Origin of the sequence: Plantibacter sp. CFBP 13570 (assembly GCF_014841395.1) — a bacterium.
Classification (GTDB): Bacteria; Actinomycetota; Actinomycetes; order Actinomycetales; family Microbacteriaceae; genus Plantibacter; species Plantibacter auratus.
This window is the reverse complement of the sequence record NZ_JACYTW010000001.1, coordinates 172,096-217,583: the sequence shown is the minus strand read 5'-3', so window position 1 is coordinate 217,583 and position 45,488 is coordinate 172,096. Positions and strand designations below refer to the sequence as shown.

Genomic DNA, 45,488 nt, shown 5'->3' with positions numbered 1-45,488 from the left:
GGCGGTCCCGGCCCAGCAGTCGGTGCAGGCACCGCCGGCCGCGCCCGCGCAGCAGCAGCCCCCGGTCCCACAGCAGCAGCAGCAGCAGCAGCAGCAGGTTCCGGGCCAGCCGACCGCCCCGGCTCGAAGAGATCTGCGCGATGCACCCTCGTTCCTCGCGCCGCCCACGATCGGCCCGGCGCAGCACGGGCTCGCCGGCCTGCTCAACAAGCTCGGCTTCTCGGTGCCACCGTCCGCGAGCGAGCGCGCCGAGCGTGACGACGTCCACGCCGTGTCACGCCACTTCCCGAGGCGTCGCACCATCTCCGTCGCGAACCAGAAGGGCGGCGCCAACAAGACGCCGACCGTCGTCAACCTGTCGTCCGTCTTCGCCCGGTACGGCGGTGGCGGTGTCGCGGCCTGGGACAACAACGAGACCATGGGCACGCTCGGCTGGCGGACCGAACAGGGCGGGCACGACTCGACCGTCCTCGACCTCCTCGCCGCGGCGGGCGACCTCCTCTCCCCCGGTGCCGAGCGAGCCGACCTGTCGCGGTTCGTCCACCACCAGCCGGGCGACAAGTACGAGGTCCTGCGATCCGCGGCCGACGGCGAGCACGTGGTGACCGCCGACGAGGTCGACCTCGTCCATCGCGTCCTCGCGAAGTACTACCGCCTGATCGTCATGGACTCCGGCAACTCGGCCGGTGCCCCCAACTGGCGCCGCATGGTGGAGCTGACCGACCAGCTCGTCATCCCGACCACGACCGTCGAGGACAAGAAGGAGGGCGCGCGACTCACCCTCACCGCTGTCAGCCGCGTGAGCGAGCGCGGTGCTGAACTCGCGCGCAACGCCGTCGTCATCGTCTCCGAGGCCGAGGCCAAGGACACGTCGATCGCCAACGCGTACGCCGAGGACTTCCGACCCTACGTGCGCGACGTGGTCGTCGTACCCTTCGATCCCGCGTTGAAGAACGGCGTCATCCGTCACGACGCCCTGCGGTCGAGCACGCAGCGGGCGTGGCTCGCAGCGGCCGCCGCGGTGTCCCGCGGACTCTGACCGGGCCATGACGCAGGGAGGATCGGAGACCGGGATCACGCGGGCGGCCGCGCTCGGCGACTACCTCAGGGCTCGTCGAGGACTCGTCCGACCGGAGGACGTGGGTTCGTCCCGGAGGACGGTCGGCGGGTCGCCGGACTCCGACGCACCGAGGTGATGGTGTTCCCCTCCTGATGAGCGTGCGGTCAGAGCTGCAGGGAACGGGCGATCTCACGGCCGTAGTCGCTGATCGCCCGCGCGACCGGGAGCCGCTCGGCCTCGTATTGCGCGAGTGCCGCCTCAACACCGAGCCGCAGGTCCAGGCCCGCGGCGAGCGCGAGTGCATCGCCGGCCGCTTTGGCGGCTCCCCTGGCGGTGTGCGGGCGGACCACGGCTGCAGCGTCTCCGAGGAGCGCGATGCGACCGCTCGTCATGCGCGGCGGCACGTAGTCGTAGATCGCCTGCATGAATGGGCGCGGCTCGGCTGCCACCGCTGCGGCGAACGGCGGCGGGAGGAGCTGCTCCGCCTCGGCGAGGAGTCGTTCGCGGAGCTCGTTCGGCAGGTCGCCGGGCGCGGTCGAGGAGCTCCCGGCCGGCCGGCGCGTCAGCCGCATGAGGTCGGCGAGTTCGTGCTCGGACATGCTGCGGTACCAGACCCAGCTGTAGCGGCGTGCACCGGGCTCGGTCTCCCCGTCCGCGCCGGGGACGAGGTACCCGAGCATGTGCACCTCGGGACCGGAGTAGAAGGCGAAACGTCCGAGCAAGGTGCGTGCGGCGGCGGCTGGGAGCTCGGCTTCGGGGATGAGGCCGCGCCAGGTGATGTACCCGGCGTACCGGTTGCGTTCGTCGTCGGGGGCGACGGCATGCCTGGTGACCGAACGGAGTCCGTCGGCGCCGACGACGAGGTCGAACTCGTGCAGCTCCCCCGTCGCCGTCTCGACGGTGGCACCCTCGTCGCGGTCGTGCACGGTGGCGACTGCTTGTCCGAGCCGGTACCCCTCGGGCGGGACGAGGCTGCGGAAGACCGAGTAGGTGTGGTCCCAGGAGACTTGGATCTGCGGTGTGGGGTCGCTCGTCAGGACCCGGCCGTCTCGAGCGAGGGTGATGCGATCGGTGGCGACCACGCCGACGCGGGCCTCGGCGTCACGGCCCACCGCGTGCAGCAGGTCGTAGAGCTCCTGCTGGGCGACGAGCCCCGCGCCGCGGCGTTCGAGCCCGGTCCTGGACCGCTCGAAGACCGTCACACGATGTCCGCGACGCGTGAGGAGGGAAGCCGCGAACAGGCCACCGAGGGAGCCGCCCACGATCCCGATCGACAGGCGCTCTCCAGCAGGTGTCGCTCGCATCGCGCCCCCTTCTGATGGTCTGCTTCCACCGTAGGTCGGGCGGGTCACGCCTCGTTGCGACGTCCGTCGGAAGTCCGGTGCCGAGCCATGCGCGCCGCTCGCCGCTGGAAGACCCCGCGTCACCGACGCGCCCGCTGCACGATGGCGTCGAGGGCGTCGAGGTAGGACTCGAAGGCGACTCGCCCCTCCATCGTGAGTGCGATGCGGCGGCCGCGGCGGTCCGTGTCGCTCTTCCCGACCTCGATCACCCCGGCGTCGGCGAGCGCCGAGAGGTGCTTCGAGAGCGCCGACTTGCTGACGCCGGTGATGCGCAGGAGCGAGGCGAAGTCGGTGTACTCGGCGGGCGCGAGTGCGGACAGCAGGGCGAGGCGGGCAGGCTCGTGGAAGAGCGGGTTCAGCGCCCGGCGGCTGACCGCGGCGTCCTCGGCGCCATCGTCGTCAGGCATCGCGCGACCCCGACCGTCCGCGGAGCGGCGTGGAGCCGTTCGCGAGGCGCACCAGTGCGGGCAGACAGGCGGCGAACACGACGACGGCTGCGACGACCGCGGACACCGTGTTCGGTACGGAGACGCCTGCGGAACGGGCGATCCACTGGGTCACGACGTAGACCACGGCGACCGCAACGCCACTCGCAGTGAGCAGCAGGACGCCGGTCCGGTCCGACCAGTCGAGGCGGAGCCTCACCGGACGCGCGAGGGACAGGGCGACGAACCCGATGGCGACGAGTCCGAGCAGCCAGACCATGTCGAGGTCGACGACGACCCCGAGCGCGATGATGAGTACCGCGGTGAGGATGGCGGTGGTGAGCGCTCCCTGGCGGGCGGAGCGGCGCGAGGCGTCTCGCGCCTGGTTCAAGCGGTCCTGTTCGTCTTCATGATCCATGATCGACCTCCAGTCGTTGCGTCTGAAGAAACTATCACAGTGTTTCCCCAAAGGAAACAACCAACGTCGAGCTCACTGCACTCGAGGTCGCGGTGGCGGTCGCGGTGGCGGTCGCGGTGGCGGTGGCGCAGGATGAGGGCGGCGGGAGCTCCGCGGCGACCCCATCAGGACGACTCGGCCTCCACCACTCCGGCGAGCGCACTGACGATCGGGCACGGCACCGACGGATCGACGCACTGGGCATCGAGTAAATCCGAGATGGCAGAACGCGTCCGTTGCAGGTCGGCGACCTTCTCGTCGATCTCCTGCAGCTTCTGCGCGGCCGCGGCGGCGACGTCACCGGCGGAAGCGCCGCCGCTCCGCGCCGCTTGAGACAGCCGGTCGAAGTCGTGGAGCTCCGCCAGCGTGAACCCGAGCTCTTGGCCGCGACGGAGGAACCGGAGGCGGACGACATCGGTCTCCCGATAGTCGCGATAACCGCCGGTGGTCCGTTCGGGCTCGGCGAGCAAACCGGACCGTTCGTAGAACCGGACGGTGGACACCTTCACCTTGGCCAGCCGGGCCAGCTCAGCGATACGCACAAGCCGACCCTAGGCCAAGGCCGCCCGACGAGCCGACAGCATGACGCCGCCCTGGACGACCGCCCACAGCAGCTCGAACACGAGCATCCCGAGGACCAGCGGTGACGCGCCATCCAGCAACGCGGCCCCCATGCCGAGCGAGAAGAGCAACCTCCCAGCCGTGTCGGCCACACCGGCCGCCCACGTCGGGCGCACCAGGCGGAAGGCCGACCAGACCACCACGAGCGAACCCATGAGGTTGGCGAACATCACCGCGAACACGTCTCCAGGGTCGGGAACGACCCCGGGAAGTGCCAGTGCGGAGTGGATGACGCCCAATCCGGCGAACAGCGTCGGTGCGGTGAACGGTAGGGCGAACCCGGCGGTGACGACGAGGTCGTAGAGGGCGGACAGGCGCACGGTGCGTCGCACGATCGAGGAAGTCATGTCCTCACTGTCGACCCTGCACCCCGGTGCAAGGTCAAGGCCCACCCCACACACTCCAGCGAGAGCTCGGTGATGGGCCAAGAGCTCCGGAGACAGCTGGCGGCACGCCGTCTCGGCGATCAGAGGTCGAGGGACAGCCGCCGACCGAGCGCTTCGATCGCGGCCTCGTCGCGCTGATAGTGCGACCACTGGCCGATCCGGGTGCACGTCACGAGGCCGGCACGCTGAAGTGTCGCCATGAACTGCGAGGCGGTCGACTGTGACACCTCGGCCCTCGCCTGGATGTGCTTGAGGCATACGCCGACCTCGGCCGCCGGCTGATCCTGCGGCGGGAACGACTCAGGATCCTTCAACCACCCGAGGATCGCGAGGCGAGTCGGATGGCCGAGCGCTTTGAAGATCGCCACCAGGTCCAAGTCGTCAGCGTTCGTCATACGTCGACCATATCGCAATATCGCGATTCCACGATGTTGTGCGACACTGTGGATCGGTAAATCGCGATCTAACGATGGAGATGTCATGACACAGCACACAGCACTGGTGGTCGGAGCCCGCGGAGTGATCGGCGGGAACCTGATAACACACCTCGAGGGGCTCGGCTGGGACGTGATCGGGTTGTCCCGCCGCGGCGGTACCGACCGGGGATCAGTCAGGCACCTCGCGGTGGACCTGCTCGACCGCGACGCGACCATCCACCAGTTGCGGGGCCTGTCGGAGGTGACGCACCTGTTCTACGCCGCCTACCAGGACCGCCCCAGCTGGGCCGAGCTCGTCGCACCGAACCTCGCGATGCTCACCAACGTCGTCGACGCCGTCGAAGCCGTCGCGCCGGGCCTCGAACACATCAGTCTGATGCAGGGCTACAAGGTCTACGGCGCACACCTGGGGCCCTTCGCGACACCCGCGAAGGAGTCCGACCCGCCGCACATGCCGCCGGAGTTCAACGTCGACCAGCAGCAGTTCCTCGAGCGCCGCCAGGTCGGGGCGGCCTGGTCATGGTCGGCGTTGCGGCCGTCGGTCGTCGCCGGGATCGGCCTGGGCAACCCGATGAACCTGGCGATGGTCATCGCCGTCTACGCGTCCATGAGCAAAGAGCTCGGCATCCCGTTGCGCTTCCCGGGGAAGCCCGGCGCGTACACGAGCCTGATCGAGATGACCGACGCCGACCTCCTCGCGAAGGCCACCGTGTGGGCGGCGACCACGGAGCATGCCCGCAACGAGGCGTTCAACATCACGAACGGCGACCTGTTCCGGTGGTCGTCGATGTGGCCGAAGATCGCCGCCTTCTTCGACCTCGACGTCGCGCCGCCACTCGAGATGAGCCTCGCCGAGGTGATGGCCGACAAGGAGGCCCTGTGGAACGCGATGGTCGAGCGGCACGGCCTCGCGCCCACCAGCTACGCCGAGGTGTCGTCGTGGGCGTTCGGTGACTTCGTCTTCGCGTGGGACTACGACGTCATCGCCGACACCTCGAAGTCCCGCCGAGCCGGCTTCCACGAGTACGTTGACACGGAGGCGATGTTCCTCCGGATCTTCCAGGACCTGCGAGAGCAGCGACTCATCCCGTAGGCGTCGGGTCAGTGATCCGCACAGGACGGATCACCGATCCACCGGATGGTCGATGTGCCGGCCGCCATCGCCTGACTAGCGTCGCAGTATGGTCGAGCGAACCGCATCACCGACACTGCTGCCCGGGCCCGATCCGACTCGCGCTTCAGGCCACGACCAGGTGGTGCGACGTCGACAGCTCCGAGCCGCAGGCATCCTGCTCCTGCTGCAGGGTGTCCTGATGGAGGGGCTGGTCGCCCTGGCGCTGCCGGTACTCCTGATCCTCGACGTTGCGCCAGACGATCTCCCGACGGGGATCCACGTCTTCGCGCTCCCCTACCTCGACGACAACCTCGGTCTCATGATGTTCATGGGCAGTGTCTTCGGTGCGCTCAGGACGATCGGAGCGATCGGGGTCCTCCGCAATCGGCAGTGGGGCTTCGCGCTCTCTCTCGTGAACTGCACCGTCACGCTGGTGCTGATGATCTTCATGCTGCCCGCCGGAGTGGCGGACGGGCTCCTCTCGGGCGGCGCGCTCCTGCTGCTCCTGCTGGGGCGGTTCGGACGGGCGGAGATCCTGCCGGAGCCGCGGTCGGCGGCGTAGAGCTGGGATCGCCACGGACACTCCGGTGAGCGACCGCTATCGATCGAAGTCAGCGAGTGCGACCCTCGCCACCGCCGCGATCAGCGCGTCGTCATAGTCCCGCTCGGGATCGAGTGTGTTCGTGAGGATGGTCAGGACGATCGGGTCGCCGCCCGGCCGGTCGATGATCGCGATGTCGTTCCGGATCCCACCCGCACCCCCGGACTTGTCGGCCACCTGCCATCCCGCCGGCGCACCGGCCCGGATGAGGGTGTCGCCCGTCGCGTTGCCGCTCATCCAGGCGAGAAGCGTCGCCCGGTCGGCGGGCTCCAGGTAGGAGCCGTCGACGAGGCGGGTCAGGTTGTCGGTGAACGCGGCAGGGGTGGTGGTGTCATCGGTGCTGCCCGGTTCGATCACGTTCAGCAGCGGCTCCGCGTTGACGACCTCGGTCACCTCATCGCCGAGCGCACCCAGCGCTGCATCCAGCGCTGCCGGCCCACCGATCCGGGCGAGGACGAGGTTGAGGGCCGTGTTGTCGCTCCGCCGGACGGCGGCCTCGGCGAGCTGCGACAGAGTCAGGCCGGTCTCGACCTGTTCACTCGTCACCGGCGAATAGCCGGCCGCCTCGACATCCTCAGCCGACCAGGTGACGACTTCGTCACGCGCCGAACCGCGCACCTCGTGGAGGAAGACCGCTGCGGCGAGCGCCTTGATCGTCGAGGCATACCCGAAGCGCTCGTCAGCCCGGTATGACAGGCGCGCACCGGTGCCGGTGTCGACGGCGCTGATGCCGACGCGCGCGCTGAACTCGGCCTCTAAGGCTTGAAACTCGACGGACCGGTCGGGCATCGACGTGGGCGGGGCCGACGTTGGCGCCGAGGTTGGGGAGCTCGGCGACGCCGAAGGGGACGGAGTAGCGGAGGCGCACCCCACGAGCCCGAGCACCAGCCCACCGGCCAGGGCGACGGCGACGACCCCACCGGTGCTCCGCGTCATCGACGAACGCCTGCCTGCTCAGCGACCTGGTGGTCGAGGCGCTCGAGGTCCGCCTCGACCATCGCGATGTCCCGCGCGAACGCGTCGTCGTCCAGCTCGATCTGCCGCACGGTGAACACCACCTCGGCACCCTCCGGATGCGCCAGCACGCGGACCGGGTTGGTCACGACGGTCCCCGACGGCAGGGTCACGTCGTGGTCGAGCACACCGAAGCGGTTGCGCTCGACGAACCGGACCTCCACCCGACCCATCGGCGACTCGACGAAGAGTGTGTCGCCCTCGCGGACCACCTCGGCCTGCGCGAGACCGGCCGCCCACCGCGGGAGGTTGTCGATGTCGGACGCGTATTCGTAAACGGCTTCCGGCGAAGCGCCGATGACCCGGCTCACATGGTGACTTCTCATGACCGCATCCTGCCACCTCGGTGTGGGATCCATCCGCCACGTCCCGCCTGCGGATGATGCTCCGCGAGCGGGATCGTCCTGCGGGCTGACGATTCGACCATCGACGATTTGTAGCCTGGAGGCATGCCCGGCATCACCCGCAGTCGACCGCCCTTGCCATCACCGGCCCCCATGGAACAGCGACGTCGTCGGCGTCGGCGTGGCCTCATCGCTGCCGTCGTCACGGCATCATTCCTCGCGCTGGTGGTCGGCGGCGCGGTCGTCGCCGCGCCGCTCCTGCGGTCGTACGGGATCTACCTCGTCCCGCCGTCGCCGCAGACGTACGCGGAGGTCGCGCTCGACGCCATGCGACAGGGTGTCGCGGCCACACCGGAACGCTACGCCGAGGTGCGGGCACGGGCCATGGCCTCCGTCGCGGACGCCTCCGACTACGCCGACACCTACGGACCGATCGCGGAGGCGGCGACCGAGTTGGGAGGTCCGCACACCACCTTCAACGATCCTGCGGCCGCGGCGGAGCTGTTCGGCCCGTCGTCGGGGTCCGAGGCCGAGAACGAACCGCCCACCGTCACGTCCACCGACGGTGTGACGACCATCCGGCTCCCGACACTCATCGGTGGCGGCTCCGGGAGCGACTCCTTCGGCCAGCGATACATCGACACGGCCGTCGACGCGATCACCGCCGCCGCGCCCCACACGTCGGCATGGGTGGTCGATCTGCGGGACAACCATGGCGGCAACGTGTGGCCGATGGTGGCCGCCGTGGCACCCCTGCTCGACGACGGCACCGTCGAGACCTTCGAGTCCGTCGACAGGTCGACGGTCGTCTCGGTGTCGGGCGGCGCCGTGTCGTCCGACGGTAACCGACAGAGCGCGGCGACGAAGCCGCAGCCGAAGGTGGACGGCCCGATCGCCGTGGTCATCGACGGGATGACCGGCAGCTCCGCCGAGGCGGTCGCGATCGCCTTCATCGGGCAGTCGGACGTGCACGTGTTCGGGCAACCGAGCTACGGCTTCAGCACGGCCAACCAGCCGGTCCGCCTCTACGACGGTTCGGTCGTCAATCTGACCGTGGCCGTCGACGCCGACCGTACTGGCAAGCGCTACGGCGTTCCGATCGAGCCCGACACCGCCGTCGAGGACTTCACGCAGCTACCCGCGGCGATCAGCACGTGGCTCGCCGACCGCGGCTGAACGATCCGTCCACCGAGAGTGCCCGTTCTGCTCGCCGAACTGCTCCGGAAGTGCAGAACGAGCACTCTCGGCCGCTCGGAACTGGACGTCTGCACCAACCGGATTGGACAGGTGTCGGGACTTTCGACAGACCGGTGAATCGGCCGCCGCGTCGCGTTACCGTGGTCGCGCTCCCACATTCCGTGGAAGCGGAATTCGCGAGAGTCGTTCCGAGCACGGCTTGGCTCGACATGAGCTTGGAGGTCAGTCATGCCATTCGTGACAACGGACGACGGCACGGAAATCTACTACAAGGATCTGGGCGACCCGGCGGCGCAGCCCATCATGTTCCACCACGGTTGGCCGCTGTCGTCGGACGACTGGGACGCGCAGGTGCTCTTCTTCCTGTCGAAGGGGTACCGCGTGGTGGCCAGCGATCGGCGGGGACACGGGCGGTCCTCGGAGATCGGCTCAGGCCACGACATGGATCACTACGCCAGCGACGTGTCGGCGGTCGTCGAGCACCTCGACCTGCGCAACGTCGTCCACATCGGGCACTCGACGGGTGGCGGCCAGGTCGCGCGGTACGTCGCCAAGTACGGCGAGCCGCAGGGTCGTGTGGCGAAGGCCGTCCTGGTCTCGTCCGTGCCTCCGCTGATGGTGCAGACCGACGCCAACCCCGAAGGGACACCCATCTCGGTCTTCGACGGCTTCCGGAGCGCGCTCGCCGCGAACCGGGCGGAGTTCTTCCAGGCCGTGGCTTCGGGCCCGTTCTACGGTTTCAACCGAGACGGTGTCACCGTGTCCCAGCCGGTCATCGACAACTGGTGGCGTCAGGGCATGACCGGTAGCGCCGTGGCGCACTACGAGGGCATCAAGGCGTTCTCCGAGACCGACCAGACCGAGGACCTCAAGGCGATCTCCGTGCCGGTCCTCTGCATGCAGGGCGATGACGACCAGGTCGTGCCGTACAAGGACGCGGTCATCAAGCAGGCCGAGCTCCTCAGCAACGCGACCCTCAAGGTCTACGAGGGCTTCCCGCACGGCATGCTGACCACCCACGCCGACGTCATCAACCCCGACCTCCTCGCCTTCATCGAGCAGTAAGGGAACCAACGCCGGAGTCGGACGGCGCACCCGGGTGATCTCGGGTGCGCCGTTCGTGTGATGGCCGAGTCCGGCCGTCGCAATGACCCGACGTCGATCCCTCGGCGGATGTCTCCGCTGGTGTTCGGGCGAACGGTCGACTCAACGACGCACACATGGACCCGACGCGCCCAGGACGAGGACCGGCCCCCACTCGGACGTGTCAGCGAATTCGTCGAGACGCACGTAGTAGCCGTCATCGGAGATGAAGGAGACGCCACTCGTGAGGTCTGAGGAGTCGTCGGCTGCGACCACCTTCTCGACCTTCCAGGCCGCCCTGTCGGCATACATCGCTGCAGCCTCGTCCAACCAGGCGTTGCGATCGAAGTCCTCCGCGACGCTCACGGTGATGCTGCCGTCGTACTGGACGGCACCGCCGCTGCAGGCGAGTTCCACGTCGTTCTGGCTCACCGTCGACGCTCCGTCCGGCAAGGTCGCTTCGAACTCCTGACGCAGGGAGAGCGCTTGTTCCTTGGCAGACTCGTAGCTCGGCCCACGGTCGAACACACCACACCCCGCCAGTGCGCCGACGAGACACAGGGCGAGGAGAGTGCTGACGGCGCGGCGCATGGGGACCTTCTTACCACGGCGGCACGTGTTAGACACGAGGCATGAGGCACTTCCCGATGACGCATGAGCTCGGCCGGATCGACGTCGTGACGCTCGACGACATCGCCGCCCTCAGTCAGGACGTCGCACTCGACATCGAGCAGGTGCAGGCGGCCTGGCCGGCGTTCGAGAACTCGTTCGACTCGTTGCGGGGCCGCAGGATGATGGGCCTGGTCTACGGAGGAAGTGACAGGTACCGTATGGCGTCCGCGCGGCTGGACCGGGATGCCGACAACCCGCTCGGCCTGGAAGAGACCGTGGTCCCCGGCGGCGACTACCTCAGGCTGCGTCTTCGCGGCGAGACGCCCGGCGTCTACGCGCAGATCGCCGGCGCGTTCGACGTGCTCTTCGACCTTGCTGATCACGACGAAGACCGCCCCCACATCGAGCACTATCGGCGCGACGGCGAGGTCGACTGCCTCGTTCCAGTCAGGTCGCCCAGCTGAGCTGTCGGCTCAGCCCACCAACGGGTACCAGTGTCGGTCGCGCAGCTGATGCTCGTCATCGTCGAGACGCACCCAGGTTCCGTCAACCATCGGAGTCGCGTCCGAAGCCCACACGCCGAAGTGGGCGGCAGGGACCGGCCAGTCGTATCCGTCGGCCAGCGCCTCCACGACGTTGCGCACGGCGCCGATGAACCGAAGGCCAATGGCCTCGCCGGTGATGCGTTGCGCCAGCTCACGAACGGCCGCCGTCCCGTCCACGTCATCGGATACAGCCTCGAGCATTGGCAGATCGAGCCGCCCTGTGCCCTGCCTCGGCACGCAGAACACCTGGTCGGAGTCGCGGAGGAGCAAACGTACGACCGACATCGGCCGGGGTGGCGTCGTCCGGCGGATCACATCGGCCCTGCCTCCGGGAGGCAGCCACGGCGCGTCGTGCCTCACGTGGACGAGCGTCTCGTCTTCGTTCACGCCGAGAGCGTACCCGAATCGAGGGAGCGCGACCGGTCCCGCCTGCTCGAGCTCTCGGTCAGATGTGCTCAGCGATATCGCTACTCGCTGGCCACTCCGAGCGGCGGGACGATGCCCTGGGCCGCCGCCGCGGCTCGGGCGACGATGAGCGGTGGGTCGACGATCGCTCCGGTGGCGATCAGCGCGTCGAGCTCGGACAGCGGGATGCGCACGAGCCGCACCTGCTCCGCGGGATCCGACAGGTCCACCAGGCCGGAACGGATGCCTCGAGTCGAGATGAACAGGTGTGTCGGCCAGGACGCCCGCCCCGGGTTCATGAAGAAGGTGTGCATCGGTCGGAGGTCGTCCGGAACGATACCGAGCTCCGCTTCGAGCTCACGCCGGGCGGCCTCGAGCGGGGCTTCGTCCGTTCGACCGGCACCGCCCGGCAGGTCGTGGATCCAGCGGTCGAGCGGGTATCGGTACTGCCGGGCGAGGAGCACGTCGTCGCCGTCGATGATCAGCGAGGCGACGGAGAAGGGAACGCTCTCGTCGACGAGATACCTCGATCGCGACCCGTCCGGCAATCGGACCTCGTGGTCGACCAAGGTCACTCGACCTCGGTGGACCGTCGTCTTCCCGAGCGTGGTCCAACGTGATTCATCCGGAACAGACATCCGCCCACCCTACGGTCGAGTGCCGTCCGGCGATCATGTCCTCAGCGGAAGTCGCCCAGCTGACGCTCGACGGGCACCGTGCCCTCGACGATCACGTCACCGGTGTGGGCGGTCGTGACGGTCTCGATCAAGACGATCTCGACCTCCTCGTCGGCGATGGGATTGTGCTGCACGCCCCGCGGCACCACGAAGAACTGGCCCGGCGTGAGCACGACCTCCTCATCGTCGGGGAGCTGGATACGGAGCGTGCCCGAGACGACGAGGAACATCTCGTCCTCGTTCGCGTGGTCGTGCCAGACCAACTGCCCGAGGAGCTTCGCCACCTTCACGTACTGATCGTTGACCCGCCCGACCACTCGAGGCGTCCAATGGGCCTCGACCTGTCGGAGTTCGGCGGCGATATCGATTCCGGAGAGAGCGGTCATGCTTCCATCCTCTCCCGGCTGACGCGCATAGTGGCGCGGCATAGCCCCTCGGTCTCGGTGCGCGCCGGCTCCGTCAGCCGTCCAGCCGGTCCGCCGTCGACGGCTCCTCCGCGCTACGGTTCGCGATCGCACGGACGATCGCCAGGACGTCCTCGACGGCAACCCCGGCCGCATCGCTCGCCTCGACGAGCGCACGAGCCCGTTCGATGACCGCTTGCGGCGCGCGCGAGGCTCCGGGGGCGACACGGGTGCCGGCCGCGGTCCGGGTCACGACGAGACCCTCCTGTTCGAGCGCCCGATAGGCCTTCGCCGCCGTGGCTTGGGCGACCGCGAAGTCCCGAGCGGTCTGCCGCACCGTCGGGAGGCGTTCGCCGTCTCCCAGCAGCCCTGACCGGATCGCGCCGCGGAAGAGTTCGGTGATCTCGTCGGCCGACAGGTGGTTCATCGACCCGACCCGGCGAACTCGACGTCCACGTCGGAGCGCGTTCGTGTGGCGAGCGCCGCTCTGACGGTGTCCACCGCGATTCGGAGCGCCAGAGCGACACCGGCTCCTTGGAGGGCGTAGCCGGCGAGGTTCATCGGCCGGGCGATCGCGCTGTATCCGCCGTCGATGAACAGGCGCGTGTTCGAGACGTTCTCCGACACCCAGTACTCGTCGATCCCGACGAGCGACGTCCCCGCCGACCCCACATGCATCCAGACTGCGCCGAGCGTGGCGGTGAGGCCGGCGAGCATCAGGAGCGTGAACACCCGGGCGGTCGACTCGCGGTCCGGGCGGACACTCGGCGCGGTGGACCGGGCGAGGATCGGCCGGTTGGCGTCGGTGCGGAGCACGAGGACGAGCGTCAGTGCCGCGAGCAGGATGACGATGACCGTGGCGAGGTGGTTCGGCCACCCCGAGCCGGACACGTAACCGAACCCGTTGTTGAAGTTCGTGTAGATCGGCAGGGGCGAATAGTCGGGGACGTGTCCGAAGAACTGGCCGTTCTCAGGCGCCGTCGTCGCACTGGCGATCTGCCAAGTGGCGGTCACCAGGGCGAGCGACGCCGCGATGCCCGCGATCCAGAGCGACACCCGTGGTGCGAAGGTGTTCCACGCCCGCAGCGGCGTGATCGCTCGCTCACCCGGCGCGGGCACGGGGACACGACGTAAGGCGAGCGCCGCGATCACGATCAGGAGGGTCGCCACGACGAGCGGTGCCGGTCGCCGCCACCAACCGTCGTATCCGGACGCGTCGTACACGCCGACGTTCAGAGCACTCGCGAGGGTCGCGGCGGCCACGATCGCGACGGCGCCCGCCGTCCCTGCCCAGCGGAGCACGGTGTGACGGAAGCCTCGCTCGGGCAACGAGACGATGCGACGCGGGCGCACCCAGGACAGCGCGAAGATCGCCAAGCCGAAGGTCAGTGCGTTCTCGAGGGGCAGGATCTGCTTGACCTCGAACAGCAGCGTGAGGAGTGTCGTGAGCATCGGTACCTTTCAGAACGTCGGACGGAGCGCAGCGTGCCTTGTGCTGACAAGGTAGCACAAACTTGTACTGCGAACGCAGCTCAAGCTGGGAGTGGCCTTCCGACCACACACGTGCAGCGCCGGACGCGCCGACTGCACGATCTCAGCGCCCTCCGCATCCGACTCGGCGCCGACATCAAGGCCAACCGGAGTCCGATGCGATGCCGGTGGCGAGTCAATACGGTCGAGGAATGCCGCTCTCTGTACCACGTCGCAGCGCCCTACTGCCGTTCGCCACTGCGACCCTCATCGCTCTCGTCCTACTCGTCGTCCCAGCACCGGCCAGCGTCAGCGTCGTCGGCACGCGCTGGCTCGCTTCCCTCGGCTCGGCCATCCCGAACGTCGAACTCGCCTCGGAGATCGGCCTCGCGCTCCTGGCGGCGACGACGATCTCGACGGCGGCGTTCGCCTGGATCCGCCACCCGGAACGGCGGGCGCGGCTGCTGGCCGGCGCCGCCGGGGTCGGCCTCGCCTACGCCGCGAGCGAGGGACTGAAACTCCTCTTCGCCCAACCCCGACCATGCACCCGGTGGTCGATCGCGACCGAATGCCCGCCGGCCGGTGACTGGTCACTGCCGTCAAACCACGCGACGCTCGCATTTGGAGCGACCGTCGTCATCGCGATCGCCGTCGGCCGATGGTGGGTCACGTGCTCGGCGCTCGCACTGGCGGCGCTCGTCGCCGCCGGCCGGGTCGCGCAAGGCGTGCACTACGTCCACGATGTCGCCATGGGAGCGGTCCTCGGCCTGGCGGTCACCGCCGCCCTCGTCGCCGCTACGGCGACATGGCAGCGCCGCTCGGCCGCGGCCCGCTCGTCGCTGGGGTGACGGTGACCACACCCGTGACCCGACGGCGCACCTCACCTACGATGACGTGATGGTCGACGACAACGAGCGCGGATTCCGTCGCGCCCTCATCGAAGCGAGCGACCACTTCGGGCTCGATCATGAACGCCTCGAGCCGCTCGGCGGGATGACCGGGCGGGTGTTCGGGATCGACGACGTCGTGCTGCGCCTCGGCTCCCCTGAGACGATCGCGCACGAACTCGCCGCTGCGAACGCAGCCTCCGTGTCGGTGCCGGTTCCGGCGGCCCTCGGCACCTTCGTCCCGACCGACGGTGGACCATGGGCGGCCGCGCTCATCGAGCGGGTCGACGGCACCGTCGCCGCCGATCTCAGCGGCGTGACGGCAGAGCGGGCCTTCACGAGGGGTCTCGCCTGCGGTCGTGCGCAGGCGGCGCTGTGGACGGTCACCGCCCCTCCGGCGTTCGCCTCCATCGACGGCAAGCGCTCGCTCCTGCATCTCGATCTCCACCCGTTGAACATCCTGCTGGGCCCGGACGACCGCGTGACCGCCGTCATCGACTGGACCAACGCCGGGGCGGGGTCGCCGGACTACGACCGGGCCAGGACCTCCGCCATCTTCCGGCTGGACCCGCACGCGATGCCGCTGCTCGAGCAGCCGGTGTGGCGGGCGTTCCTCGCGGGCTGGACCGACGGCGCGAACCTCGACGAGGCGTCGACGGCCGCACGCATCTGGGCCTGCCGGTTCATGCTGCACGATCTGCAGCATCGCCACCCCGGGGATGCGTTGGACCATGTGCGTCACGAGCTGGAGGTCCTCGAGCAGGCCGCCGAGAGTGCGCGATCCGTCCCCTGAGACTCCAGGCAAGAGCAGAACGGGCGCTCTTGGCGGCGGCGTCAGACCGGCGGATACCGCATGGCGATCATGCGCGTCTGGCCCCTGCCAGACTGGCGTCGATGATCATCCGCACCGAACGAACCACCCTCGAACCGATCTCACCTGCGCTCGCGCGACGCATCGTCGAACGCGACGAGCGTGACGGTGACGCTTGGCACCCGGAGTACCCCTTCGCCGATGAGCTCGGTCCGCTCCGCGGTCTCGCGGAATCGACCGTCAGCGACCCGATCTTCACGATGTACCTCATCCGTGATGCCGACGGTTCGGCCGTCGGTGGACTCGGCTTCTTCGGACCGCCCGACAGCGACGGTCGCGTCGAGTTCGGCTACGGTCTCGTTCCCGCCGCTCGCGGGGTCGGACTCGCTACGGAAGCAGTCGCCGGCGCACTGTCGTTCGTCGCAGCGCATGGCGCAGAACGGGCGGCCGCGGAGACCGACGTCACCAACCTCGCATCCCAGCGGGTCCTCCTGAAGGCGGGACTCGCCGAGACCGGACGCACGGCCACGACGGTGTCGTTCGCGCGCGAACTCTGACAGGAGACGCAAGCCACGGTCGAGGCCTGATGTCCCCTCGCCCGCGCACGACGTGAGGAGACCGTCTGCGTTCCGGTCATCGGCGTATGGATCCCGTGAGGGCGGTCGCTCGCGCAGACGGCGAGGCGTAGACCGGAGGTCATGACCCTCACGACGATCCTGCCTTCACTCCGCCGCAGCATCCCGGACCCGTTCCTCCCCGACCGCTGGCCGGCACACACCCACCTCAGCACCACGGACGTGATCGTCGACGACGTTCCGATGCTGCGCCTGGTCGAGCAGTGCGGAACCCCGTGCGTCCACTCGGCGGCAGCGGTGATCCCCGGCACAGGCGGATGCCCGTCTCCGGTCGAGTGGACCTCCGTGGTCGTCGCGCGCGTCGTCACTGCGACGTTCGGCGAGGACGGCCATCACCTCACCCTCGACGCCTGTCTCGCAGACGTCGAACCGTGCTGGTCGGAACTCCGGCTGATCGGGCGAGCGTCGACGACGCACACAGTGTCGTTCCACCTCGACAGCGCGGCAGGAACCGAGCAGCGCGTGCTGCTCCCCCGCGACCTCGCGCCCGGCGACCTGCTCGCCGCGCCGTGTCGCGGGGAGGTCACTCAGGCGGTCGGCTCGGCGTCGGGCTTCATCCAGAACGGCGAGTAGTGGTACCCGTCGGGGTCGTCGAACTGGCGCTGGTACATGAACGGGTAGTCGTCGGTGTCGCCGATCCGTCCACCCGCGGCACCGGCCCGCTCGACGAGCTCGTCGACCGCCTCGCGACTGCCGAGGTCGAAGGAGACCGTCACCTTCGAGGGCGTGTCCGGTCCGCCGATCAGCTCCTCGGTGCCGCCGACGCTCGCGTACATCTCTCGGCTCCCGAGCATGACGTATTGCCCGGGAGCGATCTCGAAACAGGAGACCTGGTCAGAGGACATCGCCGCGTTGCGGGTCCAGCCGAGGGCGTCGTAGAAGGCGGTCGCGCGTTCGACGCTCTCGACCGGACACGTGATGAAGAGGCTCATGCGGTCAAGCTACGCCCGGCGTGAGCGCGCCCACAAGGACGTCTTTCCGAGGTTCACTCCGACGGCGCCCACGGCACGGTCGGATCGATCGTCGTCGCGATCCTCGCGCTGATCTCGGCCAGTTGCCGCACCTGCGCCTCCGTGAGCGAGCCGAAGACGAGCTCCTCGACGAGGGCGTGGTGCGCCGGCGTGGACCGGGCGACGTGCGCGTGGCCGTCGTCGGTGAGCACCGCGAGCGTGAACCGCCCATCGGTGGGGTCGACCTCGCGTCGCACCCAGCCCTGCTTCTCGAGTCGCGAGACCGCGCGGGAGAGCCGCGAGAGCGTGCTGCTCGCGTACCCGGCGAGCGTGCTCATCCGGAGTGTGCGGTCCGGGGCGGTGTCGAGCGCGAAGAGCAGCCCGTGCTCGTAGTGGCTCAGCCCGCTGTCTCGCTGCAGCTGGGCGTCGAGTGCCGCGGGAAGCCGCTCCACCAAGGTGGCGACTGAGGCCCAGGCCGCGAGCCGCTCGCCGCTGAGGCCAGGATGTTCGGCGGAATCGGTCATGGGGCAAGCCTATTCGACTTGCTTGAGCAAGTAAACCGACCTAGAGTGACTTGCCTGAGCAAGTGAGGCGGCGTATCGCCGACAGAGGGAGACGACATGGACCTACAACTCCGCGGCAGGACGGCGTTCATCAGCGGATCGACCGGCGGCATCGGTGCCGCCGTCGCGCGGAGGCTCGCTGCCGAAGGCGCACGCGTCATCGTGAACGGACGCTCCGAGCAGGCGGTGCAGGACGCGGTCGCCGCGCTTCGGCGCACGCACCCCGATGCCGGCCACGACGGGATCGTCGCGGATTTCGCCGATCCCGCCTCAGTCGAGCGACTGCTCGGTGACCTCGGCGCCGTGGACATCCTCGTGAACAACGTGGGCCAGTTCGGTCTCGCGGAATTCGAGGCCATCTCGGACGACGACTGGTCCCACGTCCTCGAGGTCAACCTGATGAGCGGCGTCCGGCTGTCCCGGCACGCCCTGCCAGGCATGTTGGATCGTGGCTGGGGGCGCATCCTCTTCATCAGCAGCGAGTCCGGCGTGAACATCCCCGCCGACATGATCCACTACGGCGTCACGAAGGCGGCGATGATCGCCCTCGGCAACGGACTCGCGAAGCTGACCCGCGGCACCGCCGTGACGGTCAACACGATCCTCGGCGGCCCGACCTACTCCGACGGCGTCGCCGCGACGATCGAATCCATCGCCGCATCGCAGGCCGCACCGGTCAACGCCGTGAAGGCCTCGATCATCGGCCAGAACCACACCACGCTGCTCGAACGCTTCATCGAGCCCGAGGAGATCGCCTCGCTGGCGGCCTACCTCGCGAGCCCACTGGCGGCGGCGACGAACGGCGCGGCCCTGCGTGCGGACGGCGGAGTGCTGACCGGGATCCTCTGAACCCAGCCAAGCACTCCGCCGCTCGTCGAGATCACGTCGTCTCGCTGAGGAACTCGGCTCAGGCGTTCCGGCGGCGGACGAGCAGGAACGCCGCGCCTCCGGCCAGCAGCGCCAGTGCGCCACCCACCGACGCCCACAGCTCCGCACCCGTTCGTGCCAGCTCTCCTCCGGGACGCCCATCGGTGGGCACAACAGGAGTCACTGCGGCAGGGACGCCCGTGTACCACGAGGCATCCGACACCGACACGGTCTCCAGGTCGGGTCGCGCGGCACCGGTCGAGTCGGCAGGGGCACCGACGGCCATCGCGGTGTTCATGTAGGGCCCGTCGATCGCCGTTCCGTTCGCGACGCAGGTGACCGACTCGCCGGGGGCGAGCAGCGCGATCACGTTGCCGCCATCACCACAGACGATGTCGGCGCCGTCGACCTGGTCGTCCGTGACGGCGACCTCGGTGAGGTGGGTGTTGCCGGCGTTGCCGACCCGGTAGGTCCAGGCGACGGCGCTGTCGATCACGATCTCCGGGCCGGGTGCCTCGGTGACGTCGTGATCGTTGGTGAACTTCTCCATCGTGATGGCAGGTGCGACCTCCTCGAGCGGGAGTTCGAACGCCCACCACAACCCGGACATGGGAGTGGTGTTCGGCGAGGAGCCGTTCAGCGTGATCGTGAGGTCGGAGATCTCGGTGTTGGTGGTGAAGGTCTGCGTGACGCCGTTCGCGCCGGCCGGGCACACCGAACTGATGTCGACCTGACCCGTCTCCGCATCCACCGTGACCGCGCCGGGGGTTCCGGATCCGGTGTCCGCCCGGTAATCCAGCCAGGACCCGGCGACATCGGAGGACAGCTGTGCGCTCTCCGACGCCCCGTCGCGGCACACATCGACGTCGTTGAAGGCCAGGACCGCGCCGGCGGGAAGGGCACCACCTTGCAGACCGGAGAAGTCGAAGGTGTAGGTGGCGCTCCCCTCGTTGTTGAAGACCGTCCAGGAATCCGCGTACACCTGCCCGACGGGCGTCTGTTCGGCGTTGTTGAACTTGGGTCCGATCGTCGGCAGGAAGGTACCGGCATCTGTCCGACCACTGGTCGACACGGCCATCTGGACCTCGCCGATCACTGCCGGCGGGAGCACCTTGCCGGTCGACGGGTCCGGCTCGCGGAATCGCAGTGGGTAGGTCTGGCCATCAGCCAGCGTGGTCTGGTCCATTCCGGTCAGGCCGGTCACGCCATCGCTGGTCAGGGGCGGGACGGTGGTTCCGATCGGGTGGTCCGGCGTCATCGGTGCAGACGCCGCGTGAGCCGGCGCGGCCATCAGCGTCGAGCCGACGGTGGCGAGGACCGTCAGAGTGATGAGGTTCGTCGTCCGTTTCGTGGACATGGTTCTCCTAGGGGGCGCGGTGCATGGGTGGGCCTCACCGAAGCTGTCGCGAACGCGGGTCATCGACATCCGGTGAAGGGGCGGTGCGGCGGAACGTCATGACGACGCCTCGGGGAGGACGTCAGGTCTCGCCGCATATCGACTCTTTTGAGTAACTGATATGTAAGACGTTATACGACGAATGCGAAATATTCAACCGTCGTCACGGAGCGCAGCCGCTCGGTCGACGTCACTCGGAGGAGCGACGCTCCCTTACCGCGTCGAAGGTCCGCTGCAGCGCACCGATGGACGCTTCAGCGTCGACCTGGGCGACACCGATGAAGAGACAGTCGACGACCATCAGCTGTGCGATCCGACTCCCGAGCGCTCCCGACCGGAACGCCGTCTCCCGCGCGGACGTCTGGAGCACGATGTCCGCGCTGCTCGCCAGGGTCGACTCCGCGTGGTTCGTGATCGCGATGGTCGTCGCCCCGGAGCGGGCCGCGAGCCGGAGATAGTCGACGGTGTCAGCGGTCGCGCCGGAGTGCGAGATCGCGACGGCGACCGCCTGCTCGTCGAGGATCGCAGCGGCGGTCCAGGCGGCATGCGGGTCGGGCCATTCGAGCGCCACGCGCCCGATCCGTGAGAGCTTCCGCTGCAGGTCGACGGCGACGATGGAGCTCGCTCCGACACCGAAGATGTCGACCCGGCGAGCGCCGGCGACCGCGGCGACCGCACGGGTGAGGGCTGCCGTGTCGAGCGCCTGCGCGGTGTCGGCGATCGAGAGCGATTCGTTCGCGGCGACCTTCGCGACGATGTCGTCGAGGCTGTCTCCGGCGACGATGTCGGGCGTTTGCACGTTCGTCCCGGCGAGCGCGAGCCGCTCGCGGAGGTTCTCCTCGGTGAGGTCGTGTCGGAAGTCCTTGAAGCGGTCGTAGCCGATCTTGCGCGTGAAGCGCACGACCGTCGTCGTCGAGGTCGAGGCCTCCTCCGCGATCTCGGCGACCGACCGCGTCGCGAAGGCGCCCGGGTCGGCGAGCAGCGATTCGGCGATCCGCCGTTCGGAGGGACGGAGTTCGTCGAGACGGGCGCGCACCTCGGTGGACACCGCCCGTGATGTCCGGTGGACGTCGGCTCCCATCGGTGCTCCTCTCGACCGTCAACACTGTACCGTCGGCACCCGTCGTCGGGATGTATGGAAATTACCATCCACCATCGAATTGTGTATGTTTGTTGCACCGACTCGCGACCAGTGCCCTCCTCAGGTGCGGACTGGCCGACACGTGTGGCGGAGTACCGCGGGTGCTGCCGGCATGCACGATCCAGGAACCAAGGGAGGTCCCGTGACCAGCTCCACACCACGCAGCGACGTGATCAGCAGCACCGCCCGACGCCGGGCCATCGTCGCCGGCAGCGTCGGCAACTTCATCGAATGGTACGAGTTCGGGATCTACGGGTTCCTCGCCACGATCCTCGCCGCACAGTTCTTCAGCGACGGCCAGCAGACCGGCATCGAGTCGCTCATCGCGACCTACGCGTCCTTCGCGATCGCCTTCTTCTTCCGCCCGGTCGGGGCGGCGCTCTTCGGCCGGATCGGCGATCGGATCGGCCGCAAGCCGACGCTCATCCTCGTCCTGGTCATGATGTCCGGGGCGACCGCACTCATCGGCATCCTCCCGACGTACGCCTCCATCGGCATCGCGGCGCCCATCCTGCTCACGATCGTGCGCATCCTGCAGGGCCTCTCCGCCGGCGGCGAGTTCGGTGGCGCCGTCTCGGTCATGACCGAGTTCGCCCCGGCCGGGAAGCGTGGCTTCTACGGATCGTGGCAGTCGTTCACGGTCGCGCTCGGACTCCTCGGCGGCGCCGGCACCGTCGCCCTGCTGGCATCCCTGCTGTCCGAAGCCGATCTGGCGGCGTGGGGCTGGCGGATCGCCTTCCTGCTCGCCATCCCCCTCGGCGCGGTCGCCCTGTTCCTCCGCCTGAAGCTCGAGGAGACCCCGGAGTTCCAGAAGGTCGCCGCCGCAGACACCACCGACGTCGCCAAGCCGGTGGTCGTGCGTGCGGGTGCTGCAGAGACCGCCAAGGCGATCCTCCTGGGGATCGGCCGCCTGATGGGCTGGTCCGCCGCCGGGTACACCTTCCTCGTCGTCATGCCCTCCTACCTCCAGAGCAGCCTCAACGCGTCCTTCCAGGAGGCACTGATCTCCACGGTCCTCGCGAACGCCGGCTTCGCGGCGACGATCCTCCCGGCCGGCTGGCTGTCGGACAAGATCGGTCGGCGCTGGGTGATGCTCACCGGCACCGGGCTCATCGTGATCCTGGCGCTGCCCCTGCTCAACGTGCTGCAGAACCCGGAGCTCGGCGTCGGTGTCCACGGCCTCGCCGTGTTCGTCGCTGGCGCGGTCGTCGGCCTGATCGCAGGCCCTGGCCCCGCCATGCTCGCCGAGATGTTCCCCACCTCCGTGCGGTACACCGGTCTCGGACTGTCCTACTCGATCTCGAACGCCGTCTTCTCGGGCAGCGCCGGCCTCATCATCACCTCGCTGATCGCCTCGACCGGCAACGTCGACGTCCCGGCCTACTACGTGATGGCGACCTGCCTCGTGAGCGCGATCGCCATCGCCACGCTCCGCGGGAACGCCCACCGGGCGGAGCTGCGCAAGTGAGCCGCCCGATGCGCGTCATCGGCCTCATGTCCGGCACCTCGCACGATGCGATCGACGCCGCAGCAGCCGAGATCAGCGTGGACGGCGACACCCTCGTCGTCCGCCCGCTCGGGATGCTCACCGCCGGGTACGACCCGGAACTGCGAGCCGCGATCACCGCAGCCCTGCCACCGGCGACCACCAGTGTCGACGACATCTGTCGGTTGGACACGCGGATCGGGCAGGCCTTCGCCGACCTCGCGGTCCGAGCGGTCGCGGAGCTCTGCAACGGGGAGGCAGACCTGATCGTCTCCCACGGCCAGACGATGTACCACTGGGTCGAGGACGGCCGGGTCGAGGGTACGCTCCAGCTCGGCCAGCCGGCGTGGATCGCCGAACGCACCGGTTGCACCGTCGTCGCCGACCTGCGTTCGCGTGACGTCGCGGCCGGCGGGCAGGGTGCTCCGCTGGTCAGCATGATCGACGCGCTCTGGCTGGGCGGTGAGACCGCTGCGGCCGTCAACCTCGGCGGCATCGCCAACGCCACCATCGTGCGGCCGGGCCAGGACCCGATCGCGTTCGACAGCGGACCGGCGAACGCCCTCATCGACGCCGTCGTCGCCGAGCACACCGGCGGCGCCCGGCAGTTCGACGCCGACGGCGAGCTCGCTGCGCGTGGCACCGTCGACGAGGAGACGCTCGACCTCCTCCTGAGCGAGCCGTACTACCAGCGCCCGGCCCCGAAGTCGACGGGCAAGGAACTGTTCCACCTCGACTACCTCCGCGAGCAGCTCGCCGGCCGTCCGACGCTTCCGATCGAGGACCTCGTCGCGACCCTGACCGAGCTGACCGCACGGACCGTCGCCGACGCCGTCCGCGGGGTGGAGCGCGTCATCCTCGCCGGTGGTGGAGTGCGCAATCCTCAGCTCGTCGCGCGCATCCGGGCTGCACTCCCCGAGGCCGACGTCGTCAGCAGTGACGACGCAGGCCTCCCGTCCGATGCAAAAGAAGCGCTCGCCTTCGCCGTCCTCGGCTTCCTGACGGTGAACGGCCAGGCGGGGTCCCTCCCCTCGGCCACCGGCGCCTCGCACGGCAGCGTCCTGGGCGCGATCGTCCCCGGACACTCGCTCCCCGCGCGGACGCTCGACGGGCCGCCTCGCTCGCTGCGGTTCGAAGCATGACCGTCGACAGCCCCACGGACCACCACGACGGCGTCAGCCCGTCCGACCCAGAACGGAGGGCCGTTCGTGCCTGAAGCATCGAGTACCTTGGCAGCGCTCTCCACCGAGGGACGCAACCCACGCACGGTCGACCTCGACACGCTGGACACGCTCCGGCTGCTCGAGGTGATCAATGACGAGGACCGACTCGTCGCCGACGCGGTCCGAGCGGAACTGCCGAGCATCGCGCGCGCCGTGGAACGCATCACGGAGGCTCGCCGGCAGGGTGGGCGACTCGTCTACCTCGGTGCAGGGACGAGCGGCCGGATCGGACTGCTCGACGCTGTCGAGTGCCCGCCGACCTTCGGCACCGACCCCTCCGAGGTCCTGGGGCTCATCGCCGGGGGCGAGCATGCCTTCGTCGTCGCCGTCGAGGGTGCCGAGGACGACATCGAGCTCGGCGCATCGGAACTCATCGCGGCCGACCTCCGCCCCACGGACGTCGTCGTCGGTCTCGCGGCCAGTGGTCGCACCCCGTACGTCATCGGTGGCCTGCGCTACGCACGCCACCTGGGCGCGGGGACGATCGCTGTGTCCTGCAACCGGGACGCCCGGATCAGCGCCGAGGCGGACATCGCCATCGAGGTGATGACCGGCCCCGAGGCGCTCACCGGTTCGACCCGTCTGAAGGCCGGCACCGCACAGAAGCTCGTGTGCAACATGCTGTCCACCGCGTCCATGGTGCGCTCGGGCAAGGTCTTCTCCAATCTCATGGTCGACGTGAAGCCGACCAACGAGAAGCTCGTCGACCGCGCGCAGCGGATCGTCGCCGACGCCACCGGTGTCGAACGGCCGATCGCCGACGCCGCCCTGGAGCAGGCCGGCGCCCACGCCAAGACCGCCGTCGTCATGCTCCTCGCCGACGTGGACGCAGCGACGGCCGCCCGGCTGCTGGAATCGCACGACGGCGACGTCCGCTCGGCCGTGGCCGCGGCGAGCGCCTGAGCAGGAACGAGAGGACACCGTGGAGATCATCATCCTTCCCGACGCCGCCGAGGTCGGTCGCGTCGCCGGCGCGAAGATCGCGTCCATCGTCGCCGGGCGGCCGCAGGCCGTCATCGGCCTCGCGACCGGGTCCAGCCCGCAGGGCATCTACGCGGAACTGGCCCGTCGCGTGCAGGCGGGCTCGCTGTCGTTCGCCGAAGCGCGCGGCTTCGCGCTGGACGAGTACGTGGGCATCCCGGCCGACCACCCCGAGTCGTACGCCAGCGTGATCGCGCGCGAGGTCGTCGCCCCGCTCGGCTTCGACCCCTCGCGCGTCCGCGTCCCGGACGGTCGCGCCGCGGACCTCGCGGCCGCCGCGAAGGAGTACGACCGGGCCATCGCGGAGGCCGGCGGCATCGACGTGCAGATCCTCGGCATCGGGTCGAACGGGCACATCGGGTTCAACGAGCCCACGTCGTCGTTCGCGTCACGCACGCGCATCAAGACCCTCGCGCCGAAGACCCGACAGGACAACGCCCGCTTCTTCGACTCGCCCGACGAGGTGCCGACCCACTGCATGACGCAGGGACTCGGGACCATCCTCGAGGCGCGCGAGCTCGTGTTGGTCGCCCAGGGTGCGGGGAAGGCGGACGCCGTCGCGGCCGCCGTCGAAGGACCGCTCAGCGCGTTCGTCCCCGGGTCGGCGCTCCAGCTGCACGAGCACGCCACCGTCATCGTCGACGAGGCAGCGGCATCAGGGCTGCGGTTGTCGGACTACTATCGCTACACCTACGACAATCGGCCGGACTGGCAACGCTTCGAATGAATCGGCCGGGCGATGGCCGACGACGCCCCATCCTCTGAGGCGTCCGGCCACCGCAGCCGCAACGCAGCACCCCGCTCCCCTGCACCCCGCTGACGCCCGCATTCGAGAAGGAAGCCTCGTGGCACACCCGACCACCGTCCCATCCCTCATCACCGAAGCCATCGGCGAAGCCGTGGGCGACCCCTCGCGGATCCGCACCCGGGCGATCGACCTGGCCGCGTACGCCGGGGATGCATCGCACTACCTGCTGACGCCCGAGGCGGTCGTCATCGCGGAGAGCGCTGCCGAGGTCGCATCGATCCTCCGGGCGGCGACGCGGTCCGCCGCGCCCGTCACGTTCCGGTCGGGTGGCACCAGCCTGTCCGGTCAGGCGTCCGGTTCCGGCATCATCGTCGACACCAGGCAGCGGTTCAAGTCCATCGAGGTCCTCGACGACGGCAAGCGCGTCCGGGTGCAGCCGGGGGCGACGGTGGCGCAGGTCAACGCGCGACTCACGCGACTCGGCTACCGCCTCGGCCCGGACCCGGCGAGCGAGGTGGCGTGCACGATCGGCGGCGTCATCGCGAACAACTCCAGCGGCATGGCCTGCGGGATCGACGAGAACACCTACCGGACGCTGGAGTCGATGGTGTTCGTCCTCCCGTCCGGCACCACGATCGACACGGCCGACCCGACGGCCGACCGACAGCTCCACGAAGCGGAACCGGAACTCGCCGAGGGTATCGAGCGCCTGCAGCGCCGCGTGCGATCGGACCCGGCGTCGGTCGCGTCCATCGAGCGCCAGTTCTCCCTGAAGAACACCATGGGGTACGGGATCAACGCGTTCCTCGACTTCGAGTCACCCGTGGACGTCCTGCAGCACCTCATCATCGGCTCGGAGGGCACGCTGGCATTCGTCGCCGAGGCGACCTTCCGCACCGTCCCCGTCCTCCCACTGGTGTCGACGGCGCTGGCCGTGTTCCCCTCCCTCGACGCGGCGACGCGCGCGCTGCCCGAGCTGGTCGCGTCCGGAGCCGCGACGCTCGAGCTCATGGACGCCACCTCCCTGACCGTCGGGCAGCGTCTCCCCGGCAGCCCGGCGGAGATCCAGGGCTTCACTCCGCAGGATCACGCGGCACTCCTCGTCGAGTACCGCTCCGAGGACGCCGTCGAACTCAGGGACCGCGCGACGGCGGGCGGTGTGCTCCTGAACGGTCTGGACGTGCACGCGCCGGTGGTGTTCTCGAGCGATGCGTCCCAACGGTCGCGCGCCTGGGCACTCCGGAAGGGCCTCTACGCCTCGGTCGCGGGAGCGCGTCCCTCCGGCACCACGGCCCTCCTCGAGGACATCGTCGTGCCGACCGCCGCCCTCGCAGACACCTGCGCGAGCCTGCAGGAGCTCTTCGTGCAGCACGCCTATCGCGACTCGGTCATCTTCGGCCACGCGAAGGACGGCAACATCCACTTCATGCTGACCGACCGGTTCGAGGGCGACGCCGCACTCGGCCGGTTCAACGGCTTCACCGAGCAGATGGTCGACCTCGTCCTCGCGGCGGGCGGCAACCTGAAGGCCGAGCACGGCACGGGTCGCGCCATGGCACCGTACGTCCGCCGGCAGTACGGCGACGAACTGTACGGGGTGATGCTCGAGCTGAAGCGGTTGGTCGACCCGGCCGGCGTGATGAATCCCGGCGTGCTGATCGACGAGGATCCCCAGGCGCACCTCCAAGGGATCAAGCTCCAGCCGACGGTCGAGGAGGAGGTCGATCGCTGCGTGGAGTGCGGGTACTGCGAACCCGTCTGCCCGAGTCGCGATCTGACGCTGACGCCGCGGCAGCGCATCGTCGTCCGCCGTGCCGAGGAGTCCGCTCGCGCCCGCGGGGACATCACCCTCGCGGAGGAGCTCGCGGACGACTACGACTACGCCGGCGTGCAGACCTGCGCCGTCGACGGGATGTGTCAGACGGCGTGCCCGGTCCAGATCAACACCGGCGCGCTGGTCAAGCGCATCCGGCGCACCGAGGCGGCTCCGGTCGCCGCCGCGGGCTGGAAGGCTGCTGCCACCGGTTGGGGGCCGGTCACGAGGATCGGTTCGGTCGCGCTCTCCGGCGCGAAGCTCCTGCCGGCCCCGGTGGTCGGTGCGGTGACGGACGTCGCGCGTGCCGTGCTCGGCGCGGACACCGTGCCGAAGTACTCGGGCGATCTGCCGGGCGGCGGACGCTCGCGGAAGGCACTCGGCCGGACGGTGGGCGCCGGTGACGGTCCGACCGTCGGCATCTACGTCCCGGCGTGCGTGAACAGCATGTTCGGCGCGGCGGACGGTGGGGACGGCGTCATGGGCGCTTTCACCCGACTGCTCGAGCGGGCGGGCCTGAGCATGATGGTCCCCGACGGCGTCGAGTCGATCTGTTGCGGCACCCCGTGGTCGTCGAAGGGGTTCGCGTCCGGTGCTGCGGTGAACGAGCAACGCACGGTCGAACGCATCCGAGCGGCCGTGGCCGACAGTGGGCTCGTGGTCGTCAGCGACGCGTCGAGCTGCACCGAGGGCTTCGCGAAGCTCCTCAGCGAGAGCGGCGTGGTCGTCGAGGACGCGGTGGCCTTCGCCGCCCGGGAGATCTTGCCCCGGGTCGACGTGTCAGCGCAGATCGAGCAACTCGTCCTGCACCCGACCTGCTCCTCACGACAGATGGGCCTCGACCCGGATCTCGTGCTGATCGGCGAAGCCGTGGCCGAGCGCGTGCACGTCCCGGACGACTGGGGCTGCTGCGCCTTCGCCGGCGACCGCGGCATGCTGCACCCCGAGCTGACGGCGTCCGCGACGAAGGCCGAGGCCGCCGAGGTCGCCGCCCTGAGTGCCGACGCGCACGCATCGTGCAACCGCACCTGCGAACTCGGGATGACCCGCGCCACGGGCGAGGACTACCGCCACGTGCTCGAGCTGCTCGACGCCGCGTCGTCAGCGCCCGCGGGCAGCGCGTCCGTCGGCCCGCGCTGATCCCCGCACCGGGTTGCCGGCCGGTTGGACCGACCTGTCACGATCCCACCAGTTGGTGTCACGTATGCGCGTTAAGTGTCACTACGTGGCCGGGCTGGCGTCCGTCGTGGCGATGGGCGTGCTCGCGTTCCTCCCGTCGACCGTCCACGAGCGGGTCGACGGCGATGATCATCCCGGATACACCACCGTGTGCTCATCCGTGGTCGTCGCCGTCTGGCCCCGCGAGCTCGGCGCGGGAGGCGACCGGATGGTCGCTCGCGGGATCGTCTCGACAGACACCTCGGAGCCGCCCTACGACGTCTGCGCCAATCGGCGCTCCTCTCCGCCGCGGGGATGGCTGTACTCGCCATCCCAGCCAGCTCGCTGCTCGTCCTCGCCGGGGGCTCCGTTCGCCCGGCCCGCCACGCCGGAACACGCATCCGGTGACCGTGGATGACGACTCGGACCGACATCCAGCCAGGAGGTGATCGTCGACAGACCGACGACCAGGGCTTCCAAGCCGAATGACCCCGCACTCCACTGCCCCCACCATGGGCAGGGCAGGCGTCGACTACGGTGCGGGATCCGGTCGCGCGCGACCTGCGAGGAAGGCCCCGACGAGTTCAGTCTCGTAGTAGGTGCTCAACGACATGTCCAGTTGCGGCTCTCGGAGTGCCGGGTCGGCCCCACGCTGGCGGAGGAGGTCGAAGATCCGCGAGAGGTCTTCGACGAGCTCCGGGTTCAACGGTCTGCCGTCTCGCGCATCGGGCTGTCCGTGCGGCCTGCGAGGAAGGACGTCGTGTGCTGCGCGTGCGGCGCGACCGAGCGGCGTGCATCCTTTCGAATCCACTGCGCGTACATCGGCGCCCGCATCGAGCAGCGCCACGACGACGCTGTACGCGTCGTCCGACTTCGATGCGCTGTTCACCGTTCGGAACGCTCGCTCCGACTGCGCAGTGAACGTCTGACGCATCCAGCGTGAGCGTTGCACTGCAGCCACGAGCGCATCGTGGAGCACAGGTTTGGCCCATCCACTCGGCGAATCGACGTCGACGAACCCGGGATCGGCGCCGCTCGCCAGCAAGAAATGCGCGATGGCGAATTCGCCGGAACGGACTGCCACCTGCAGAGTGGATTGTCCGGCGTACTGCTTCGGCGTACCCGCGGCGACGGCTCCGACGACCGACGGATCCTGTGCGATCCGGTCTCGGACCTGCTGCTCGGCCCCGTTGACGATGTCCGTGAAGATTGCGCGCATGGCCCCATCCTCACCCACTCGGTGGCCGGTCTCGTGTCCGACGCTCTGTGGCGGACACGAGACCGACTCTCGACAGACCGATCAGTGACCGGGCCCACCGTAGGCGGCGTCGGCGACGAAACCGCAGGACGCCTCCCAGGTGCTCTGCTCCGACTCGGGGAAGGAGTAGTCGTAGCCGGTGGCATCCAACTTCCACTGGTGGCTCTCCTCCGGAGACAGGCCGTCGGGCATCCCGGTCGCCTGCTGACCTTCGGGATACGGGTAAGCCTGGAGCGTCATGTCGACGGCGCCCACGAACTCGTGGCCGCGATCAGCCATGCACGAGCGCATCGCATCGATCCAGCCCTGGTACTGCGTCGCGAACGCCAGTGCCGTGGCACGCTCCTCCTCGGTCGGCACGTAGGCCGCCTCGGCAGCAGCGGTCGCCGCGTCACGCTCCTCACGACAGGGGACCGCGGCCGCCTGCCAGGCGTCCTGGTCGGCCTCGCTCAGACCTGGCGGCATCCCGTCGAAGCTGGTGTCGTCGAACCCGAACCCCGCTTCAGTCATGCAGGACGCCATCGCGGCTGTACCAACCTCGAAGAATCGCTGCCAGAGGCCCTGCAGGTAGAACTCATTGATGTGCGTGGACTCGGTGGGCGGCGTGGTCGCGGTCGGCGTCGCGCTCTCGGTCGGCGTCGCGGTCGCCTCCGCCGGCGCCTCCGCGGAGCTCGCCACGGCGTTAGCCGCCACACCGCCGAGTCCGCCGGCGACCACCAGTCCGGACGTGAGCAGTACCAGGATCTTCTTGCGAATCATCATCTCCCCCAATGTTCATGGAACGTGTTTATAGGAAGATAGCTTCCCCAAGCGGATGTCGCAACCGGTTACTGAGTCGGAACACGTCTCTCGGCCACTCGTCGAGCAGTGCGGCGGTGCCTCTACCCTGGTTCTGTGAGCATTCCTCGGAACGACAGTGGGCCGGTGCGTGGCTGGCTCGGCCCGGATTGGGAAGCGAGCGTCGATCCTCGCCGCCTCGACGAGTTGCGGTGGAGCATCGAGCAGGAGATCAGCACCCTCGGCGGCTTCCGTCGCCGGTTGAAGACTGAAGGCGAGTACTCCATACTCGGGCTGGTGCTCGGGATCCCGTTCCTGATCCCACAGGTCTTCGGACTGGTCGATGCCTTCACGACAGCATCCGAGCCCGGCATCGGCGTGCTCGGGGAATGGCTCTCGAGGCCGGCCGTGGCAGGGTGGGTCGCCACGGGCCTCCTGCTGATCGCCATCTCGGTGGTGTCGATACAGGTCCGTCTCCGGCGAGAGTTCGGGATCTTCCGCAAGGACGGCTGGGTCGCCCTGCAGGCACCGAGCGGCCTCGCCGAATGGGGTGGCGAGGGTTCGCCCACCATCACGTACGACCAGCGTCTGGTCGGCGGCAGGGGTGAAGCTCGCGCTCGTGATCTCCAGAAGCCGTTCATGCTCGTCTCAGGCCCGCGGATGCCGACGTGGGTGTTCGCGGGCGCCCTGCGCACGGTCCGCGCGGCCACGGTGGCGCGTGCATTCGACATCCACCGACTGGCGGTGCTCAAGCAGCAGATCGGCGTCTTTCGCGCCATTCCCGCGACGGTGGTGTTTCCACAAGCGGACGGTTGCCTGTTCGGCGCCCAGGACGAGGGACCGCTCACCGTGGCCCTTCCGCGACCAGTGAAGGGCGGGCAGCGGATCCGCCTCGCCCGGGTCAAACTCACCCGCGCCGAGCGGGAGAGCGTCACGATCGGCCATCCGTCCTGATCGCTGATGTACCCGAGGCCGTCCCGACCGTGGTGATCGCCGTCGCGTTCACCATGCTCGGGATCGCGATCTGTATTCGGGTTAATTTCAGTAAACCCGAATAAGGTAGCGCCATGATCTCGCCTACCGACTCCGCAGGGCTGGAACGGTCCTGGCCGGCGACGAGTTACGAACCGCGGCCATGGACGCACGACAGCGACGCGGTCGCGTCCAAGCGACGCCGCCGGTTGGCCGCGGGCCCATACCAGGCGGCAGTCCCACCCTTCATCGCGGATCTGTCTGTCGAGCTGCCCGCGGACCTCGTGGCTGCAAGCGAGGACGCCGGCCGCGAGCTGACCCGCTTCGACGCCGAGGTCGGCACACTGGCGGCACCGTTCTCGTCGATCCTGCTGCGGACCGAGAGCGCATCGAGCTCCGAGGTGGAGCATCTCACCTCGAGCGCGAAGCAGGTGGCCCTTGCGGAGATCGGCGACTCGACGTCGGTCAACGCGAAGCTCGTCGTGCAGAACGTCGCCGCCATGGAGGCGGCCGTGGCGCTGGCGGATCGCTTGGACCCCGAGGCGATCCTCGCGATGCACCGCGCACTGCTGGATCGGTCCGATCCCGACATCGTGGGTCGGTGGCGCGACGACCAGGTGTGGATCGGCGGAACCGGCTTCTCCCCGCACGGCGCCGCATTCGTCCCCCCGCATCAGGATCGTGTGCCTGAGCTCATGACGGATGTGATGACGTTCGCGAACCGTCTCGATGTGCCCGTCATGGCGCAGATCGCGATCGCTCACGCTCAGTTCGAGACGATCCACCCCTTCCCGGACGGCAACGGACGCACTGGCCGCGCGCTCGTGCAGGGCATGCTGCGGGCAGCTGACGTGACGAGGAACGTCACCGTACCCGTGTCCGCTGGCCTGCTCGGCGACACTGACCACTACTTCCGCGCGCTCACGGCGTACCGATCCGGTGACCTGCGCCCGATCATCGAGACGATGACGGAAGCCGCGTACGCGGCGGTCGCCAACGGCCGAACGCTGGAACGCGACATCACGTCGATCGCAGAGCGGTGGGACGAAACCGTGAAGGTGCGCAGCGATTCATCCGTGCAGCGTCTGAAGCAGCTGCTCCTGCGGCAGCCGGTGATCACGACGTCGCTGGTGGCATCGACCCTGGGGCTGCACTTCTCGACAGCGGACACCTCGGTGCAGAAGCTCGTCGACGCCGGGATTCTCGTCCAGTCCAGCGCGGGCCGACGGAACCGCCACTGGCAGGCCAGCGAGGTCCTGCAGGTGCTGGACGAGTTCGGCGCACGGGCCCGTCGTCGTCGGGGAGGTTCCTGACCTCTGGTCGGCCCGGCGCCGCCGAGCACCGACCACTGGCATCATCGACCCATGAGTGAATCCCCGATCGAACGAACGACCCTGAGCACGGTGACGCTCGATGGGGCTCCGAGCTTCGCCTCCGTCGAAGTGCGACGCATCACGATCGCCCCCGGCTTCCACGTCGGGCCGCACTGGCACAACGGCCCGGTCTTCGGCACCATCGAAACCGGCTCCGTGAACTTCCAAGTGGGGACCGGGCCTCAGACCGTCCTGCGCGCCGGCGACACCTTCACCGAGCCGGCGAACGAGACGATCGTCTTCGACGCGACCGACGAGGGCGTCACCTTCCTCGCCTGGTTCCCGATGCCGGCCGGCGTCGAGCCGGAACTGACGATGGGCGAAGCGCCCGCCTGACGTCCGACCAAGCGGCACTGGGCGTGGACATGACGGTCGGTGTCGGAGGTGTCGGACCCGCACGAATCCGGGTCTGACCGCGGACGGGCCCCGAGAGGTCCCCCGGGGCCCCGATGCCTCGCGAGGATCGGCTCGGCGCGGTGACGCCCAGTCGCGACACGGACGATCGCGGTCGACGACTCAGCGTTCGACCGGTGGCGCGACGTCGAGCGCATCGAGTTCCAGGACTAGTTCCATGCACCGCAGGCGTGCCCGGGAGAAGTCGTAGGGCATCATCCGGACGGCCTCGGTGAGGCTCGTCGAGCCGCACGTCGAGCCTGCGCCGTCCTCGTCGTCGGGAAGGGGGTGGGACTCGTCCCACGCGTCGAAGCGGTCGTCGTCAGTCTGCGCTAGGCCGGAGTCCTCGATGACCGTACGGAGAGCCGCCTCGAAGGCATGCCGTTCGGTGGCGATCTCCGCCACGCGGGGATCGTCGACCGCGACCGTGTCGTCGAGTGCTGCTTCGGCTGCGTCGACCCGGTCGGACTCCTCCCGCAGCTCCGGGTGGGTGGCCAGGGCGATGAACCGCGACGCCTGGACGGACGCGCCGAGCCCGCCGAAGATCCGTTCGGTCACGAGCAGGGTGTCCAGATCGTCCTGCCGCAGAGCGCCCTCGGGCAGGTCTGTGAGGCGGTCGCTCACAACCTCGGAGAGCAGTCCCAACCTGCTGCCCTGCGCACGCATGCGCTGCACGGCGGTCCGCTGCTGCTCGAGTTCCGCCTGCCGAGCGACGAGGGAGCCCTCCAGGCGGTCCAGGATGCGCGCGACATCGTCGTCGGTATCGGTGATGCCATCCGCGAAGGCGTCGCGGATGTCGTCGAGGGCGATGCCGGCGTCCGCCATCCGACGGATCCACAGCAGCCGGATCATCTCGTCGTAGCCGTAGCGGCGGCGATCGTCACTCCCCCGCTCGGGCTCAGGGAGCAGACCGATCTGGTGGTAGTGACGGATCGCCCGTGGGGTGGTGCCGACGAACGCAGCGGCGCCTCCGATCGTGACCTGGCGCGGTGGGGTGAAGGACGAGAACATGTGGGGGCCTTCCTCGGTGGGCGGGATACGTCCACTGCACCACATGACGCTACGGCAGGTGCAAGTCCGCGCATGATGTGGCGTCCAGTTGCTCACGCGTTCCGTCGGACCCCGGCCAGTGAGCGGCCCGCCGCCGCCGTGATGATGGGGAGCGGTCCCCATTCGCTCGGCAGAGCGGGACCAGTACTGTTTGGCCATGGGGAATCGCATCACACTTGTCGGATTGAACCAGTGAGTCTCCGGGGCGCACCGCCAGTGGAGGTGCCGAGCGCGACCGCGAGGCCACAGATCAGACGTTCGGTACGGGTTGCGCGCCTCGCCGCCGTCGTCTGCGCCGTCGCGCTCGCGCTCACGGCCTGCGCACGTCCCATCGACACGGACGATTCCGACAGCATCGCGCTCGTCGAAGCGTTCTTCGCACACCTCGAGGCGGGTGAAGCGACCGCGGCCGCAGCCTTGACCAGCATCGACTTCCCCGAGGAGTTCATCGACGACGACTTCTACCGCGCGTCCGACGCGCTCCCATCTGACGCGCGCATCGTCAAGACGACGGGCTATGACGCAGGTGGGTTCACCGCCACCGTCGACTACACACTCGAGGGCGCCGAGGGAACCGGACGGCTCGAACTCCGGGTCGTTCCTGAAGACGGAGAACTCAGGATCGCCAGCTGGCGAGGGGACGGCCCGATCACGATCAGCCGCATGGAGTCGGTCGGTACCGTGACCGTCAACGATGAGCTGAAGTACGTGCTCGCTGAGGACGGAAACGAGTTGCAGCTGCTCCCCGGCGCCTATGCCGTGGCCTTCGAGGATCCGACCGGCTTGGTGAAGCTGATCGGGAAAGAGGATGCGTTCACCGCGTACGTCCCGGATCTGGTCGATGCCGATGGACAGGCCACGGGAGACGGCTTCAGCTTCTCGCCGGCGTTCATGTCGGACGTGGAAACCGGACTGGCCGCGGCGATCGAGGGGCTGCAGGCGGCATGCGGGGCCGAGCACTTCGTCGGACCGTCCTGTCCGGAAGAGCTGACGAGTGTGCTGCCAGGACCGCTCGGTGATGCGGTGACGGCTGAATGGTTCCGCGAGCCGGGTCCGGAGATCGTGTTGATCGACGGCGAGTATCACGCCACGTCGGCGTTCCGGATCCGCTTCTCCGACGACGCCCTGCCCATCATGACCGTCTCCTACACCGGAGTGTTGACCCGTGACGCTGCTGGCGCCATCGCCTTCACCCGCTGAGGTGCTGGGCCTCTTTAGCCGGTCCACGGTGGGCTCGTCCTGCGGGCTGTCAAACCCGGCGCGGCTCCACCGGGCACACGTCCTGTCAGCACACCGGATGAGCCGGTGTCCCCGATTGCGAGGAACCCCATGATCACGAGCATCGAGATACTCGGCACTGAGGAGCTGCTGCTGCAGCGGAACCCGCGCGCCGCGGCCGTGCACCAGGCGATCGTGGCTCGCGGCCGCGAAGCCGTGATCGCGCTGAACGAACGATTCGACGACCCGTCGGACGACGCGGCCATGAAGCGACTCGACACCGAGCTCGAGACGATCGTCGAGCGGAGCGTCAGTGAGTACGTCCGTCAGGCCAGTGGGCTGTTCAGCACCGAGGACGTCGACCTGTGGACCGCGAAGATCACCCGGGTGCCCGGCACCTACGTCGGACGGGCAGCGGCCGTCGGCGTGCCCGGAGCCCTGCTGCTGATGGAGTCCGTGGAGGAGGCGGAGTCGGAGGAGAACAGCACCTTCGTCTCACTCGACGACACCCTTGCCAACATCGCGGGGTATTGCCAGTGCGGCTACGCCACGAGCCGCATCGTGCCCAGGCAACTGTGCCGCCTCTGCTCCGGCGGCGTGCTCATCGCGTGGAGGACCGAGGAGGACCAGGTCATCGCGACAGCCCCCAAGGTACGTTCCGAGCTGCACGCGGTGTTCGAGGAGTTGCTCGACGAGCTCGCCACCATCCACCTCGCGACGGGCGACGCCTCGGCCGAGACCCCTGCGCGCCGTCGAGCGGGCAACACTGGGATCACCCGGGTGAACGAGACGTATGCCGAGGAGATCGCGCTGCTCGACCTCACACGATGGCGGGAACTCAGCGATCTGAACCAGCTCAGCCAGATCACGGCGGTGACGGCTCACGCGAAGCACTGGTCGCAGTGGGGTCTCGGATCGGCGCGGTTGGCGATGTTGGCGATGCAGAGCGATCCGGAGATCCAGGCACGGATGCGCCGGATCGCCGGCAGTCGGCCCGCTCCGAAGCCCTCGCTGTTCGAGCGGCTCTTCTCCCGACGATGAGGTCCGCGACGGCGACGATCAGAGCCCTTGCGGCCGTCGTCGGTACCGGCCGCCTCCGCCGACGCAGGTCGGCCACCCAGGAAGTGGTGTGACGTGTTCGTCCAGCCGACCCTTCGCGAACCTCGACCGAGATCGCCACGCACCCGTCGCAGCCGAGCCGGCCGGATCGTCGTGCTCGTCCTCCTCATCGCCATGGCCTGCATCGCAGCGCTGATCCTGTACTCCTGTTCGACGATGAAGATCGCCTCCTGGCGGGTGACACCGGTCCTCCAGGAGGCCGTCGGCGATCACGGCACCGTCTCGGCGTACGCGAAGGAGTTCACCTACAGCTCCGGCTCGAGCTGCACCCTTTCGGTGGACCTCGACGAGGACATCACGGTCGATCAGACGGCGACGGTCCTGCAGTCACTCGCACCCACCGACCGCTTCGCACCCTGCGACATCAGCACCGTCGAAACGGCCGCCCGTTCGACCGTGTTCGCCGAAAACTGGAACACCATCTCCGACGACGGCTGGGTGTCGGTCGCCGAACACCTGGCCGGACCGGGGCCGATCACGCTGTACTTCGCCACCGACGCCCCAGCCCATCTGGACGCTTCCGAACGGGGACGGTACACCGACTTCGTCGACCTGCTCCGTCAGCACACGACCGGCGACCGCCTCGAGGACACCGTCGGTCCCGTCCGATGGACCCTGACCTGGGACAGCGGCACCGGCGCCTACAAGGGCGTACGCATCACCACTGACGAGACACCACCCGCTGCACTCGCCGACTTCCTCGAAGCGCTCACCATCCCGTTCCAGGGATCATCGGGCCTGGACAGCATCATCTACACCGTCGCCGACGGCGAAACCACGCTCCACGCCAACCTCAGCAAGCCGGATGACCAGGTCACCGCTGCCATCCAAGCGGCGTTCGCAGCCTCCGGACTCCCCGGCGAACTCACGATCAACCCGCCAGCAGCCTGAGCCGTCCGAGCCGAACGCGCCGCCGCTGACCTCGGTCCAGGTGGACGGACTGACCCGGCGGACTATGCGCTTCGGTCACTCATCCGGAGCCAGTCCGTGATGGTGTCAGCGACGTGGTCGAGGTCGGATTCGAGGAGGAAGTGTCCGCCGTCGACGAGCTCGACGCGAGCATCGGGGGCGTCGCGGGTGAACGCTGTGGCGCCGGCGGCGGCGAAGATCTCGTCGTTACGCCCCCAGATCGCGAGCACCGGTACCGGTGAGGTGCGGAGCCATTCGTGCACCGCGGGGTAGAGGTCCCGGTTGGTGGCGTAGTCGCGGAAGAGCGCCAGCTGCACGTCGTCCTGACCCGGACGGGCGAGGAGCGCGAGGTCGTGCTCCCAGGCGTCGGGGTCGACGGTCGTCACGTCCGGCACGCCGTGGGTGTACTGCCACTCGACGGCTTCCCGTCCGAGGGCAGGACGAAGCGCGTCGCGCGTCTCGGTGGTCCGTTCGGCGGCGTCGGCCCAGATCGGGTCCCAGAAGCTCGGCACGAAGCCTTCTTCGTATGCGTTGCCGTTCTGGGAGATGACCCCGACGACGGCAGTGGGGTCGTTGAGGGCCAGGCGCCAGCCGACCGGGGCGCCGTAGTCCTGGACGTAGATCGTGTACTGCGTCACGCCGATGGTCGAGAGGAACCGGCCGGTGACCCCTGCGAGGGCCGCGAAGGTGTACTCGAACTCGTCGACCGATGGGGTGGAGGAGCGACCGAAGCCGATGTGGTCCGGAGCGATGACGCGGTACTGGCCGGCAAGCGCCGGGATGAGGTGCCGGAACATGTGGGAGCTGCTCGGGTACCCGTGGAGGAGCAGGAGCACGGGAGCGTCTGCCGGGCCGGCCTCGCGGTAGAAGACGTCGAGCCCGTCGATCGAGACGGTGCGGTGGTGGACGGTGACCATTGCTAACCCCTTTAGATTGTTTTACTGGTTAGTCAGACGGTAGCATGGATCCAGGGCGTCGGACGGCGCACGAGAACGGAGAACGATGCTTCGCGACGAGGAGCTGCTGCTGGGCCTGTTGAACAGTGCGCCGGTCGTCGAGGGCACCCCGACCGACCGTCTCGAGGGGGCGACCGGACGAGACCTGGCGCGCAGCTGGGGCGGCACGGGATCCGTGGACGAGGTGGCGCGCCTCCGACGTGCGAGACAGGCGCTGCAGACCATGGTCCGTGGAGATGACGGAGGAGCGATCAGAGACCTCGCGGGCATCCTCGACGATGCCGTGCGCACGCCGCGTATCACCCCGGATGGCGTGGTCTGGGAGCTTCAGGTCCCTGACGACGATCGCTTGGTGGCGGGGGTCGTGCTGGCGTGGTCGAGCGTGATCACGGAGTTCCCCGGGCGCCTCCGCGCCTGCGCGAACCACGAGTGCACGCAGTTCCTCGTCGACCACAGCCGGCCTGGCACCGCGAAGTGGTGCTCGATGGCGGTCTGCGGCAACCGGATGAAGGCGCGCACGCATGCGCGCCGCGCTCAGAGCTGAGCGGCCCGGCACACGCTCGGATCAGGACGAACGTCGTCTCGCGGCGTCACTTCGCGGCGGCAACATGAGTCCCTCTCAAGCTGACGGTAGGCGCACCAGGCTCGTTCCAGCGGAAGAGCACCAGATGCCAGAGCCCCGGGCGTTTTCGCGAGGGGTCGATCACGCCGTTCGCGCCGCCTGCCAGCAGGCGGTCGCGGACACTCCACGATGTCGGCGTGCCTCCGCCGGCGACGACGTCCTGCCATGGGGCCGCTGCGTCGGCGAGGTCGATGCCTGCCGATTCCAGGGCTCCCAGGTCGCGCAGGTCGACGATGCCGGACGCCTCGACATCGACCTCCACGATCTCGCGCGCCGCCGCCCGAGCATCCTGGTGTGCGATCATCGCGGCCTCGACGCCATCGATGGACGAGCTCAGGTAGAGCGTCGGCTCGTTCGCCCGCGAGTAGCGCCCGGCGGCACGCGATCCGGCGATCGCGAACTCGCGGAAGCTCGGGTCGACGGCGCGATAGAACATGCCCCTCAGCGGTGGCGCGAAGGTCAGGTCGATACCGGTCACAACGCAAGCTTCTCACCGCGGAATGTCGCGCGCGACCCGATGTCAGCAGGTGATCGAGGGGTCAGGCGTGGGTTCCGCCGTCGATCCGGACCTCCGTGCCTGTGATGAACGCGCCGTCGGCGCTCGCGAGCATCGCGACGACGCCCGCGACGGCATCGGGTGAGGCGAAGCCTTCACCGAGCATGGGTTGGAGCTTCATCATGAGGCTGTAGTCGACGTCGTCCGGCAGGCCCGGACCCACGCTTTGACCGCTCATGCCCGTCCCGCTGGTCATCCCGGATGAGATGGAGCCCGGCTGGACGGAGGTGAACCGGATGCCATCCTTGGCGTACTCGGCGGCGAGCGCGTGCGTCATCGACTGCACGCCTCCCTTGCTCGCGGCGTACGCGGCCATGTAGGGATGGGCGAAGCCGGCGGATGTGGAGCTGAAGTTCACGACGGCAGCTCCAGTACCCCGCTGCAGGGCTGGAAGGGCCTCGCGGATCATGAGGAACGTCCCGGTGAGGTTGACGCGGATGATCTGTTGGAAGCTCTCCAGGCTGGTCGTCGCCGTGTGGGAGGAACGCAGGATGCCGGCCGCGTTGACGAGGACGTCGAGCCCGCCGAGGATTCCGACGGCCTCCTCCACGCCGCCACGGACCGATCCTTCGTCACCGATGTCGATGATCACCGGATGGAAGCGTTCGAGGTCAAAGCCTGCCTTCGACGCGGTGTCCGCCAGGCCTGTGTCGCTGATGTCCGCGGCGACGACCGTCCCGCCTTCCGCGAGGATCCGCAGGGTCGTCGCCTGTCCGATACCGGAGCCTGCCCCGGTGATGAGGACTCGCCTGTCGTCGTATCTGTTCATGTGTGCCTCCATCGGCGTTGTCGTTCTCCGGATGTTCTGTGGCCGGCTGACCGGCGAGCCCTGACCGCCAGGCGGCGGCACCCTCGTCATCGTGCGGCACCCGCAGCGGATCGCGACAACTGCATCATCTGCTCGAGGGACTCCTCGGGGATGGCGCCCTGGACGAATGCGAGGAACTGCTGCATGGGCATGGATTCGACCATCTTGAGCTGGTCGGGGTTCTCCGCGGCCTGCTGGGCCTGCTCCGCGGTCATCCCCGCGGACATGCCCTGCATGAGCAAGGGTCCGACCTCGGGGTGACCGAACCAGTCGCCGACCGTGGACGCCAGGGTGAGTTCGCGGACGATCGTGTCTCCGCTCAGCGTCACGGCCGTCTCGCGGGTGATGGTGGCGGCGTCCGAGCCGACCTGGATCAGGTGGTCGCCGGCGGTGACGACCCACCGGTCGAGCTCGATGTCCCAGTAGGCGAAGGCGCGCCGATCGAGCCGCAGCGTGACCGTGGTGCTCTCGCCGGCACCGAGGTCGACCTTCGCGAAACCGCGCAGCTCTCGAACCGGGCGGCGCACCGGCGCCGGTGCCGGGGCGACGTAGAGCTGGACGACGTGCTTGCCAGTGCGCTCACCGGTGTTGGTCACGGTGACGTCGACCTCGACCTCGGCGTCACCGACGACCCGGGCGACGACGCTCTCGGTGGAGAACGTGGTGTAACTGAGTCCGTGACCGAACGGGTACCGCACCGGCACCTCCGCCGAGGTGTAGTACCGGTACCCGACGAAGACGCCTTCGCCGTACCGCACGTGGCCCTGCTCGCCGGGGAAGTTCACCCAGCTGGGGGTGTCTTCCAAACGGAGCGGGATCGATTCCGCCAGGTGGCCGGACGGGTTGACCCGGCCGAACAGCACATCCGACATGGCTGAGCCGCTCGCCTGACCGAGCAGCCACCCTTCCAGGATCGCGTCGACCTCGTCGTGCCAGCCTTCGAGCGAGACGACGCCTCCATTCGAGAGCACGACGACGGTCTTCGCCGCTGTCGCTGCGACGGCGTGGATGAGATCGACCTGCGGGGCCGGGAGGGCGAGGGTGTCGCGGTCGAACCCTTCGGACTCGTCGCGGTCTCCCAGCCCGACGAACAGCACGGCGACGTCCGCACGGGCGGCGACGGCGACCGCTTCGTCGAGGAGCGCGGCGGTGTCACCGGAGCCGTCCTCGGTGAACCCGGTCGCGTGCTCGATGGTCACCCCCTCCGCCCACGACTGGTCGCGGATGGCGTCGAGGGCGGCGTCGACGCGGGTGGCGTTGATGTGGGAGCTGCCGCCTCCCTGATACCGGGGCGTGGTCGCGAAGGCGCCGAGCACGGCGATGCGGGTGTCCGGCCGGATGGGGAGGGTGGACTCATCGTTCTTGAGCAGCACGATCGAATCCGCCGCGACCTGTCGGGCCAGCGTGTGGTGGCCGTCCACGTCGAGATCACCGGTGGCATCGCTTGCCAGCTCGGTGAGCGCCACGACCCTGCGGACGGATTCGTCCACGAGCTCTTCGTCGAGTCGCCCGGCCAGCACGGCGTCGACGATCTGCTGGTCGGTGGCTCCTCCACTGCCGGGCATCTCCAGGTCCATCCCGGCTGCCACACCTGCGACGCGGTCACTGACGGCGCCCCAATCGGAGACCACCGCGCCCTCGAAGCCCCAATCGGTGCGCAGGATGTCCGTGAGCAGCCATCGGTTGTGGGAGGCGTAGACCCCGTTGATCTTGTTGTACGAACACATCACGGTGGCGGGCCTGGCCTCCCGGACGACTCGTTCGAAGGCCGGGAAGTAGATCTCCCGGAGGGTGCGCTCGTCCACGTCTGCGCTGATGCGCATCCGTTCGTGTTCCTGGTTGTTCGCGGCGAAGTGCTTGACCGAAGCCCCAACCCCCGTCTCCTGCATCGCGGTGACGTGAGCGGTGCCGAGCACTCCGGAGAGGTGAGGGTCCTCGGAGTAGTACTCGAAGTTCCGGCCGCACAGCGGGCTGCGTTTGATGTTCACCCCTGGTCCGAGGACGACGGAGACTCCGAACGCCCGTGCTTCCCGGCCGACGGCGGCACCCACCTGTGCGGCGAGCTGCGGGTCCCAGCTGCTGCCCACCGCCACGGCGAGGGGGAAGCACGTCGATGGCAGGCTGTCGTTGATGCCGAGGTGGTCGGCTTCACCGGCCTGGCGTCGCACGCCGTGGGGTCCGTCGGTGAGGACGATCGATGGGATGCCCGCGTCGGACAGGCTCTTCGTGGACCAGAAGTCGGCGCCGGAGAGGAGGGCTGCCTTCTGCGCGAGGGTCAGTGCTGATGGATCGAACGTCATGCTGATGCTCCAGTGGTTGCGGCGTCGAGGGACGCTTCGATGTCGGTCTTCAGTTCCTCGGATGCGCCCGGGATGTAGTCCAGGAGGGTTCTGATGGACAGGGCCGCGGCGCCGGGGTCGTCGCCGTCCAGCGGCACGCCAGGGACGTGTCGGCCGAACGCGTCGGTGAACAGGCGCCAGGCGTTCGGATCGGCTGCGATCTCGCCCAGGGTCGAGTCCAAGTTGTACGAACCGCCCTGGCCCGCGTCCTCCACGGGGTAGTTCCACTCGTGCGACCCGGCAGCGATCTCGAACGCCGCCGCATCCGGGTGCAGCGGGAGCTCGACCACGGCGGTCGTGCCGTCCGGGATCGTGACGAGCACGCGGCCCTCACCGTCGACGATCCGCCAGTCGACGAGCACGTCGCCGTGCGTGGTGGTGTGTCTGAGCACTGCGGAAGTGACACCGCGGCCGGGCCGGGGCGCGATGCGCATCCTGGAGTAGCCGGGCTCGACCGGGGTGAGGCCGCCGATCGTGCGGTGCATCCAGTCGACGACGGCGCCGAGCGCGTAGTGGTTCAGGGAGGTCATGCCGGACGGGTTGATGGAGCCGTCGGGACGGATCGAGTCCCATCGCTCCCAGACGGTCGTGGCCCCCATGGTCACGGGGTACAGGAACGACGGGCAACCCGTCTCCAGGAGGAGCAGGTAGGCCGCATCGAGGTGGCCGGTCGAGGACAGGGCGTCGGTGACCAACGGAGTGCCGGCGAATCCGGTCGAGATGCGGTAGCCGGCCTTCGCGACGATCGCTGCGAGCCGGTCCCCCGCGTGTGCCCGCTGGGACTCGTCGAGGATGTCGAACGCGATCGCCAGCGCGTAGGCGGTCGCGGTCTCGTCGACCACTCGCCCGTTCGCACTGACGTATTCATTCAGGAAGGCGGTCCGCACGCGTTCGGCCAGCGCTCGGAACTCCGCTGCATCGTCGGGCCGCTCGAGGACGCCGGCGGTGTCGGCCATCTCCCGAGTGGTTCGGCAGAGATAGGCCGCGGCGACCAGGTGCCGATCGGTCTTCCCGCCGGCCGGGTTGTCCGCCGGCGCATCGGGGTCGAGCCAGTCCCCATACTGGAATCCACTGCTCCACAGCCCGTTCTCGTCGAGCAGATCGGCGACCTGGCGGATGAATGCGGTCATCGAGGGGTAGGCCTCCGCGAGGATCCGCGGGTCGCCGTACTCCCGATACAGCGTCCAGGGCAGACTGACGGCCACGTCGCTCCACAGGGCGGTCGGCGATGACGGGGTCGACAGGACGTCGGGGACGACCCAGGGCACGAAGCCCCGCGCCGCTTGCTCGGCGGCGAGGTCGCGCAGCCAGGACCCGAGCACGCCGCGGACGTCGTAGAGGAATGCGGCGGAGGGCGCGAAGGCGTTGATGTCGCCGGTCCAGCCCAGCCGTTCGTCCCGCTGCGGGCAGTCGGTGGGTACGCCGACGAAGTTGTCGCGCATCGACCAGACGGCGTTCGCGTGGAGTTGGTTCAGCAGCGGATCGGACGTCTCGAGCCACCCGGTGCGCCGCATGTCGGAGTGCACGACGATCGCTCGGACCGCATCGGCGGTGAGTTCACCGGGCCACCCGTCGACCTGCACATACCGGAAGCCGTGGAACGTGAAGCGCGGTTCCCACACCTCGGGGCCACCACCGCTCAAGGTGTACCGGTCCGTCGCCCGCGCTGTGCGGATCGTCTCGTAGTCAGGCTCGCCGTCGATCATGACCTCTGCGTGGCGGAGCGCGATGGTCGTGCCGGCGGGGCCCGTGACCTGCAGTCGCACCCATCCGGAGATGATCTGGCCGAAGTCCAGCACGGTGAGACCAGCGGGTGTGGTGAGGATGTCCACCGGCGCGAGCTCCTCGATGCGGCGGATCGGCGGGGCGATGGGTTCGACGAGGGACTCCTGCGGCCAGTCCATCAGGGACACACCATCCCAAGCACTGTCGTCGAAGCCTGGCGCGTCCCACCCTGATGGCTCCAGGCGCGCGTCGAACTCTTCACCGTCGTAGATGCTGTCGGTCAGCCCCCCACCGGTGCTGGATCGGAAGGTGTCGTCGCTCACGATCACCTCGGTGCTGCCGTCGGCGTATTCGAGCTCGAGCTGCAACCAGCCGGCGGGTCGCTCCGAGTAGTGGTGGCGCTTGCCCTCCCACCCGAGTCGCCCCAGCGCCCACCCCTCGCCCACGACGGCACCGATCACGTTGCCGCCTATGCGGATGCGATCGGTCACCTCGTGGCTGCTCACCACGAGGCGGTGACGATAGGACGTCCAGCCCGGAGTGAGGACCTCATCACCGA

At 68.9% G+C, this 45,488-nt stretch carries 49 protein-coding genes (1 of these 49 running past the window's edge); 23 read left to right on the top strand and 26 right to left on the bottom strand.

Features of this window, described 5'->3' with window-relative positions; all coding sequences use genetic code 11:
* A partial coding sequence (locus IFT89_RS01005; RefSeq protein ID WP_202937967.1) for a MinD/ParA family ATP-binding protein occupies positions 1–1,039 on the top strand: 1,039 nt, incomplete at its 5' end.
* A gap of 185 nt (positions 1,040–1,224) precedes the next feature.
* Here IFT89_RS01005 and IFT89_RS01000 read toward each other — a convergent pair.
* The 6 genes from IFT89_RS01000 to IFT89_RS00975 form a co-directional block, all read right to left on the bottom strand.
* Positions 1,225–2,364: an FAD binding domain-containing protein gene (locus tag IFT89_RS01000; RefSeq protein ID WP_202937966.1), complete on the bottom strand. Its 1,140-nt coding sequence runs from the start codon at positions 2,362–2,364 to the stop codon at positions 1,225–1,227.
* Between the two features lie 119 nt (positions 2,365–2,483).
* The gene (locus tag IFT89_RS00995; RefSeq protein ID WP_191939874.1) at positions 2,484–2,810 is read right to left on the bottom strand and encodes a transcriptional regulator; all 327 of its coding nucleotides are present in this window, start codon (positions 2,808–2,810) and stop codon (positions 2,484–2,486) included.
* Complete coding sequence (locus tag IFT89_RS00990) at positions 2,803–3,246, bottom strand: hypothetical protein (protein WP_191939875.1); 444 nt, start codon at positions 3,244–3,246, stop codon at positions 2,803–2,805. The genes IFT89_RS00995 and IFT89_RS00990 overlap by 8 nt, the downstream gene beginning before the upstream one ends.
* Positions 3,247–3,410: 164 nt before the next feature.
* Positions 3,411–3,827, bottom strand: a complete 417-nt coding sequence (locus IFT89_RS00985; RefSeq protein ID WP_202937965.1) for a MerR family transcriptional regulator — start codon at positions 3,825–3,827, stop codon at positions 3,411–3,413.
* A gap of 9 nt (positions 3,828–3,836) precedes the next feature.
* Complete coding sequence (locus tag IFT89_RS00980) at positions 3,837–4,253, bottom strand: hypothetical protein (protein ID WP_202937964.1); 417 nt, start codon at positions 4,251–4,253, stop codon at positions 3,837–3,839.
* A 119-nt stretch (positions 4,254–4,372) separates the two neighbouring features.
* Complete coding sequence (locus tag IFT89_RS00975) at positions 4,373–4,687, bottom strand: ArsR/SmtB family transcription factor (RefSeq protein ID WP_191939878.1); 315 nt, start codon at positions 4,685–4,687, stop codon at positions 4,373–4,375.
* A gap of 85 nt (positions 4,688–4,772) precedes the next feature.
* Between IFT89_RS00975 and IFT89_RS00970 the strand changes: the two genes are divergently transcribed.
* Positions 4,773–5,822: an SDR family oxidoreductase gene (locus tag IFT89_RS00970; RefSeq protein ID WP_244650516.1), complete on the top strand. Its 1,050-nt coding sequence runs from the start codon at positions 4,773–4,775 to the stop codon at positions 5,820–5,822.
* Positions 5,823–5,910: 88 nt separating this feature from the next.
* Positions 5,911–6,405, top strand: coding sequence for a hypothetical protein (locus IFT89_RS00965; protein ID WP_202937963.1), 495 nt, complete (start codon positions 5,911–5,913; stop codon positions 6,403–6,405).
* A 36-nt stretch (positions 6,406–6,441) separates the two neighbouring features.
* Here IFT89_RS00965 and bla read toward each other — a convergent pair whose 3' ends face one another.
* Together bla and IFT89_RS00955 are read right to left on the bottom strand one after the other, a co-directional pair.
* Positions 6,442–7,380, bottom strand: a complete 939-nt coding sequence (bla, locus tag IFT89_RS00960; protein ID WP_202937962.1) for a class A beta-lactamase — start codon at positions 7,378–7,380, stop codon at positions 6,442–6,444.
* Positions 7,377–7,784 carry an SRPBCC family protein gene (locus IFT89_RS00955; RefSeq protein WP_202937961.1) on the bottom strand — a complete coding sequence of 136 codons (408 nt, stop codon included), beginning with the start codon at positions 7,782–7,784 and terminating at the stop codon, positions 7,377–7,379. Before IFT89_RS00955 ends, bla begins: the two co-directional genes overlap by 4 nt.
* 123 nt (positions 7,785–7,907) lie before the next feature.
* Between IFT89_RS00955 and IFT89_RS00950 the strand changes: the two genes are divergently transcribed.
* Positions 7,908–8,978, top strand: a complete 1,071-nt coding sequence (locus IFT89_RS00950; RefSeq protein WP_202937960.1) for a S41 family peptidase — start codon at positions 7,908–7,910, stop codon at positions 8,976–8,978.
* Positions 8,979–9,227: 249 nt separating this feature from the next.
* Positions 9,228–10,064 (top strand): alpha/beta fold hydrolase, encoded by an 837-nt coding sequence (locus IFT89_RS00945; protein WP_202937959.1) that lies wholly within the window; start codon positions 9,228–9,230, stop codon positions 10,062–10,064.
* 141 nt (positions 10,065–10,205) lie between these two features.
* Here the strand turns inward: IFT89_RS00945 and IFT89_RS00940 are convergent, their stop codons facing one another.
* Complete coding sequence (locus IFT89_RS00940) at positions 10,206–10,673, bottom strand: LptM family lipoprotein (protein WP_124767723.1); 468 nt, start codon at positions 10,671–10,673, stop codon at positions 10,206–10,208.
* Between the two features lie 86 nt (positions 10,674–10,759).
* On the opposite strand from IFT89_RS00940, the gene IFT89_RS00935 reads away from it, so the two are divergent.
* On the top strand, positions 10,760–11,158 hold the full coding sequence (locus tag IFT89_RS00935; protein ID WP_307783365.1) for an AraC family transcriptional regulator: 399 nt from the start codon (positions 10,760–10,762) through the stop codon (positions 11,156–11,158).
* Positions 11,159–11,167: 9 nt separating this feature from the next.
* Here IFT89_RS00935 and IFT89_RS00930 read toward each other — a convergent pair whose 3' ends face one another.
* The 5 genes from IFT89_RS00930 to IFT89_RS00910 form a co-directional block, all read right to left on the bottom strand.
* Entirely contained in the window at positions 11,168–11,626 is a 459-nt protein-coding gene (locus IFT89_RS00930) for an NUDIX hydrolase (protein WP_124767725.1), read from the bottom strand.
* An 80-nt stretch (positions 11,627–11,706) separates the two neighbouring features.
* Positions 11,707–12,282 (bottom strand): NUDIX hydrolase, encoded by a 576-nt coding sequence (locus IFT89_RS00925; RefSeq protein ID WP_202937958.1) that lies wholly within the window; start codon positions 12,280–12,282, stop codon positions 11,707–11,709.
* Between the two features lie 41 nt (positions 12,283–12,323).
* Entirely contained in the window at positions 12,324–12,707 is a 384-nt protein-coding gene (locus IFT89_RS00920) for a cupin domain-containing protein (protein ID WP_071262105.1), read from the bottom strand.
* Between the two features lie 73 nt (positions 12,708–12,780).
* Entirely contained in the window at positions 12,781–13,152 is a 372-nt protein-coding gene (locus IFT89_RS00915) for a GntR family transcriptional regulator (protein ID WP_202937957.1), read from the bottom strand.
* Complete coding sequence (locus tag IFT89_RS00910) at positions 13,149–14,177, bottom strand: hypothetical protein (RefSeq protein WP_202937956.1); 1,029 nt, start codon at positions 14,175–14,177, stop codon at positions 13,149–13,151. Before IFT89_RS00910 ends, IFT89_RS00915 begins: the two co-directional genes overlap by 4 nt.
* A gap of 230 nt (positions 14,178–14,407) precedes the next feature.
* Here IFT89_RS00910 and IFT89_RS00905 point away from each other — a divergent pair, with 230 nt between their 5' ends.
* From IFT89_RS00905 to IFT89_RS00890, 4 genes are all read left to right on the top strand, one after another.
* Complete coding sequence (locus IFT89_RS00905) at positions 14,408–15,043, top strand: phosphatase PAP2 family protein (protein ID WP_202937955.1); 636 nt, start codon at positions 14,408–14,410, stop codon at positions 15,041–15,043.
* 49 nt (positions 15,044–15,092) lie between these two features.
* The gene (locus IFT89_RS00900; protein ID WP_202937954.1) at positions 15,093–15,875 is read left to right on the top strand and encodes a phosphotransferase; all 783 of its coding nucleotides are present in this window, start codon (positions 15,093–15,095) and stop codon (positions 15,873–15,875) included.
* 101 nt (positions 15,876–15,976) lie between these two features.
* Positions 15,977–16,450, top strand: coding sequence for a GNAT family N-acetyltransferase (locus IFT89_RS00895; RefSeq protein WP_192003922.1), 474 nt, complete (start codon positions 15,977–15,979; stop codon positions 16,448–16,450).
* Positions 16,451–16,591: 141 nt separating this feature from the next.
* A complete protein-coding gene (locus IFT89_RS00890) occupies positions 16,592–17,101 on the top strand; it encodes a hypothetical protein (protein WP_202937953.1) in 510 nt (169 codons plus the stop codon).
* Here the strand turns inward: IFT89_RS00890 and IFT89_RS00885 are convergent.
* Positions 17,056–17,460, bottom strand: coding sequence for a VOC family protein (locus IFT89_RS00885; RefSeq protein WP_124767731.1), 405 nt, complete (start codon positions 17,458–17,460; stop codon positions 17,056–17,058). The two genes, IFT89_RS00890 and IFT89_RS00885, sit on opposite strands and share 46 nt — an antisense overlap.
* Before the next feature lie 53 nt (positions 17,461–17,513).
* Positions 17,514–18,002, bottom strand: coding sequence for a MarR family winged helix-turn-helix transcriptional regulator (locus IFT89_RS00880; RefSeq protein WP_202937952.1), 489 nt, complete (start codon positions 18,000–18,002; stop codon positions 17,514–17,516).
* Positions 18,003–18,098: 96 nt separating this feature from the next.
* Between IFT89_RS00880 and IFT89_RS00875 the strand changes: the two genes are divergently transcribed.
* Positions 18,099–18,890, top strand: coding sequence for an SDR family NAD(P)-dependent oxidoreductase (locus IFT89_RS00875; protein WP_202937951.1), 792 nt, complete (start codon positions 18,099–18,101; stop codon positions 18,888–18,890).
* Positions 18,891–18,948: 58 nt separating this feature from the next.
* Here IFT89_RS00875 and IFT89_RS00870 read toward each other — a convergent pair whose 3' ends face one another.
* Both IFT89_RS00870 and IFT89_RS00865 read right to left on the bottom strand, forming a co-directional pair.
* Complete coding sequence (locus IFT89_RS00870; RefSeq protein WP_202937950.1) at positions 18,949–20,265, bottom strand: DUF7507 domain-containing protein; 1,317 nt, start codon at positions 20,263–20,265, stop codon at positions 18,949–18,951.
* A 229-nt stretch (positions 20,266–20,494) separates the two neighbouring features.
* Positions 20,495–21,385: a MurR/RpiR family transcriptional regulator gene (locus IFT89_RS00865; protein ID WP_202937949.1), complete on the bottom strand. Its 891-nt coding sequence runs from the start codon at positions 21,383–21,385 to the stop codon at positions 20,495–20,497.
* 202 nt (positions 21,386–21,587) lie between these two features.
* Between IFT89_RS00865 and IFT89_RS00860 the strand changes: the two genes are divergently transcribed.
* The 5 genes from IFT89_RS00860 (at position 21,588) to IFT89_RS00840 (ending at position 28,836) form a co-directional block, all read left to right on the top strand.
* A complete protein-coding gene (locus IFT89_RS00860) occupies positions 21,588–22,913 on the top strand; it encodes an MFS transporter (RefSeq protein ID WP_202937948.1) in 1,326 nt (441 codons plus the stop codon).
* Positions 22,914–22,921: 8 nt separating this feature from the next.
* Positions 22,922–24,073, top strand: coding sequence for an anhydro-N-acetylmuramic acid kinase (locus tag IFT89_RS00855; protein WP_137243008.1), 1,152 nt, complete (start codon positions 22,922–22,924; stop codon positions 24,071–24,073).
* An 87-nt stretch (positions 24,074–24,160) separates the two neighbouring features.
* A complete protein-coding gene (murQ, locus tag IFT89_RS00850; RefSeq protein ID WP_213014117.1) occupies positions 24,161–25,057 on the top strand; it encodes an N-acetylmuramic acid 6-phosphate etherase in 897 nt (298 codons plus the stop codon).
* Between the two features lie 19 nt (positions 25,058–25,076).
* Entirely contained in the window at positions 25,077–25,862 is a 786-nt protein-coding gene (gene nagB / locus IFT89_RS00845; RefSeq protein WP_202937946.1) for a glucosamine-6-phosphate deaminase, read from the top strand.
* 118 nt (positions 25,863–25,980) lie between these two features.
* Entirely contained in the window at positions 25,981–28,836 is a 2,856-nt protein-coding gene (locus IFT89_RS00840) for an FAD-binding and (Fe-S)-binding domain-containing protein (RefSeq protein ID WP_307783362.1), read from the top strand.
* A 550-nt stretch (positions 28,837–29,386) separates the two neighbouring features.
* Here IFT89_RS00840 and IFT89_RS00835 read toward each other — a convergent pair.
* Together IFT89_RS00835 and IFT89_RS00830 are read right to left on the bottom strand one after the other, a co-directional pair.
* The gene (locus IFT89_RS00835) at positions 29,387–30,073 is read right to left on the bottom strand and encodes a hypothetical protein (protein ID WP_192019580.1); all 687 of its coding nucleotides are present in this window, start codon (positions 30,071–30,073) and stop codon (positions 29,387–29,389) included.
* Between the two features lie 81 nt (positions 30,074–30,154).
* Entirely contained in the window at positions 30,155–30,874 is a 720-nt protein-coding gene (locus IFT89_RS00830; protein ID WP_202937945.1) for a hypothetical protein, read from the bottom strand.
* A gap of 132 nt (positions 30,875–31,006) precedes the next feature.
* Here IFT89_RS00830 and IFT89_RS00825 point away from each other — a divergent pair, with 132 nt between their 5' ends.
* From IFT89_RS00825 to IFT89_RS00815, 3 genes are all read left to right on the top strand, one after another.
* Positions 31,007–31,843 (top strand): hypothetical protein, encoded by an 837-nt coding sequence (locus IFT89_RS00825; protein ID WP_137243001.1) that lies wholly within the window; start codon positions 31,007–31,009, stop codon positions 31,841–31,843.
* A gap of 113 nt (positions 31,844–31,956) precedes the next feature.
* On the top strand, positions 31,957–33,174 hold the full coding sequence (locus tag IFT89_RS00820; RefSeq protein ID WP_202937944.1) for a Fic family protein: 1,218 nt from the start codon (positions 31,957–31,959) through the stop codon (positions 33,172–33,174).
* 51 nt (positions 33,175–33,225) lie between these two features.
* Positions 33,226–33,570: a cupin domain-containing protein gene (locus IFT89_RS00815; protein ID WP_202937943.1), complete on the top strand. Its 345-nt coding sequence runs from the start codon at positions 33,226–33,228 to the stop codon at positions 33,568–33,570.
* Between the two features lie 180 nt (positions 33,571–33,750).
* On the opposite strand, the gene IFT89_RS00810 is transcribed toward IFT89_RS00815, so the two are convergent.
* Positions 33,751–34,638 (bottom strand): helix-turn-helix domain-containing protein, encoded by an 888-nt coding sequence (locus IFT89_RS00810; protein ID WP_202937942.1) that lies wholly within the window; start codon positions 34,636–34,638, stop codon positions 33,751–33,753.
* Here IFT89_RS00810 and IFT89_RS00805 point away from each other — a divergent pair, their 5' ends adjacent.
* The 3 genes from IFT89_RS00805 (at position 34,639) to IFT89_RS00795 (ending at position 37,905) form a co-directional block, all read left to right on the top strand.
* Positions 34,639–35,877 carry a hypothetical protein gene (locus tag IFT89_RS00805; protein ID WP_202937941.1) on the top strand — a complete coding sequence of 413 codons (1,239 nt, stop codon included), beginning with the start codon at positions 34,639–34,641 and terminating at the stop codon, positions 35,875–35,877. It begins immediately after the preceding gene.
* 129 nt (positions 35,878–36,006) lie between these two features.
* Positions 36,007–36,936, top strand: a complete 930-nt coding sequence (locus tag IFT89_RS00800; RefSeq protein WP_202937940.1) for a hypothetical protein — start codon at positions 36,007–36,009, stop codon at positions 36,934–36,936.
* 171 nt (positions 36,937–37,107) lie between these two features.
* Positions 37,108–37,905, top strand: coding sequence for a hypothetical protein (locus IFT89_RS00795; RefSeq protein ID WP_202937939.1), 798 nt, complete (start codon positions 37,108–37,110; stop codon positions 37,903–37,905).
* Between the two features lie 62 nt (positions 37,906–37,967).
* Here IFT89_RS00795 and IFT89_RS00790 read toward each other — a convergent pair whose 3' ends face one another.
* Positions 37,968–38,840 carry an alpha/beta fold hydrolase gene (locus IFT89_RS00790; protein WP_202937938.1) on the bottom strand — a complete coding sequence of 291 codons (873 nt, stop codon included), beginning with the start codon at positions 38,838–38,840 and terminating at the stop codon, positions 37,968–37,970.
* An 85-nt stretch (positions 38,841–38,925) separates the two neighbouring features.
* Here IFT89_RS00790 and IFT89_RS00785 point away from each other — a divergent pair, with 85 nt between their 5' ends.
* On the top strand, positions 38,926–39,423 hold the full coding sequence (locus tag IFT89_RS00785; protein ID WP_124767761.1) for a CGNR zinc finger domain-containing protein: 498 nt from the start codon (positions 38,926–38,928) through the stop codon (positions 39,421–39,423).
* A 46-nt stretch (positions 39,424–39,469) separates the two neighbouring features.
* On the opposite strand, the gene IFT89_RS00780 is transcribed toward IFT89_RS00785, so the two are convergent.
* The 4 genes from IFT89_RS00780 to IFT89_RS00765 form a co-directional block, all read right to left on the bottom strand.
* Positions 39,470–39,979: an RES family NAD+ phosphorylase gene (locus IFT89_RS00780; protein WP_307783359.1), complete on the bottom strand. Its 510-nt coding sequence runs from the start codon at positions 39,977–39,979 to the stop codon at positions 39,470–39,472.
* Positions 39,980–40,040: 61 nt separating this feature from the next.
* Positions 40,041–40,826 (bottom strand): SDR family NAD(P)-dependent oxidoreductase, encoded by a 786-nt coding sequence (locus IFT89_RS00775; protein WP_124767762.1) that lies wholly within the window; start codon positions 40,824–40,826, stop codon positions 40,041–40,043.
* Positions 40,827–40,912: 86 nt separating this feature from the next.
* On the bottom strand, positions 40,913–43,165 hold the full coding sequence (locus IFT89_RS00770; protein ID WP_202937937.1) for a glycoside hydrolase family 3 C-terminal domain-containing protein: 2,253 nt from the start codon (positions 43,163–43,165) through the stop codon (positions 40,913–40,915).
* On the bottom strand, positions 43,162–45,488 hold the 3' portion of the coding sequence (locus IFT89_RS00765) for an alpha-L-rhamnosidase (RefSeq protein ID WP_202937936.1). 169 nt of this gene lie beyond the right edge of the window; the window shows 2,327 of its 2,496 coding nt (coding positions 170–2,496); its start codon lies off the right edge, out of view; the stop codon is at positions 43,162–43,164. Before IFT89_RS00765 ends, IFT89_RS00770 begins: the two co-directional genes overlap by 4 nt.

Coding starts and splice junctions, on each gene's coding strand:
- IFT89_RS01000 (WP_202937966.1), bottom strand. CDS start 2,364: ATGCGAGCGACACCTGCTGGAGAGCGCCTGTCGATCGGGATCGTGGGC.
- IFT89_RS00995 (WP_191939874.1), bottom strand. CDS start 2,810: ATGCCTGACGACGATGGCGCCGAGGACGCCGCGGTCAGCCGCCGGGCG.
- IFT89_RS00990 (WP_191939875.1), bottom strand. CDS start 3,246: ATGGATCATGAAGACGAACAGGACCGCTTGAACCAGGCGCGAGACGCC.
- IFT89_RS00980 (WP_202937964.1), bottom strand. CDS start 4,253: ATGACTTCCTCGATCGTGCGACGCACCGTGCGCCTGTCCGCCCTCTAC.
- IFT89_RS00975 (WP_191939878.1), bottom strand. CDS start 4,687: ATGACGAACGCTGACGACTTGGACCTGGTGGCGATCTTCAAAGCGCTC.
- IFT89_RS00970 (WP_244650516.1), top strand. CDS start 4,773: ATGACACAGCACACAGCACTGGTGGTCGGAGCCCGCGGAGTGATCGGC.
- IFT89_RS00965 (WP_202937963.1), top strand. CDS start 5,911: ATGGTCGAGCGAACCGCATCACCGACACTGCTGCCCGGGCCCGATCCG.
- bla (WP_202937962.1), bottom strand. CDS start 7,380: ATGACGCGGAGCACCGGTGGGGTCGTCGCCGTCGCCCTGGCCGGTGGG.
- IFT89_RS00955 (WP_202937961.1), bottom strand. CDS start 7,784: ATGAGAAGTCACCATGTGAGCCGGGTCATCGGCGCTTCGCCGGAAGCC.
- IFT89_RS00950 (WP_202937960.1), top strand. CDS start 7,908: ATGCCCGGCATCACCCGCAGTCGACCGCCCTTGCCATCACCGGCCCCC.
- IFT89_RS00945 (WP_202937959.1), top strand. CDS start 9,228: ATGCCATTCGTGACAACGGACGACGGCACGGAAATCTACTACAAGGAT.
- IFT89_RS00940 (WP_124767723.1), bottom strand. CDS start 10,673: ATGCGCCGCGCCGTCAGCACTCTCCTCGCCCTGTGTCTCGTCGGCGCA.
- IFT89_RS00925 (WP_202937958.1), bottom strand. CDS start 12,282: ATGTCTGTTCCGGATGAATCACGTTGGACCACGCTCGGGAAGACGACG.
- IFT89_RS00920 (WP_071262105.1), bottom strand. CDS start 12,707: ATGACCGCTCTCTCCGGAATCGATATCGCCGCCGAACTCCGACAGGTC.
- IFT89_RS00915 (WP_202937957.1), bottom strand. CDS start 13,152: ATGAACCACCTGTCGGCCGACGAGATCACCGAACTCTTCCGCGGCGCG.
- IFT89_RS00910 (WP_202937956.1), bottom strand. CDS start 14,177: ATGCTCACGACACTCCTCACGCTGCTGTTCGAGGTCAAGCAGATCCTG.
- IFT89_RS00905 (WP_202937955.1), top strand. CDS start 14,408: ATGCCGCTCTCTGTACCACGTCGCAGCGCCCTACTGCCGTTCGCCACT.
- IFT89_RS00900 (WP_202937954.1), top strand. CDS start 15,093: ATGGTCGACGACAACGAGCGCGGATTCCGTCGCGCCCTCATCGAAGCG.
- IFT89_RS00895 (WP_192003922.1), top strand. CDS start 15,977: ATGATCATCCGCACCGAACGAACCACCCTCGAACCGATCTCACCTGCG.
- IFT89_RS00890 (WP_202937953.1), top strand. CDS start 16,592: ATGACCCTCACGACGATCCTGCCTTCACTCCGCCGCAGCATCCCGGAC.
- IFT89_RS00885 (WP_124767731.1), bottom strand. CDS start 17,460: ATGAGCCTCTTCATCACGTGTCCGGTCGAGAGCGTCGAACGCGCGACC.
- IFT89_RS00880 (WP_202937952.1), bottom strand. CDS start 18,002: ATGACCGATTCCGCCGAACATCCTGGCCTCAGCGGCGAGCGGCTCGCG.
- IFT89_RS00875 (WP_202937951.1), top strand. CDS start 18,099: ATGGACCTACAACTCCGCGGCAGGACGGCGTTCATCAGCGGATCGACC.
- IFT89_RS00870 (WP_202937950.1), bottom strand. CDS start 20,265: ATGTCCACGAAACGGACGACGAACCTCATCACTCTGACGGTCCTCGCC.
- IFT89_RS00865 (WP_202937949.1), bottom strand. CDS start 21,385: ATGGGAGCCGACGTCCACCGGACATCACGGGCGGTGTCCACCGAGGTG.
- IFT89_RS00855 (WP_137243008.1), top strand. CDS start 22,922: ATGCGCGTCATCGGCCTCATGTCCGGCACCTCGCACGATGCGATCGAC.
- IFT89_RS00835 (WP_192019580.1), bottom strand. CDS start 30,073: ATGCGCGCAATCTTCACGGACATCGTCAACGGGGCCGAGCAGCAGGTC.
- IFT89_RS00830 (WP_202937945.1), bottom strand. CDS start 30,874: ATGATGATTCGCAAGAAGATCCTGGTACTGCTCACGTCCGGACTGGTG.
- IFT89_RS00820 (WP_202937944.1), top strand. CDS start 31,957: ATGATCTCGCCTACCGACTCCGCAGGGCTGGAACGGTCCTGGCCGGCG.
- IFT89_RS00815 (WP_202937943.1), top strand. CDS start 33,226: ATGAGTGAATCCCCGATCGAACGAACGACCCTGAGCACGGTGACGCTC.
- IFT89_RS00810 (WP_202937942.1), bottom strand. CDS start 34,638: ATGTTCTCGTCCTTCACCCCACCGCGCCAGGTCACGATCGGAGGCGCC.
- IFT89_RS00800 (WP_202937940.1), top strand. CDS start 36,007: ATGATCACGAGCATCGAGATACTCGGCACTGAGGAGCTGCTGCTGCAG.
- IFT89_RS00790 (WP_202937938.1), bottom strand. CDS start 38,840: ATGGTCACCGTCCACCACCGCACCGTCTCGATCGACGGGCTCGACGTC.
- IFT89_RS00785 (WP_124767761.1), top strand. CDS start 38,926: ATGCTTCGCGACGAGGAGCTGCTGCTGGGCCTGTTGAACAGTGCGCCG.
- IFT89_RS00775 (WP_124767762.1), bottom strand. CDS start 40,826: ATGAACAGATACGACGACAGGCGAGTCCTCATCACCGGGGCAGGCTCC.
- IFT89_RS00770 (WP_202937937.1), bottom strand. CDS start 43,165: ATGACGTTCGATCCATCAGCACTGACCCTCGCGCAGAAGGCAGCCCTC.